The 57,671-nt window shown below is 63.1% G+C and carries 46 protein-coding genes and 2 pseudogenes (1 of these 48 running past the window's edge); 23 read left to right on the top strand and 25 right to left on the bottom strand.

The window, feature by feature from the left end; all coding sequences use genetic code 11:
- A protein-coding gene (locus tag AC5P5R_RS18835) for a hypothetical protein (RefSeq protein WP_164281643.1) crosses the window boundary here: on the top strand, window positions 1-364 show its 3' portion. 218 nt of this gene lie to the left of the window's left edge; 364 of the gene's 582 nt are visible here — the last part of the coding sequence; the start codon falls outside the window, past its left edge; its stop codon occupies window positions 362-364.
- Between the two features lie 202 nt (window positions 365-566).
- On the opposite strand, the gene AC5P5R_RS18830 is transcribed toward AC5P5R_RS18835, so the two are convergent.
- Complete coding sequence (locus tag AC5P5R_RS18830; protein WP_100438211.1) at window positions 567-1,169, bottom strand: DUF998 domain-containing protein; 603 nt, start codon at window positions 1,167-1,169, stop codon at window positions 567-569.
- A 627-nt stretch (window positions 1,170-1,796) separates the two neighbouring features.
- On the opposite strand from AC5P5R_RS18830, the gene AC5P5R_RS18825 reads away from it, so the two are divergent.
- The 4 genes from AC5P5R_RS18825 to AC5P5R_RS18810 all read left to right on the top strand — a co-directional run bounded on the left by AC5P5R_RS18825 (window position 1,797) and on the right by AC5P5R_RS18810 (window position 6,297).
- Entirely contained in the window at window positions 1,797-2,153 is a 357-nt protein-coding gene (locus AC5P5R_RS18825) for a hypothetical protein (protein ID WP_024957929.1), read from the top strand.
- Window positions 2,154-2,196: 43 nt separating this feature from the next.
- Window positions 2,197-2,793: a cold-shock protein gene (locus tag AC5P5R_RS18820; protein ID WP_100438210.1), complete on the top strand. Its 597-nt coding sequence runs from the start codon at window positions 2,197-2,199 to the stop codon at window positions 2,791-2,793.
- A gap of 100 nt (window positions 2,794-2,893) precedes the next feature.
- Window positions 2,894-3,556: an imm11 family protein gene (locus AC5P5R_RS18815; RefSeq protein WP_197570755.1), complete on the top strand. Its 663-nt coding sequence runs from the start codon at window positions 2,894-2,896 to the stop codon at window positions 3,554-3,556.
- Between the two features lie 41 nt (window positions 3,557-3,597).
- Complete coding sequence (locus AC5P5R_RS18810) at window positions 3,598-6,297, top strand: XVIPCD domain-containing protein (protein ID WP_164281644.1); 2,700 nt, start codon at window positions 3,598-3,600, stop codon at window positions 6,295-6,297.
- Between the two features lie 99 nt (window positions 6,298-6,396).
- On the opposite strand, the gene AC5P5R_RS18805 is transcribed toward AC5P5R_RS18810, so the two are convergent.
- Entirely contained in the window at window positions 6,397-7,155 is a 759-nt protein-coding gene (locus AC5P5R_RS18805; RefSeq protein ID WP_100438208.1) for a carbon-nitrogen hydrolase family protein, read from the bottom strand.
- Window positions 7,156-7,417: 262 nt separating this feature from the next.
- Here AC5P5R_RS18805 and AC5P5R_RS18800 point away from each other — a divergent pair.
- From AC5P5R_RS18800 to AC5P5R_RS18780, 5 genes and pseudogenes are all read left to right on the top strand, one after another.
- Window positions 7,418-8,323: pseudogene (locus AC5P5R_RS18800) on the top strand (YifB family Mg chelatase-like AAA ATPase); the annotation flags it as partial.
- 389 nt (window positions 8,324-8,712) lie between these two features.
- Complete coding sequence (locus AC5P5R_RS18795) at window positions 8,713-9,714, top strand: hypothetical protein (protein ID WP_164281646.1); 1,002 nt, start codon at window positions 8,713-8,715, stop codon at window positions 9,712-9,714.
- A 913-nt stretch (window positions 9,715-10,627) separates the two neighbouring features.
- Window positions 10,628-12,976, top strand: coding sequence for an AAA family ATPase (locus AC5P5R_RS18790; protein ID WP_164281647.1), 2,349 nt, complete (start codon window positions 10,628-10,630; stop codon window positions 12,974-12,976).
- On the top strand, window positions 12,973-14,871 hold the full coding sequence (locus AC5P5R_RS18785) for a UvrD-helicase domain-containing protein (protein ID WP_164281648.1): 1,899 nt from the start codon (window positions 12,973-12,975) through the stop codon (window positions 14,869-14,871). The genes AC5P5R_RS18790 and AC5P5R_RS18785 overlap by 4 nt, the downstream gene beginning before the upstream one ends.
- Window positions 14,872-15,096: 225 nt before the next feature.
- Window positions 15,097-16,443, top strand: coding sequence for an AAA family ATPase (locus tag AC5P5R_RS18780; protein WP_205601592.1), 1,347 nt, complete (start codon window positions 15,097-15,099; stop codon window positions 16,441-16,443).
- A 705-nt stretch (window positions 16,444-17,148) separates the two neighbouring features.
- On the opposite strand, the gene AC5P5R_RS18775 is transcribed toward AC5P5R_RS18780, so the two are convergent.
- The 4 genes from AC5P5R_RS18775 to AC5P5R_RS18760 form a co-directional block, all read right to left on the bottom strand.
- Window positions 17,149-18,150 carry a hypothetical protein gene (locus AC5P5R_RS18775; RefSeq protein ID WP_164281650.1) on the bottom strand — a complete coding sequence of 334 codons (1,002 nt, stop codon included), beginning with the start codon at window positions 18,148-18,150 and terminating at the stop codon, window positions 17,149-17,151.
- Between the two features lie 1,021 nt (window positions 18,151-19,171).
- Window positions 19,172-20,989, bottom strand: coding sequence for a hypothetical protein (locus tag AC5P5R_RS18770; protein ID WP_164281651.1), 1,818 nt, complete (start codon window positions 20,987-20,989; stop codon window positions 19,172-19,174).
- A gap of 2 nt (window positions 20,990-20,991) precedes the next feature.
- Window positions 20,992-22,614 (bottom strand): tyrosine-type recombinase/integrase, encoded by a 1,623-nt coding sequence (locus AC5P5R_RS18765; RefSeq protein WP_164281652.1) that lies wholly within the window; start codon window positions 22,612-22,614, stop codon window positions 20,992-20,994.
- On the bottom strand, window positions 22,611-23,708 hold the full coding sequence (locus AC5P5R_RS18760; RefSeq protein WP_164281653.1) for a tyrosine-type recombinase/integrase: 1,098 nt from the start codon (window positions 23,706-23,708) through the stop codon (window positions 22,611-22,613). The genes AC5P5R_RS18765 and AC5P5R_RS18760 overlap by 4 nt, the downstream gene beginning before the upstream one ends.
- 66 nt (window positions 23,709-23,774) lie before the next feature.
- Here AC5P5R_RS18760 and AC5P5R_RS18755 point away from each other — a divergent pair.
- Window positions 23,775-24,371: pseudogene (locus tag AC5P5R_RS18755) on the top strand (ATP-binding protein); the annotation flags it as partial.
- A 159-nt stretch (window positions 24,372-24,530) separates the two neighbouring features.
- Here the strand turns inward: AC5P5R_RS18755 and AC5P5R_RS18750 are convergent.
- Window positions 24,531-24,917: a hypothetical protein gene (locus AC5P5R_RS18750; protein ID WP_099472686.1), complete on the bottom strand. Its 387-nt coding sequence runs from the start codon at window positions 24,915-24,917 to the stop codon at window positions 24,531-24,533.
- 165 nt (window positions 24,918-25,082) lie between these two features.
- Complete coding sequence (locus AC5P5R_RS18745; protein WP_099472685.1) at window positions 25,083-27,401, bottom strand: TonB-dependent receptor; 2,319 nt, start codon at window positions 27,399-27,401, stop codon at window positions 25,083-25,085.
- A gap of 297 nt (window positions 27,402-27,698) precedes the next feature.
- Here AC5P5R_RS18745 and AC5P5R_RS18740 point away from each other — a divergent pair, with 297 nt between their 5' ends.
- Window positions 27,699-28,232 (top strand): hypothetical protein, encoded by a 534-nt coding sequence (locus AC5P5R_RS18740; RefSeq protein WP_224119301.1) that lies wholly within the window; start codon window positions 27,699-27,701, stop codon window positions 28,230-28,232.
- Window positions 28,233-28,247: 15 nt separating this feature from the next.
- Here the strand turns inward: AC5P5R_RS18740 and yidA are convergent, their stop codons facing one another.
- A complete protein-coding gene (yidA, locus tag AC5P5R_RS18735) occupies window positions 28,248-29,081 on the bottom strand; it encodes a sugar-phosphatase (RefSeq protein WP_043034255.1) in 834 nt (277 codons plus the stop codon).
- A gap of 149 nt (window positions 29,082-29,230) precedes the next feature.
- Here yidA and AC5P5R_RS18730 point away from each other — a divergent pair, with 149 nt between their 5' ends.
- Entirely contained in the window at window positions 29,231-29,881 is a 651-nt protein-coding gene (locus AC5P5R_RS18730; protein WP_012481491.1) for an exopolysaccharide biosynthesis protein, read from the top strand.
- 147 nt (window positions 29,882-30,028) lie between these two features.
- Here the strand turns inward: AC5P5R_RS18730 and AC5P5R_RS18725 are convergent, their stop codons facing one another.
- From AC5P5R_RS18725 to AC5P5R_RS18715, 3 genes are all read right to left on the bottom strand, one after another.
- Window positions 30,029-31,339: a PQQ-dependent sugar dehydrogenase gene (locus AC5P5R_RS18725; protein ID WP_043034254.1), complete on the bottom strand. Its 1,311-nt coding sequence runs from the start codon at window positions 31,337-31,339 to the stop codon at window positions 30,029-30,031.
- Complete coding sequence (locus AC5P5R_RS18720; protein ID WP_043034253.1) at window positions 31,332-31,772, bottom strand: DUF2231 domain-containing protein; 441 nt, start codon at window positions 31,770-31,772, stop codon at window positions 31,332-31,334. Before AC5P5R_RS18720 ends, AC5P5R_RS18725 begins: the two co-directional genes overlap by 8 nt.
- Before the next feature lie 108 nt (window positions 31,773-31,880).
- Window positions 31,881-32,291 carry a hypothetical protein gene (locus AC5P5R_RS18715; RefSeq protein WP_043034252.1) on the bottom strand — a complete coding sequence of 137 codons (411 nt, stop codon included), beginning with the start codon at window positions 32,289-32,291 and terminating at the stop codon, window positions 31,881-31,883.
- A 248-nt stretch (window positions 32,292-32,539) separates the two neighbouring features.
- Here AC5P5R_RS18715 and AC5P5R_RS18710 point away from each other — a divergent pair, with 248 nt between their 5' ends.
- Both AC5P5R_RS18710 and AC5P5R_RS18705 read left to right on the top strand, forming a co-directional pair.
- The gene (locus tag AC5P5R_RS18710; RefSeq protein ID WP_043034251.1) at window positions 32,540-34,306 is read left to right on the top strand and encodes a S8 family serine peptidase; all 1,767 of its coding nucleotides are present in this window, start codon (window positions 32,540-32,542) and stop codon (window positions 34,304-34,306) included.
- A complete protein-coding gene (locus tag AC5P5R_RS18705) occupies window positions 34,306-34,884 on the top strand; it encodes a hypothetical protein (RefSeq protein WP_005414757.1) in 579 nt (192 codons plus the stop codon). Before AC5P5R_RS18710 ends, AC5P5R_RS18705 begins: the two co-directional genes overlap by 1 nt.
- Before the next feature lie 102 nt (window positions 34,885-34,986).
- On the opposite strand, the gene AC5P5R_RS18700 is transcribed toward AC5P5R_RS18705, so the two are convergent.
- Genes AC5P5R_RS18700 through cyoA form a run of 5 tightly spaced genes read right to left on the bottom strand, consistent with a single transcriptional unit; the run spans window position 34,987 to window position 39,532 of the window.
- On the bottom strand, window positions 34,987-35,667 hold the full coding sequence (locus AC5P5R_RS18700) for an SCO family protein (RefSeq protein WP_099472681.1): 681 nt from the start codon (window positions 35,665-35,667) through the stop codon (window positions 34,987-34,989).
- Between the two features lie 11 nt (window positions 35,668-35,678).
- Window positions 35,679-36,011 carry a cytochrome o ubiquinol oxidase subunit IV gene (cyoD, locus tag AC5P5R_RS18695; protein ID WP_005411473.1) on the bottom strand — a complete coding sequence of 111 codons (333 nt, stop codon included), beginning with the start codon at window positions 36,009-36,011 and terminating at the stop codon, window positions 35,679-35,681.
- Window position 36,012: 1 nt separating this feature from the next.
- Entirely contained in the window at window positions 36,013-36,648 is a 636-nt protein-coding gene (gene cyoC / locus AC5P5R_RS18690; RefSeq protein WP_080281857.1) for a cytochrome o ubiquinol oxidase subunit III, read from the bottom strand.
- Window positions 36,645-38,621, bottom strand: coding sequence for a cytochrome o ubiquinol oxidase subunit I (gene cyoB, locus AC5P5R_RS18685; protein ID WP_043034249.1), 1,977 nt, complete (start codon window positions 38,619-38,621; stop codon window positions 36,645-36,647). Before cyoB ends, cyoC begins: the two co-directional genes overlap by 4 nt.
- A gap of 5 nt (window positions 38,622-38,626) precedes the next feature.
- Entirely contained in the window at window positions 38,627-39,532 is a 906-nt protein-coding gene (cyoA, locus tag AC5P5R_RS18680; RefSeq protein WP_099472679.1) for a ubiquinol oxidase subunit II, read from the bottom strand.
- A gap of 183 nt (window positions 39,533-39,715) precedes the next feature.
- On the opposite strand from cyoA, the gene AC5P5R_RS18675 reads away from it, so the two are divergent.
- The 4 genes from AC5P5R_RS18675 to AC5P5R_RS18660 are packed head-to-tail and all read left to right on the top strand — an operon-like array spanning window position 39,716 to window position 43,588.
- Window positions 39,716-41,131, top strand: coding sequence for an aminotransferase-like domain-containing protein (locus AC5P5R_RS18675; protein WP_099472677.1), 1,416 nt, complete (start codon window positions 39,716-39,718; stop codon window positions 41,129-41,131).
- 55 nt (window positions 41,132-41,186) lie between these two features.
- A complete protein-coding gene (locus AC5P5R_RS18670) occupies window positions 41,187-41,465 on the top strand; it encodes a hypothetical protein (protein WP_005420041.1) in 279 nt (92 codons plus the stop codon).
- The gene (locus AC5P5R_RS18665) at window positions 41,465-42,064 is read left to right on the top strand and encodes a DUF6436 domain-containing protein (protein ID WP_032127099.1); all 600 of its coding nucleotides are present in this window, start codon (window positions 41,465-41,467) and stop codon (window positions 42,062-42,064) included. Before AC5P5R_RS18670 ends, AC5P5R_RS18665 begins: the two co-directional genes overlap by 1 nt.
- A 9-nt stretch (window positions 42,065-42,073) precedes the next feature.
- The gene (locus tag AC5P5R_RS18660) at window positions 42,074-43,588 is read left to right on the top strand and encodes an aminotransferase-like domain-containing protein (protein ID WP_043034246.1); all 1,515 of its coding nucleotides are present in this window, start codon (window positions 42,074-42,076) and stop codon (window positions 43,586-43,588) included.
- Between the two features lie 287 nt (window positions 43,589-43,875).
- On the opposite strand, the gene AC5P5R_RS18655 is transcribed toward AC5P5R_RS18660, so the two are convergent.
- From AC5P5R_RS18655 to AC5P5R_RS18645, 3 genes are all read right to left on the bottom strand, one after another.
- On the bottom strand, window positions 43,876-45,177 hold the full coding sequence (locus AC5P5R_RS18655; RefSeq protein WP_099472676.1) for an aminotransferase class V-fold PLP-dependent enzyme: 1,302 nt from the start codon (window positions 45,175-45,177) through the stop codon (window positions 43,876-43,878).
- Window positions 45,177-47,579 (bottom strand): TonB-dependent receptor plug domain-containing protein, encoded by a 2,403-nt coding sequence (locus AC5P5R_RS18650; protein ID WP_099472675.1) that lies wholly within the window; start codon window positions 47,577-47,579, stop codon window positions 45,177-45,179. The genes AC5P5R_RS18655 and AC5P5R_RS18650 overlap by 1 nt, the downstream gene beginning before the upstream one ends.
- A 217-nt stretch (window positions 47,580-47,796) precedes the next feature.
- Entirely contained in the window at window positions 47,797-48,417 is a 621-nt protein-coding gene (locus AC5P5R_RS18645) for a hypothetical protein (RefSeq protein ID WP_235646413.1), read from the bottom strand.
- Here AC5P5R_RS18645 and AC5P5R_RS18640 point away from each other — a divergent pair.
- The 3 genes from AC5P5R_RS18640 to AC5P5R_RS18630 are packed head-to-tail and all read left to right on the top strand — an operon-like array spanning window position 48,386 to window position 51,031.
- On the top strand, window positions 48,386-49,213 hold the full coding sequence (locus tag AC5P5R_RS18640) for an AraC family transcriptional regulator (RefSeq protein ID WP_100438207.1): 828 nt from the start codon (window positions 48,386-48,388) through the stop codon (window positions 49,211-49,213). The two genes, AC5P5R_RS18645 and AC5P5R_RS18640, sit on opposite strands and share 32 nt — an antisense overlap.
- Window positions 49,214-49,226: 13 nt before the next feature.
- Window positions 49,227-50,306, top strand: a complete 1,080-nt coding sequence (locus AC5P5R_RS18635; RefSeq protein ID WP_099472672.1) for an alpha/beta hydrolase family protein — start codon at window positions 49,227-49,229, stop codon at window positions 50,304-50,306.
- Window positions 50,307-50,359: 53 nt separating this feature from the next.
- Window positions 50,360-51,031, top strand: coding sequence for a VOC family protein (locus AC5P5R_RS18630; RefSeq protein ID WP_164281655.1), 672 nt, complete (start codon window positions 50,360-50,362; stop codon window positions 51,029-51,031).
- Between the two features lies 1 nt (window position 51,032).
- Here the strand turns inward: AC5P5R_RS18630 and AC5P5R_RS18625 are convergent, their stop codons facing one another.
- From AC5P5R_RS18625 to AC5P5R_RS18615, 3 genes are all read right to left on the bottom strand, one after another.
- Window positions 51,033-52,352 carry a TPM domain-containing protein gene (locus AC5P5R_RS18625; RefSeq protein ID WP_088911523.1) on the bottom strand — a complete coding sequence of 440 codons (1,320 nt, stop codon included), beginning with the start codon at window positions 52,350-52,352 and terminating at the stop codon, window positions 51,033-51,035.
- A gap of 2 nt (window positions 52,353-52,354) precedes the next feature.
- Window positions 52,355-54,193, bottom strand: a complete 1,839-nt coding sequence (locus AC5P5R_RS18620; protein WP_100438205.1) for a M3 family metallopeptidase — start codon at window positions 54,191-54,193, stop codon at window positions 52,355-52,357.
- Between the two features lie 73 nt (window positions 54,194-54,266).
- On the bottom strand, window positions 54,267-54,779 hold the full coding sequence (locus tag AC5P5R_RS18615; protein WP_100438204.1) for a hypothetical protein: 513 nt from the start codon (window positions 54,777-54,779) through the stop codon (window positions 54,267-54,269).
- An 82-nt stretch (window positions 54,780-54,861) separates the two neighbouring features.
- Here AC5P5R_RS18615 and AC5P5R_RS18610 point away from each other — a divergent pair, with 82 nt between their 5' ends.
- Window positions 54,862-55,488, top strand: coding sequence for a YiiX/YebB-like N1pC/P60 family cysteine hydrolase (locus AC5P5R_RS18610; protein WP_049395696.1), 627 nt, complete (start codon window positions 54,862-54,864; stop codon window positions 55,486-55,488).
- Between the two features lie 51 nt (window positions 55,489-55,539).
- On the opposite strand, the gene AC5P5R_RS18605 is transcribed toward AC5P5R_RS18610, so the two are convergent.
- The gene (locus AC5P5R_RS18605) at window positions 55,540-55,704 is read right to left on the bottom strand and encodes a hypothetical protein (protein ID WP_164281656.1); all 165 of its coding nucleotides are present in this window, start codon (window positions 55,702-55,704) and stop codon (window positions 55,540-55,542) included.
- Window positions 55,705-55,977: 273 nt separating this feature from the next.
- Window positions 55,978-57,402 (bottom strand): short-chain fatty acid transporter, encoded by a 1,425-nt coding sequence (locus AC5P5R_RS18600; RefSeq protein ID WP_172476277.1) that lies wholly within the window; start codon window positions 57,400-57,402, stop codon window positions 55,978-55,980.
- Window positions 57,403-57,671: the final 269 nt, after the last annotated feature.

Below are 57,671 nucleotides of genomic sequence, written 5' to 3'. Positions count from 1 at the left end.
AGACGAGGCTGCAGCACTTCTTCAATTAGCTTTCCAGAAAGTTCTTAGCGACTCCGTCGACACTGTCAGGGCATATGCGCGCCATATCGGCGAATGGGAGAGCCTAAAGAAAGAACACTGGTTTGCGTTTGCACACCACCTACGCAACGCATTCAGTCACAATGGACGATGGCACTTTGAACGTCACGCGGTGGTCCCGGTGCAATGGCGTAGATATTCCATCGACCGAAGCATGCAGGGTGAATCCGCTAGCGCTTTCTTGTCCCATTACGATGGAACTGAACTGATGGCACAGATGATTCTTTACGTTTCAGGTATCGTCGATTACCGACAAATCCACATTCCGAAGCAACCATGTGCATGAGCAGGAGCACGAAGCTCCTCATCGGAGCCACGCCATTGCCAATATCATGGCACTGACGACGAGTGGTTCTGTCACCACCGACCACTCGGGCAACGAAGTTGGCTTGATTCGCTTGAACGTAGATCAGCTGACGGCGAGAGATTCACCCCTTCTAAGCCCCACACGCTCAACAGCTATCCATGTTCTTGCCCTGCCCGTCCTATCAATGCGCAGGCTGCGTCCGCAGCGCGCTTGACCCTCTGCGCAGCAGGTACACCGCAACAAGGAATGGCCACAGCGAGTTGATCGACGAGAACAGCCGCTGTGTCAGCCCCCTGAATCCCTCCGGATCCGCTCCCACCACGTTCAACCAGAGATAGACGATGCCCGCGATGCTCACCATAGCGGTCACGGCGTACGCCCTTCGGTTGGCCGACCACGCGCTCAATTCGATGTGCGACATCGCCGGTGCAATGATGTTGGCGATACCGATGGTGTAGAAGCCGTGCATCGGATCGCCCATGGGCCAGAGCCCGTTGGTCAGCATGGAAATGCCAAAGACCAACCAGCAGATTGCACCTACTGCAATCCGGCGACCGGACTCCCGCCATGTCCCGATGGAGAACGCCACGAAGCCCATACCGGAGCCGATAGCCGCAATCCTGCCGCAGATGCTTGCAAGCGTTGGCGCCTGCAGCAGCTCGCTGGCGTGCTGGGCAAGCGGGTTGTAACCCGGCGCGAACAGGGCAGCAACGCTGGTCCAGAACAGGAACCACGGAAGCGGGAGCAGACCCGCAGACAGAAGAAGTCGATTGCGGCGTAACACGTCCAGTGATCCTTGTAGCGGCCTGCGCCAGTGGGTGGAGTCCGTTCAAACGCCGCAGAACCTTCCTGCTGCGGGCAGGACAGTTCCTGGTGACTACAACGGTAGTCAGGTTCTGCGTGACGCCCCACGGGGTCAATAGGCAGAAAGTCACTCACGCATGGAGGCGAATTACGCGGCATCCATCAGCGACCGTCAGACCAATGCTGTCGCATTTGCCGCGCCCTACATCTCTGACGGAAGGTTCTGACGACTCCGTTCCAGAAGTGCCGCTGCGCCTAGCACACCAAGGCTCTCGCCCCTTTCCACGCTATGCGACAATGCCAAAAGCGTCTCGGGTTTTGGCGGCATTGACCCCTACCCGTTGGCATTCCGAACAACAGCAGGTAATCGTTACTGCGCCACCGTGCATCGGTGGTCGGGACTCGAAAACCCGTTTTGTTGGGAAGTAGTTTGCGCTTGCCAGCCGGCACCACCGCGCGTGGTGCCGGCTGGCAATCCGTCTGCCGGCTATGGCGGGCGGGGCGTGGGGGTCTTGTACCCGCCGGTTCCCAACATCCGGTTTTCGAGCCACGCTCTGCCCGCCACCTTTATCGGTGGCGGCTTCTGCCTGCTTGCACGGAGCCCGCCATGACCACGCCGCACTCCCCTCCCCCGCGCCCGATCCAGGAAGCGCCCTCGGCCGCCCCGGCCCTGGATCCCAACAGCCTCATCGCCATCCTGCACGCCATCGGCGCGGGCGCTGCGGCCGACGGCCAGCCCTGGCCCGAGCGGCATCACCTGCGCAGCCGGCAGATGGCGTTGTCCGACGCCGACTGCGCACTCACTGGCCAGCGCATCGTGCAGGAGATCCTGCTGGCGGCCGAACGCACGCGCCAGAACGGTGAGCCTGAGCAGTACGTGGGCGACCGGGTGATGGAGGGGCTGGTGATGGCCGATCTGGCGCTTACTGCGTTCATCCACGAACGGGTACGGCCCAAGGACTGAGCGCTTGTGGCGCGTACGTTTCTGCCTGTGTCTGGGGTGACAAATGAAGAACCACAGCCTTGCCGCTGCGGCGGTGTGCGCCTCGATCATGGCGGCGGTGTGGATGGGGTGGCCCGAGCCTGCGGGCGATCAGGTGTGGGCCTACCAGAAGCTGCGGCCGGCCGATTACCGCCTGCTGCACAGTGATGCACTTGGCTTCGTGACCGCGAAGGCCCACGAGGGCTTAGAACTGCACGCGCGCCATCCCGGGGCGACGTCCTTCGAGATCCGGTGCAAGGGCGTGCTGGTGATGGACGTGGAGAACGCGCCCTCGCGCGTGCTGATCCGCATGCCTGCCGATGCACGGTGGCGGGCGCCGGACATCGAGCGTCTGCGCACCAGCTTCGAGCGTTGGCTGGATCTGCACCAGAGCCAGGGGCGGTTGCTGGTGGAAAGTGCGGGGCCTTCGTGGGTTGAGGCACGGCTTGGGCGCCTTGACAGGTCGGTGCCTGATGACCAGCGCTGCGTGTTCAGGGACCCAGGCCACCCTCGGCTGGAATCTCCCTCGTCATTCCGCCTATCCAGCAGACCATTGCAGGCAGTGGAAGGAATGGCAGCATCATCCTCGGCATTGTTCCGAAATTCCAAAAGAGCCGCGTGAATCACGTGCCCTCGGCATCGTTTCGGCGCAACTTGTGGCTGCGCAGAAGCCCCGCTAGCATCGGCTCAACGGTTTTTCCCGTTCTGCCCCTGCATCCATGATGGAAGCCCCCGTGACCGAATCGACCGCCACCGAAGTTTCAGCCGAAGCCGCATCCCACAAGGGCGAATTCTTCCTGATCGACGCAGGCTTGCTGAGCAATGGCGGGGTACCCGGTATAGAGATCGCCAACGAAGACAAGCTGATCGATCCGGGGATGAATGTCATCTCGCGTCCTGATGGAACGCCAGGCCAGTATCCGGAGCGCCCCCACCTGGTTCATGTGCCCGAGAAGGGCGCAATGCCACGCGATCTGGAAGAGCTCGCTGGCATCTGGATTGTGTCGGAGCCGTTGAAGCAGCTGTTTGAGCAGATGGACCCCCAGGCGTTTGCCTTTGTGGCCTGCGACTTCAGCCTTGCCGACGGCAGCCCCGGGCCTCAGTACTACCTGGGCAATGTGCTGCGCAGGCTCGACGCTCTGGATGAAGCCTCGTCCCGCGTGAGAATCAAGCTCGACCACAATTATCAGACCGGCGAGGACGAGAAGCTTTACAGCCTCGTCGGCGGCGCCAGCCTGGTGTTCAAACAGGACGTTGTGGGTGATGCCCATATCTTCCGCCAGGATCGCATGGGCGCACCGCCCATCTGCGACCGCACGATGTTTGATGCATTGAATGCCGCCAACTTCTCCGGCGTACGGCTGCGCGACGTAGCCGATCTCTAGGACGAGCGCCTTCAAACGGATTCTTGAATGAGGTGGTGCGCATGGCCGACACACCGGTTTTCCAGGGACACCATCTGATCGAACAGAATGCGTTCGAACAAAGCCAGCTGCTGAAGTCGCTTGCCAGGAGTGGTCATTTCACGCTCCACGGTTCCGACAACATCCTCAACCTGCCCGCGAACCCCGCGCTGGCAACCCGGTTGGGTATATCGCCGCACTCGGGCGGCCCGTTGAGTGCGTACTCGGATCAACTGAAGTTCGTTCTCGACGACCTCGCAGAAACCTACGATGGCCGAGCGCTGTTGGCGAAGGATTCTGCGCCGGATGTGCGCGCTGCCGCCGCCGAGCGTATGGCTGCCCGCATCCAGAACCTGGAGTTCACGCTTCGCGCCGGCATCCTCAACGGCGACCTGGTCACCAACACGCCGGAGAACATGACCCCGGCCGAAGCCAACGCCAGGATCCGCACCTTCTTCGCCGATCTGGACGGCTACCAGCGCACCCACGCCGCGCAGATTGCGGAACTGAAGACCCTCAACCCGACCGAGTTGCGCTGGCGCGGCGTCACCCGCTCCGAAGCCAACGTGACGGCGGCGCTGGATGCCATCGACCAATCCGGCAACTCCACCCTGAGCGAGCGCTGGGGGGGCCGCGCATCGTTGGGCACCGCAATCCAGGAGGCCAACCAGGGCGGCCGCCTGCCGCTGAGCGAGCACACCGCGGCCCGCGTGCGTAAGGCGTTCAACCCGGAGATGCCACTGACCATCGTGCGCCCTGGCCCGGCAACCACCGCTCCGGAACTGGCCGGCTCTGCTGGGCGCGCTGGCGCTGCGGAAGGCGCCGCCGAAGCTGCCACCGCGCGGGGACAGATTACCGGCGCACGCGTACTCGGGGCTGCGGGTGTTGCCGCACTGGCGGTGGACTTCGCCATCACCGGCCACCGCGTGGCCGAGTTGCACAGCGAAGGCAACAACGCCGGCGCAAAATCTGCGGCCACCCACTTCGTGGGGCGCACTGCAGGCGGCTTCGGTGGCGGCTTCCTGCTGGGCGCGGGGTACGGATTGTTCACCGGATCGTGGACCGGGCCAGGTGCGCTGGCTACCGGGCTGCTGGGCGGCGTGGCCGGTGGCTTCGGCGGTGAGTACTGGGCTCAGTACCAGGACAAGAAGGCGGTTTACACCCAGGTGGACCGCAGCGGCAACGAATGGAGCCGCGATCCGGAAGATGCCAAGGGCACCTGGAGCCGCAGCGTGCGCACACCGCAGCCCGACGGAAGCTACCGCGAGATCACGATGGTCGCCGGTGGCCGGCTGCTGGATGAGCTGAACTACAAAGCCGCCAACGACTCATATTCACTGGGCATGGCCAACCTGCCCAGGCCGCAGAACCCCTTCAAGCTTGATGCAGGCGGCGAGAGCACGCCGCCGCGCGAGCCGTTTGAAACCAACCGCCACTACGTGCGCAATCCGCACAACGGCGAATGGAACCTCTCCATCCACTCGATGATTGATGGACGCGTCCCTTTTGACTACAGCGTGCCTGTCAGCCCGGAAAAGTCGGGCCAACTGGAACGGGAATCGCAGCGCATCATTGCCCAGAACGCCTTGAACACGCCGGAGGCGCTTGCCGCCCGTTACCAGGTGGCGTTCAACCAGTACAACTGGCACGAGTTCGCCACCATTGAGCCGGTACCGGAGGTGATCACCAACGCGCTGACCCAGACGCAGCCCCTGCGCGCTTCCAACGGCGAGAAGTACACGCAGGACCCCAACGGGCAGTGGCAAACGCCGGGTTGGCTGTATGGCACCAACCCGGCCGAGGGCAGCATCGTCGAGGAGCTCAATCGTACGCGCCAGAGCCAGCAGGCCGGCGTACAGGAGCTGACGTCCATGGCCGACATCGCCCGGGCCAACCCCACGCCAACCGAATACGGCCTGCGCAGCCAGGTGGTGGACGCCTACCGTAGTGCCGGCATTGTGCGCAGTGCAGAAGAGATTGATGACGCCGTAGCCGCCGTTGCCCAGGATCACGCACGCGCCGTGCCCGACTTCGGTACGTTCATGCTGCAGGTGCAAAAGGATGGCTCGCTGGCCACACTGGCCGGGAAAGATGACGAACGCATGCAGATCGTCTGCGTCACCACGCCACAGGAGATTGCCCAGGCACACGTGCAGCGCTCGACTGCGGAGCAGCAGCCCGCGGATGCCCTGCCGCGCGCGCCAACTTCACCTGAGCCCGCACCGAGTGCATCGCCGCCACACACCTCCAGGCCTGCCACGCAGCACGACGCTGACGTAGACCGGCACCACGGCACGGCCCTTCGCCCAGATGGCAGCGGGCTGCTGGAACAGCTGCGCTCGTCGGTAGCCATGCTGGATGAGAAGAACAACAAGCCGTGGGACCAGAGCAGCGACCGCCTGCTGGCCAGCGCCTACCGGCTTGCAGCAGAAGCCGGGTTCAAGCCCGGCGACCAGGTAGACATGGCACTGAGTGAAGCCACCGAAACCCGTGCTGCGGGCGCCACGCTGTTCGTGACGCGCTCAGGACCGGGCGCGTCATCGGACCCCGCCGCCAACCGGGTGCAGATGCCAACACAGGAGGCCCTGGCGGTCGCACCGGAGCAGCAGTATGCAGCGGCCAACCGGAGCCTCGGCGCTCAGGATCGGGAGCAGTCGCAGCAGCTGGCACAAGCGCAGGAACGGCAGCAGGAAGAGAGCCGGCAGGGGCCGCGGTTGGGTTGATGGCAACGTGACGCTTGGGTTCTTCATGAGAACGCCAGGGTTCCTGCCTGGACGGAATCAGGCGAATGCTCCCTCCGAACATCTCAAGCCTTCCGGAGGTTAGCCCGCACTCCCGAGCGTGCCCATTGCTGGGAGTGTCACGGCACTACCGCTCTGATCTGCGAGGTCATACACCACCAATGCCTCGTCTCCAGTTCCGGCGCGGCACTTCAGCGCCCCCCTGTTGTCCCAGGCGGCGGACCCTCCCGTCATCTCGAATCCATCGGCATGGCCCACGCCGTTGCATACCAACACGATCATCCCAAGCTCCCGCGCGACTGTTGCGTAGTGGCGGTGAGCCCGCTCCATACCGATCATGTTCTTTGCAACACTGGCAACGTAGACCGTCGCTCCCGCGTCCTTGGCTCGCAATGCACTTTCCATCTGTAGCGACTCGAAGCAGATGGCGGGGACCAGAATTTCCTGCCCAATGGTTACTGACAGGGACGTGGTTCCTGCCTTGAAATAAGGCAGTTCGTCGGGATGCAGCATCTGCTTGGTGTAGACAGCCGGTGCCTGACCGCTGCGGAAGACGAACATGCCGATCTCCGGCCCATCGTTGCCGCGATACGGCCCGCCGACTGCGACCAGAATCTGGTGCCGATCGCTCAGAGATTGGAATACCTCCAGACGTACATCATCTGCCGTCATTGCAAGCTGTTCGGCCAACCGTGGCTCATAGCCGGTCAGCGACATCTCCGGAAAGAAGACCGCCGCACCGCCACACGAGACGGCCCGTTCAATGAAGTGCACGTGCCGTTCGATATTGCCATCGATGTCGCCAGGGGCTGATCGCATCTGTGCTGCAACAATCTTCATTCCATCCTCTCTACTCAGACGCAGGCCGAAGCAAGAACCGCCTCGTACGCTGATTATGCAACCGCCGGTTGAGTGCATCCATCGGGGATCGAGGCGCGATCGGGTTGCTTCAGCGAGGCGACTCCTGATGCGCAGCGACATCTGTTCAGGGAAAGGGATCGCCCTTGACCGGAATCCCCTTAGCCGTTTCACCCGCAATGCCCGATGGCGCCGTGCCGAATGCCTGCCGCACCATCGAACATCCATCCGCAGGAAACCACACATGAGCCTGGCGCTGGTCCACAGCCGTGCCCGCGCCGGGGTCGATGCCCCGCTGGTGCGGGTGGAAGTGCATCTCTCTGGCGGCCTGCCTGTCACACAGATCGTTGGCCTGGCCGAAACCAGCGTGCGCGAATCCCGCGAGCGTGTGCGTGCCGCCCTGCTCTGCGCGCGCTTCGACTTTCCGCAGCGGCGCATCACGTTGAACCTCGCGCCCGCCGACCTGCCCAAGGAAGGTGGTCGCTACGACCTGGCGATTGCCTTGGGCATTCTTGCGGCCAGCGGCCAGGTCGATCCACAGTCGCTGCTGCAGTACGAATTCCTGGGCGAGCTTGGCCTGACCGGTGAGCTGCGGCCGGTGGCCGGTGCACTGCCGGCCGCGATTGCCGCCGCTGAAGCCGGTCGCATCCTGGTGGTACCGCCAGGGAATGCCGCAGAGGCAGCTTTGGCCGAGCACGCCGATGTGCGTGTAGCGCGTACGCTGCTGGAGTGCTGCGCCGGGTTGGGCAATCCGCGCCTGTTGCCGCCCGTGGAACGCGTGGACACGACACCGTTGCCACTACCCGATCTGGCCGACGTGCGCGGGCAGGCGCATGCACGACGCGCGTTGGAAGTGGCCGCCGCCGGTGGGCACCATCTGTTGTTGATCGGCAGTCCTGGCTGCGGCAAGACGCTGCTGGCCTCGCGCCTACCCAGCTTGTTGCCGGATACCGAAGAGACTGAGGCGCTGCAGCTGGCCGCGATTGCATCGGTGAGTGGCGAAGGGCTGGACCCAAGACGATGGCGGCAGCGGCCCTTTCGGGCACCGCATCACAGTGCCAGTGCGGCGGCGCTGGTAGGTGGGGGCAACCCGCCCTGCCCCGGTGAGATATCACTGGCCCACCATGGAGTCCTCTTCCTTGACGAGCTCACCCTTAGGTTGTCAAGTTGACTGACAACACTCGATCCCAGCGACTTCTCTGCTCATGCCTCATTTGCCGCCCCGGGTTTTCGCATGTAAGGGCCAACTCAGAGCCAGACCACTGCTAACTATTAGGCTCACAGCGGTTGCCGCAGCCAACTTAGACCAGTTAGAAAGCCATTACGGGCTGCCGCTCCGGGACAAGAGCGTAGGTGCGCGCAAGGCAAATCGTACGGCCATCGGGCACCCTGCAGTGGAGCAATGGGGCACGCAATTGCACCATCCAGGAGCCATAGGAAGGTCCTCAGCCAGATTCGAATCATCGCTGATGGATTGACGTTTTTTACTGCCTGGGCAGAAGGCTTAGAGGATGGCCTCGTCAAAAATGAGTCCGCCGGATGACTAGCCTATCCAAGCCAGCTCAGATTACCATCGAACCAGTACAGGGAGGATACGATTTGACGCTGATTCTATTGGGCCATGAGTTCGGCCGCACGGAAGTTCGACAGCAATTTCGGCTTCAACACAAGGATCCGAGCTACCGGGGTCTCTTTGCCATTTCCGACAGCGCGCTTTCAAGCTCTGAAGTACGTGATGACGGCGGGATGAAGTACACCACGTTGTTCACTGGTATTGAGAAGGTCAATGAACTCAAGATCCAAGTGGGACGACCTGACATCCTTCGCAATGGCCACTTCACCAACAATTTCTACCCGGCCCACCAGGCTACAGCGTTCTTAGCTTTTGCTGGCAACGCTAACGAAGCCCACCATGTGCTTGCCTCGATCCGCGAGGACTTAGAGAACCTTCACTTGAGCTTTCGATTTGACAGTCAAGAGGGTGAACCTAAAGGACACATCATCATCCCGCGAAGTGCAAGCAACCCCATGAGCGAGCGCGGGTACTCGTGCTCGGAAGACACGTTTGACCCCGACCAAGTCCAGCACCTCTACACGGCAGACCTTTTCGTCTCTATCGCGGCTCAGGCGATTCAGCGCGCCTTGCAGTCTTCAATCGCGTACAGCTCCACAAACACGCTCCCGCGGACTTTGTCCACATACGCACTCGGCATTTGGTGCCCGGTTTTGCAGCAACACAATCTTTATCGGCTGACTCCACGGGCCAAACTGGTCAATGGCCGCTTTACCTTTGTTACCGAGCCGGAAGTCGTACCAAAAGAAATGGTTTTGGCACTCGGCACGAAAGTCGTCGCAGACTCCCTACCTATTCAGGAAACCTACGATAAGTCGCTAGCGGAAGGCGAATCGACTGCCGAAGCCATGGTCGCACTTGTAGACGAGGCAGTTGACAAGCAGTTTTCCGAATTCAGTGGGCGTCCTGTTGATCGGCCTATTAACCAATATCGCCTCAACAAAGGCCTGTTTCACGCGCTACGTTAGCAGCGCGTCATCCAGGGTGCGACCGCGACAACGGCCAACTATCGGGCCGCAGCAAGGTCAGCTTCGCCAATCCCGGAAAACCAGTCTCTTAAGGTCATCCATTGACGTCTCTCTCGTTGAACTTGGCACCGCCATCACAATGGGGTACCGGGCTCTGGTCACGGCGACCTAACTGATGCGTCCCTCTTTCCTGCTAGTCCCACCAAGGATGTCCTCCAGGGCACTCTTCTTCATCAGATAGATCACCGCCGGAATGCTCTCATCCTTCGCTGAATGTACTGTAGCTACGTGAGCGGATTCTGAGGCACTTCGGCTGACAGGACTCTTCACCAAAGGACCGGCGCTTGGAACATCCGCTGCGGTTACATGGGCCTCGAAGGTCGGCACATACCGCGCGCAAGCGCTGCTGAAGCGAGATGCCTGACTGCCGAATTTCCTAGAGAAGATCCACCTGTGGTGAGCATACCTACCAAGACACTCGCTCGGCAAAGAACAGCCGAGCCGGAGCGCCCTTAGCCGTTCGAGCCCAGAGTATCGCCCCATCTGAAAACCAACTCGTCGAGCGCAGTCTCCTGATACTTTTAATAGCACCCAACGGACAATCGCCTGATGCAAAAGCTACGTAGTCTCGACTGCACTCCAGGAATGGCAACGGCCAGCATCGAATCGCGATCACGTCTTGCGACTAGTCGAGCGCGCAGTCCGCGACTGGTTTAGAGGTCGATGACGCAGTCGAAAATTGCCGTTCAAGTTCAGCTAGGCATTGAATGCCCGCTGATGGCCGTACCCCGCCCGTAGCCGCTGGTCCTAGGCGAACTGTAAGAGCAGCTTCACAGGCTTATACTCGGCTAGGGAAAGTCGCCTCTTTGAAGGCTACGTCAATGACTGCACCGATACTAGGGGGATCGGGACAATGCATATCAAGTTCGTTGAGATTTCTAACTTTCGGAAACTTCTTTCGATCCGGGCCGACCTTGCCGCAGCGACGACGCTGTTTGTCGGCGCAAACAACAGTGGCAAGACTTCTGCGATGCTTGCTCTGCGGCGCTTCCTGTCGCCACGGCGCTGCCCTTTCGAGATGCACGACTTTACTCTTTGCCACTGGCCCACGATCATCGAGATCGGAAAGAGCTGGGTAGAGGCACGTGACAAGGAAGAGGTTATCGATCTAGTCATCGAGCCCTGGGTATCAGTCCTCCCGACACTGGATCTTTGGCTGCACGTCGAGCCTGGCGAGATGCATCATGTGCGAGACCTGATTCCAACGCTTGATTGGGAAGGTGGCAGCCTCGGCGTCCGTCTTCGTTATGAACCGAAGGACTTGAAGCTCCTCTACAAGGATTTCATAGGAGCGGTTGGCGATGCTGAGACAATGCGGACAGCTGCAATTGCCGCCGTGGCAGCCGAGCACCCAGACGCCGATCCGCCGCCGGCGCCACCCAAGCTGACGATCTGGCCAGAGAGTCTCGTTGACTTCCTCAGTAGGCGCTTGTCGACGCACTTCGCGATTCAGGCCTATTCGCTAGATCCAGCCAAACTCGCGGAGCCGAGCAAGTTTCAGGCCCAGCCCCAAGTTCTGCCTCCAACGTCGCTCCCGATCGGAAGCGATGTCTTCGCCGGCCTCATTCGCGTGCACGACATTCCGGCGCAGCGTGGATTTGGGGAGGAGCAACCATCCCAGGAGGACGAGGATTCACAAGGCGCCGTCGCGGGAAGTCGCCTATCAGACCAACTGAAGAGCTATTACGCAAAACATCTCGACCCAACGAAAGGACCCGACCCCAAAGACCTTGGCGCACTGCAGGCGATCGAAGCCGCGCAGGATGCATTCGACAAGCGCCTGACCGAGAGCTTCAAGGCCGCTTTCACTGAGGTCGAAGGGATGGGCTATCCCGGCGTTACCGATCCCAGGCCAAGGGTATCGACTCGCTTAAAGGCGATCGATGGCCTCAATCACAGTGCAGCCGTGACCTTTGAGGTCGACGTGATTTCGGACGACGGCGGAATGACGCCGCTGTTGCGCCTACCCGAAGCAAACAACGGCTTGGGATATCAGAACCTTATCTCAATGATATTTCGCCTGATGAGCTTCCGAGACGCGTGGATGCGCGTCGGTAAGGCCTCGAAGGCGATATCAGCGGCCCACATCGAGCCGCTGCACCTCGTCTTGGTCGAGGAGCCTGAGGCACACCTGCACGCTCAGGTCCAGCAAGTCTTCATCAAGAAGGCGTACTCTGTGCTTCGCACGCATGAGCACCTCGGGAATAGTTCAAAACTGCGAACCCAGCTCGTGGTTAGCACCCATTCTAGTCATGTCGCGCACGAGACTTCTTTCTCTTGCCTTCGCTACTTTCGCCGACTACCGGCTGGCATGGCCGCAAATGTGCCAGTCTCAACCGTGATCAACATGTCAGAAGTTTTTGGGGCCGATGGCGAGACGGAGCGGTTCGTTACCCGATACCTGCGCGCGCAACACGCCGACCTGTTCTTTGCTGATGCCGCCATCCTAGTGGAAGGTCCAGCAGAGCGAATGTTGGTCCCAAATTTCATCCGGGCCCACTATGACGAGCTCAATCAGTGCTACGTGACGTTGCTTGAAATCGGGGGGAGCCATGCTCACAAGCTAAGGCCATTGATCGAGCATCTAGGCCTTCTGACGCTAGTCATCACAGACTTGGACACCTTAACGAAAACTGGTGGCACTTCAACTCAGCCCGCAAAGGGGGCTGGTCAAAAGACCAACAACGCCACGTTAAAAACATGGATTCCGGCGACGGATGATGTTGACACCCTAATCGACGCTGATGATAAGTCGAAAACTCAGCACTTCGATGGCGATCTGCTTTTTGCAGTCCGCGTCGCTTATCAGATGCCTGTGGTGATGGCCCCAGCCGGGGGCGCGAAGCAGGAAATCGCATTTCCGTACACCTTTGAAGATGCGCTTGCATTCGAAAATATTGCATTCTTCGCTGAGCTGGCGGGAACCGGGCTGGTGCGGAAATTTCGGGAGGCCATCAAGGCCGGCGGCGGCGCAGCTGCAATTGGCAACCGCATGTATCAGGCGTTGAAGGTTGGCAAGAAGTCAGAATTTGCCCTCGACGTACTTGAGGCTAATGGGTTCGATACCCTAGTTGTGCCACGCTACATCGCCGAGGGCTTGGAGTGGCTACTGGCTCAGCTAAAGAAGAAGCAGGCTGAGATTTTGCCTGACACCAAGCCTTCCGAACCGAGTCCACCGCAGCCCGAGCAGGCCTCACGATGAGCGCTACTGACGACCTCCAAGACGCAGAGGCCGATGAGCTGATTATCAGCTGCCTGGATCTCACCAAGCCGCGCAGCTTCTTTCTCTATGCCGGCGCGGGATCGGGTAAGACGCGCTCGCTCGTCGAGGCTATTCGAACAGTTTGTGAGAGGCAAGGTCGTGATCTTTCGTTAAGTGGTCAGAGAATTGGTGTGATCACCTACACGAATGCGGCCTGCGACGAAATCAAGCAACGCCTGGAGTTTGATCCCCGTGTAGAGGTGTCTACCATCCACGCCTTCGCTTGGTCTCTGATCTCTGGATACGACAACGATATCCGAGAATGGGTGGCCAATCGGCTACTTCAGGACATCGCAGAGTTGGAGGAAGCGCAGGCGAAAGGGCGGGCGACAAGCAAGGCCGCAATCGACCGCGCTCGCTCAATAGAGAGCAAGCGGCGCCGATACGACAACCTAAACTCAATCCTTCGCTTCATCTACAGCCCAACGGGGGATAACAGGACGCGCGACTCTCTCAATCACTCCGAGGTGATCGCGATGACGGCAGATTTTCTTTCCCGAAAGCCTGGTCTGCGTCGCCTTCTCGTCACGGCGTTCCCAGTGCTGTTGATCGACGAGAGTCAAGATACAAACCGTCAGCTCATGGATGCGCTCCTTGCAGTTGAGGCGCATCATCGAGCAAGTTTCTGTCTCGGCCTCTTCGGTGACACGATGCAAAGGATCTACGCCGACGGAAAAGAGCGTTTAGCTGAGGCTATTCCAGAGCATTGGGCTCGGCCGCGAAAGATCATGAACCATCGCTGCCCAGCAAGGGTTGTGGAGCTGATCAATCGCGTCCGACAAGAAGTTGACGACGAGAAACAGACCGTACGTAGAGATGCCGCAGAGGGCACAGTGCGCCTCTTCATTGCGAACCAAGAGGCGGACAAGCCAGCTACCGAAGCGGCTGCGGCCGCACGGATGCGAGAGATCACCGGTGACGACGGCTGGTCCTCCTCTGATGCCATAAAGATGCTGGCGCTTGAGCACCTGATGTCCGCTCGTCGCTTCGGCTTCGAACGGTTCTTCAGTCCGCTGTACGCCGTCGAACGAATCAGGACAAGCCTCCTGCAGGGCACAGGGGCCGGAATCGGCTTCTTTACTCGTGAGGTTCTGCCACTCCTCGCAGCTCTTCGGGCATCGGACCGCTTCGCGGTTGCGTCGATCGTGCGCAAGACGTCACCCCTACTTGAACGCCAGGTCCTTCAGGACGCTAATGAAGATCAGGCTGCAGTGCTCGCTGGCGCAAAAACTGCGTGCGATGGATTACTGGACTTGGCATCGAGCGACACGGCGCCTACGGCTAAGCAAGTGCTGCGCTATATCGCCGAGAAGCGCCTTTTCACGATCCCAGATGTTCTAGCACCCTTTGTGGCACCGGACGTACCGGTCGAAGGGGCGGATGCAGCCGCCGAGGGCGAGGACCAGGACGAGGAAGATTTGAACCTCAAGACGGAGCTCGGTGGCTGGCGGCTGGCGCTGGAGGCAACGCTGGACGAAATCGAGCGCTACAACAGCTACATTCAAGGCACTTCCAGTTTCGACACGCACCAGGGAGTCAAGGGGCTGGAATTCCCAAGAGTTATGGTGATCGTAAGCGACGATGAGGCTCGTGGCTTCATGTTTGCCTACGAGAAGCTGTTTGGCGAAAAGGATCAAAGCGAGACCGATCTAAAGAATGCGGCTGCCGGCAAGGAAACGTCGATTGATCGGACACGTCGGCTCTTCTATGTGACCTGTAGTCGGGCCGAGAAGAGTCTGGCGGTAGTCTATTACGCAGAGTCTGTTGAGATCGCACAAGCGGCAGCCCTGAGACAGGGGTGGTTCGCCAGAGGAGAGATCGAGATCGTCACCTAGTAGGTGATGCAAGCATTCCAAATGCTTGATCCTAATCGCCGGCCCGAAGAGCGAGACCTTCGAGGAATGGTCTATTGAGAACCGCCCCTGCGATACTTCTTCTTCGTCGTCCGCCGCTGACCCCTAGCAGGTTGCCAAAAGAGAGTCATCTGGACTCGACCGCGGCGGCTTGGATCAGTCAAGAACTTGTGCCAACATCCGTTCCGCGGACACGGAGAGTCATCAGTGCAACGAATATTTGAGATCTACCACAACGACGAGGTCGTTCGCCTAGTTGATCAAAGGGCCGTCGATGCATGGGATAATACGTTCACCGTAATCGTAGGTGAGAACGGCGTCGGCAAAAGCCGACTGCTGTCAGAGATTGCGCGATCACGTGTCAGTGACCTTCAACGCCTCTTTGGTTCCGGTCGCTTTAGCAATTCCACGCAACCCATGGTCATCGCAGCGTCAACTAGTCCGTTCGACAAGTTCCCCGCGCCACCGAGGCGACCTGCGAAGGCACAGAAGAACTATAGGTACGTGGGAATGCGTGGCGAGGGCATATACGGCGCATCATCCGCTGTTTCACTTCTTTCCTCAGCAGCTCGCGGGTTGCTTTCGAAGCTGGCAGAAGCTCCACCCAGCTTGAACCTTCTTGGTGTCTTGGACTCGCTGTCCTTTTTTCCAGTCTTCCACTTTGTCCTGAAGCCACAGTTCCAGCGCTCGAAGGCGGATTCCCAGTCGGATCGCTCCTCGCACAAAGGTATGAGGACGTCCTTCAGGCAAGGAGCCTACATATACACAATTGATGATCGTCTCGCAGCGATCATCGACAGCACCGATAGCTTACCAGGAGTATTGCAAGACCTCGCAATTGCTTCCGACTTCATGGACTCGCCAGGGGCGCTGCGCTTGACCGTGGATTTCAGCAATAACATCGCAAGCATTGGCCGCACTCCTGTGAGGTCGAAGGATCTGGCAGCCATACTGAGGCTGTTTGATGAGAATCTTGTCAGGCTAATGGATGTCGAGGTTGAAAAGTATGGGCACGGGGTTTTTAGCCTTAAGCGTGCAAGCTCTGGCGAACAATGCCTACTCGTTTTAATGCTCGGCGTGGCAGGCCATATTCAGGATCACTCCCTGATTCTTATAGATGAGCCTGAGATTAGCCTGCACCCAGAATGGCAAGAGCGATTTATTGAGCTTCTGCAGTCGGCATTCTCACGTTACAAAGGTTGCCAGTTTGTAATTGCCACGCACTCCCCGCAGATCATTGCGCGCCTGACCGGCAATGGATCTTTTATCTGGCATTTGCGCAAGAGGAAGCTATATCCTGCGTCGCAGTTCGAGGGCCGATCTGCGGACTATCAACTGGCTGAGCTCTTTGACGCGCCCGGAATGATGAACGAGTATGTTTCCAGGCTCTGCTTCAACATCATTGCACAGGTTCGCGCCGGCCGGCCGATCACCAATGAGTTGAAGCATGAGATCGATTGGCTTTTCAAGGCACGAGCGAAGATGGACTCTACCGATAAGCTGAGAGCTCTGATCGACTCAGTAGGAGAGCTCGTCCGCCAGGGGCAGTCATGATTGACTTGCCAATAGTCTTCAGCGCAGAGGCCAGCGTTAGAATCGCGGAAGTAAAAGCACATGATGACTATGGCCACAGGAAATGGTCCGACGATATTCTCGAGCTAGTTCGCTGCGAGGTACGTGATCACTATCGGCGCGTCCAGCATCTGACATGTGTGTACTGTCTGAATCCAGTCTCAGTCCGATCCGCCGCAGGAGCACCTGTCGAGCACATCGCACCGAAGTCTATGTATCTCAGCTACATGTTTGAGCCACTTAACCTATGCGTATGTTGTCCTGACTGCAATGAGTACAAGAGAAATAGAGAGGTCCATACCGATCCGCCAATCATTGGTCGCGTGCCGGCGGCATACCCTAATGAATCAGATAAATTCCGGATCGTTCACCCTCATTTTGATAATTATTCTGAGCATATTCGGCGCGCCGGAATTCTCTACATTCCCCTGGATGCCAAGGGCAGCTACACCTTTTATGTCTGTCATCTCGCTCGCTACGTAGAGGAGTTGGGCATAAGCGAGGATTTATTCAATGATTTGGCTGCTGTTATGCAGCGGCACCAATTTCACGCCAGGTAGCAGTAGACCTTTAGTAGGTCGTGGCGCGTCCGGGATTGGCCTCTAGCGAACCAGCAATCTGCTTGACGAGATCAATGACGTATCAACAGCGACCACATAGGCCGGCCATGACCCATTAGCGTAAAAATCACTCTTGGCGCCCATCATCTATCGAGCCGATTGTTAGATGAACAGTACTGATGGGACCTTCTGGCCAAGCTGGAGTCGTCGCGTCGAGGAAATCCTCATCGCCGCCACCGTTACCTCCAGGGCTGCCGACTGAGGCGCCGTAGGCAGGCTCCGCTATGGAGCTTGAGCTATACGCTGGGAACGTGTCTGAGATGAAGCTCACAACATTGTCGTTGCCACGAGCCACACCGAATCTCTTCGTGATCGGACGCGCACCCGTCACACGAAGCAGTTCGTCCACAGTGAACGACCAATCGTCCGCCCCCCCTCTAACAGCCTGCCGACCGCACAGAGGTTGGCCCGTCGCCATTGCCCCCAAATACGCAGCCAACGAGATTGGCGAATGAAACCAAGGAGCGATAGTTTGCGTCAGCTCATGTCGCCATTGGGGCGGAGAGCTAGTGAGGTCCAGTCCACCATACTCTCTTGTTTGCTGCGGGAAGCCGATCGATGGCGTTCGGCCGAGTTCACGGACGCGCGTGTCATATGCGCCATCAACGAACTTGAAGGTAGGGAGCCAGGCGAGCAACTCGTGTTGGACCCATTCCTGTCCGGTTGGTTTCACCGCACCGCCTTTAAGCATCTTCGCCTGTACCAAGACCGCGCGGCGATCGTCGACATTCTTGGAGCGATCGACATGGTCAATAACAATCAGTAGGTCCGCCAGCTCACATTGGCGAGGGCTCTTTCCTAGTAGAAAATTGGGGTGCGGAATCGGCTCAAACTTAACCTGTGGACTAGAATGACAGAAGACCGAACGCAGATCGATGCGGTAGCCATGAGCTTTGATGATTGGCGACCAAGCGGTGGCGATCTCGTCGAATCCATCGAGTGTCATCGTACGCACGGCGCTGACTTCGCCACGAGGCTTGCCGGTACGCGCCCCACCATGGGCAAGGACCTTCGCGATCACAGGTTCCGCAGCGCGGGACAGATCTTCTGCTAGTGATGACGGGAGCATTGACTTCCTGCTGATGAAGAGAGGAGGAACGGTACTTTGGCAATCCTTGCCGTTACGAATTTGCTGATGGCGCCGATGAGCTCAGTCCGCCGCCAACCGCCGAGCTGCGCCTTATTTCACAGTCTCTACCGACTGGCACCCAAAATCTAGTAGAGTCACTGACGCGGCGAGCTCAAACTCTAGCTGACTGCCCTCCACCCACGCGAGTGCAACTTCTGCGCTCCCATCCTCTCGCCACGTTCAACGCGGGCGGCACGCAGTCATGGCGACTTCATCAATGAACGGAACTGACCTAAAAATACTCGTAGTGTCTGCCTTTATTGCGGCATTCTCAATTTGCTTCGTAGCGTGGGCTTACTGGCTAGCTGCGCGAAAGCGTGCGCGCCGAAATCTTGAGTCGCCGGACTAGATCCCACACGTTCATTCGTACCTTACAGAAGCTGAGCTTGATCAACGCAGCGCTTAACTGAATTTCATGCTCAGCCGCATCTCCGGCGCGGACCGTCCTGATCTCTAGAATTCCTTGGCAAGGCAACCTGTTCTCCATCTTCATGGTACGAACTCTGATCAGTCCGCAGTCCGTGTTAGGCGCCGGAAAGCCAAGGCGCGGGCGATACTTCGGTCCGGCATGCACATAGGCTGCTCCACTAACCCGTCGCACCGCGACTACCTCGTCTAAGCCGCACCACCCGCGCGCGTTCGTGCTTTAGCTCTTCGCGTACGTCAGTCAACTCAGCGGCGAGCTCGCCACATAGAGTTGTAAGAATCTTCACTTTAGCTTTCTCCGCCTCATAGCGCCCCCTGAGCATCTCTAACTTTAGAGCATCTGTCGCTCGCTTAGATGGAGCGCTTAGCGACATCACAGCATCATTCAGCTTCTCGAGAGCAGACCGATGTGATCTATAAATTGCCTGACGAGTTATACCGCATGCCGCAGCAACGGAAACCACGGTGGGCTTAGGACCGCCGCGCTTCCAGTGAGCAATTTGTGCTTGAGTCTCCGTAAGCACCTTCTGGCGCATCATTTTTCAGCTCCGATATGATTCAGGATCAGCTGCACTGAGGCAAGACGTTCCTGGGCAATGAGACGTGACTGCTCAGGAATTCCCCGCAGGCTTAGGAAGCTAACCAGATCTTGCCTGCGCAGCTCCCACCAAGGAGCATGTTTTGCCGTGGCTGTGAAGTTCAGGCAACCCGCGCAGGTCGACGGACTACGCTTCGCGGGATTTGGCCCACTTCCGTCCCCCTCACATCTGCTTCGATTCTCACGATAGAAACAGTAGCCCCAGTCACACGGGCCAAGAACCACGCCCGAGCCAAGCAACTTCATCACCTCAGAGCTAGTCGATGCGCGCTCCAGGACATCACCTATCCGCGATAGACTTTCAGCGACCGCAGATGTGGGCAAGTTCGTGTATATCGACTCTGAGCTGATCAAGTCATCCATGGCACCAACAACCTCGTTGGCATTCTCCTCTGCGAGCAGCGTGGATAGCTCGGAATCCAGGCCGACGTAGTACGTATCAGTTATCTTGGTTTCCAAATGACCGTACTGATAAGCCAGTGCGCCTAAGCTAGAGCGATCACGCCTAGCGATGAAGCGCGCCAAGAACTTGCGCATAAGGCGAAATGTGATCTTGCTCGTGTCGAACCCAGGCATGCTCGCCTCTACGAAAGCTCTCATGCTGGATCTTAGCGCCGAGTACCTGTCAACCCTAGCTACTCGATGTACGTCTCGCGCCGCGGCCCGTCTGCGACCTCTATACATCGCCAGCACGAATAGCGCGTTGGTGCCGACCTCCTCACGGATAGGTCGACCAAGACGATCAACCAGCTCTATGGCCTTGAGTACCGCAGGCGCCGCTACCCATTCATGACGCCTTCGCGACTTGCTTAGAACGCCCGCAATAATCGCGGAGGATCCTGATGAGCCCACGCTCTCAAGGTCATCGATGGGCTTCGCACTCATCGTTGTGAGCCTTCTGATTTCGGAGGGCCTCATCGAGCTAAGCATTGCGATAATGAGAACGGCTGCCCCTTCAGCAATTTTGAGCATGCGTTGCTCATCGGAACCCTCGCGAGGATCCAGGTATCTGAGTGCTGCCGATCTGAAGGGAGGGATGGGGAGATCCCTCTTTCGCTGGCGGAACGCCGCAGTCCTTCTACCACCCGACGTCAATCTGCCAACCTCCAAAGAGGCTGCAAGCTCCAAGAACGTTGCAATCGCAGCGCCATCCTCCTCCACCAACCTAATCGCATCAGCCAGGAAAACGAGGGACTGTTCCTCTGCCACGTCGATTGACGTGGACCTTCTACTCGCCGCGAGCGACGCTTCCCTTGCCAATCGCCGACCCACCCGGATGATCTCGGCGCAGAGATCTGGGGATAGCCCTTCCTCGTTAAGCAGAAAGTCTTCAACTTCGATGAATTTTGCTCGCGTTCGAGTCGCACCGGCCTTCCATCTCCCAGTCACCCGACTGGCAGCTGTCCAAAGAGAGACGAGCTCGACACCCAGATCCTGCGGACTATCCACGCCTTGCTGATAGCACCAGTCTGCGAAGCTCCGCAGAACGATGTATCGCTCGTAGATCACGTGAGCATACCGTGTCGATCGCGCCAGCCGGCCAAGCATTGCATGCGCGATGTACCGCTTGATGGGCTCTTTCCAACCGAGTGCTACGTGAGAGAAGTTCAGCCGTAAATTCTCAACGATGCCATCGGTGAGCTGCCTTCTAAGAACCCACTCGTCGTCTTCAAAGTTAATTCCAAAGGACTCAAGGTTGATGCCCTCAGGGCCGGCCTCAGCAATTGACGACTTCGAAGCCCGCGAGTACGTCATACCTACTCCAGTCCGATGATAGGGATAGATACAGAAAGCTTCTCTGCCGCTAGAAGCACGTCTTTGGTAACCCTACTCAACAGGGCCGCGAGAATACAGTGCGCCCCTTCGTACGCATAGCGATACCTAGCCGAAGCATCGCTTGACGACTCCGCCAACGCCTTCATGGCGTCAAGCTCGCGGTTTGCAGCGACCATCCGCGCAACGTGACGCGGGCTATCGAGAACTGCGACGCTATTAGGGCAGAACGCGCAGTGCAGGAAATCTGTGCACTTCCTCCCTCTTCTAGAACCAGGAGCTTCACCGGAAGTGGCGTTGACGCAGTCGTATCCTTGAGCAGTCTTGTAGTGCTTGGGTGAGCGTCTCAAGTCATTTGCCGACTGGACAATTTTCCCCATGAATCCCAAGAGCTTTTCACGGGCCATTCCCCTGCGTTCCGGCGATCTGATGTATAGAGCAGTCGTACTGGACCGCTTATGTTGAAGCTTCGACTGTATCTGCTCAATGCGAGCGCCCCCATTGCCAAGAATCCTTGCACCAGACAACCTCAAGTCAACAAAGTTGAAATCTGGAAGTCCGTGACGCTCAATGAATTTCTCGAGTTCGTGGTGCCATCCCTGCACCGAGGCTCGATCTATCCGCCCTCTACAATGGCTAAGAAACACCCTGTCGGCGCGAGCTCCGGCGAATAGCCTTAATGAAGACGTGAACTCGATCAGCTCTGCGATCAGCGTAGGTATGGCGTAAGCGCCTTCAGCAGTTACGGTGGAGGAGCTCTGCTTTGTTGCCCGGAATTTATCCCAAGTGAGCACCTTCTTGAGAGGATCAACGGCGTGATCTCTGATGCAGTCCACGCGCAGTGACATCAGCCCTCCAGGATTCGCTCCAGTCTCAATCGTCATGTACACGATGTATGGGATGTAGTCGCATATCTCGAGGTGAAGATACTTCTTTAGAGCTCGATATCTACTGCGATGACTTGCGTACCCGGCGTCACAGAGCCTTCGCTTTCCAAAGATTCCATTTGCCACTCCCTCACGCATTCGATCCAAGACCTCTCTATCCCGCGTAGACACGCCCGGAACTTGCGCTCCGCTGGCCAAGGCGGTCATTGCGCCCATGCGCGACCTGACGTCGTCAATGCCTCTCTTGGACGCGACGAGGACACTCCGAAGCTCATCAGGCGAGAGGATATTCTGTCTAGGACACTCTTCTTCTCGGCCAAAGCGACCGACAGGAAAGTGGACATTCATCCATACCACAGATCTTGATGCGTCGTTTGCTCCAAGCCATGCGTAGAGCAATCGCAGGAAGTTGTAGTGGCTGCCACCAGTCTTCAACAGCAGTGCATTCTTTAGCCACTCCTCGTACTTCTGTGAGACTGTGCAGGACAGCATGTTCTTCCAGGGATCGCCCTTAGTCTCATTGAGGAACTTTGCGAACTTTCGGAGGGATGCCCATGCCTGCTTCCGACTCGCAACCCTATACGTAGAAGTTACCCCGGAGAAGGCGGCAAGCAGCGTACGCGAGGGCGTGCCGGGTAGACCCAAGCTCGAGAAGTCGTAGCTGTCCGGAGGATCTCCGGGTTCATCACCAGCAAAGCTGACGGATTCATGCGCTCTCAAGCCAAGGCCTCCTCAGTCTCCAGAATCGCCCGAAGCGTGCCTGCATCAATTGAACTAACAGAGGCGAGATACAGCTCCGTAGTCTCCGCGCTGTTGTGCGCGAGTAGGTGCTGAATGACTTTGATGGGGTTGATGCTTGCCCCCCGTCGCTCCATATCTGCAAGGCGACTCTCCATGTTCGCAGCAAAGGTATGCCTTGCCATGTGGGGTGTCACTTTTAGACCAAGTCTGTTCGCCACCCTCCTGAACGCCTGATAGTAGGACTTTGAGGTAACCGGACTTCCCTTTGAGTTCAGAAAGATCCGCTCTTGATTCTTGGAAGACTTGACTAGGGCCTTGTGCCTCAAGGTCTGACAATAATCGAGCGTCATCTGCGCCAGGCGAGCCGTAACGACGAGGTTGATGATCTTGCCGCCCTTTGTTTCTGTCTCCACGTAGTTAATTCTGAGTATAGCTTTAGGGAGCTGTGCCATCTCCAGATTGGCAATAGTTGTGCGGCGCGCACCGGTACCGAGGGTCCAAAGGAACATGAGGGAATACGGCATTTTGAGGTTGGTAGCGATCAGCGACGTCTCTTCCGCACTCAAAGCACGCAACTTCCTTTTGTAGCCTTTCGCTCGACGAAGTCGACTCGTTCGAGCGAGAAACTGGGTGATGGGCTCGGCGTCCCAATCTCCATAGGAATCAGATAGACCCGCCCCATCCCAGTAGCGCAGGAACTTGTAGAACTCTCGAACCGTTGTTGTACGAAGATTGACCGTTTCGCTGGACAATCTCTTTTTTCGGTTAGGGTCTGACGATAAGTAGCGCCGGTACTCACTGAGGAGGACCGCGGTCGGCCTTGTCCATTCTCCATTGCTTCGTTCGACGAACTCTAGCCAGCTCTTCAACCCCTCGGCATATGTGGAGAGTGTTCTCTCCCTATTTCGGGTGGAGTCAAGTCGAAACGTGTCTAGAAGGAAGGCAAAGGCGCCCCAATGAAGATGCCCGTCGTCTTGGATAAGAAGTGGAAAGCTGGGCTGCAACCTTGGAGTCAGATCATTCGCGATCGCCGCGGCTGCGGGAACGAGCTTATTGAGCTCGACTGTCGGCACCCTAGAGGTCCGCAGTAAATGCACGATACGCTCCTAGAAAGGGTTGACATGTACGATGCTACTCTAATTCCAGAGTGGAACCGCAGCGCACTGGAAACCCTGCGCGAGCCACTGGAGTCCGGCCACATCCGCATCGCCCGCGCGGCACGCAGCGTGCAGTACCCCGCGCGGTTCCAACTGGTGGCCGCGATGAATCCCTGCCCGTGCGGCTGGGCCGGTGATCGCAGCAACCGCTGCCTGTGCAGCGATGAACGGATCAACCGCTATCGCGCACGGGTGTCCGGTCCGTTGCTGGACCGCATCGATCTGCATATCGGCGTGACGCGGATGGACGCGGTGGAGCTGCGGGAGAGCACGCCGCTGGGTGAGCCCAGTGCTGCGGTACGCGCACGGGTGGAAGCCGCCCACGCCCGGCAGCAGGCGCGTGGCGCGCTCAATGCGCATCTGCCGCCAGCGGCGCTGCGGGCGTGCACGAAGCTGAGCGAGGCCGATCAGGATCTGTTGGAGCAGGCCATCGAGCGTCTGCAGCTTTCGGCACGTGCGATGCACCGGATTCTGCGGGTGGCGCGCACGATTGCTGATCTGGCGGGTTGCGAAGTGATCCAGACAGCGCATCTGGCTGAGGCTATTGGTTACCGGCAGTTGGACCGGGGAAAGCCCTAGAAGCACCGTCCCGAGTGGTCGTTGGTAGAGTCGACTGTTAGTCGACTCGCGCGCGAAGCGCGGTATCTTGGTGGGCCGACGCGAAGAGCAGTCGACTAACAGTCGACTCTACCAGGAGCGGGTCATGGCCGCCTGGCGGCGCTAATGCCGCCCCCGCCATCACGCCGCGGAATCCACCCGCCCCCGCTTCGCCAGCAGCGCCACCCGACGGCTGACCAGCGCATGGAGCTCCGCCAGCTCCGACGCCCGGTCAGCCGTCATGTTCCCGCCAAACAGCACCCGCGACAACGCCGCCTCGTCGCTGTCGTCCGGGTGCTGCCACCGGTCCCGGTAAACCTTCTGGCACACCAGCCAGGCCAGCCGCAGCCCCCCACCGGGCAACGGACGGACCACGCGCTCGTAGACGTGCCAGAACTGGTACTCGGCCTGCAGGTCGATCACAGGCGTCACGGACGGCACCTGCCGGAGCCGTCCTGGGCCCCGGATGCCGAACAGCAGGGTTCGCGGGTTGTGCTGTGCCATGCCAACAGGATGACCCAGCAACATTGTGGGAACCTTGCGTCGTTGCCGGAAAATCGCTGCCGGCCGCGCAAAGCTGGGTCTGGGGTCAGAGCCCTTTGCTGCGCAAAGGGATCTGACCCCGATCACGGGATGGCTGCGGGGTCGGATCCCTTTGCGCAGCAAAGGGCTCTGACCCCGGCCTTCGTTGCCTCAGAACGTCATCGAGGTACTGAACATCAGCTGCCGTGGCGCGCTGCGCTGCAGGGTCTGGTAATCCCCCGAGAATGACGAGCCTGCAATGGTGGCGGTGCCGATGTTGTGGCGGTTGAACAGGTTGCTCACGTCCAGCCGCAGCTCCAGGCCGGGCACCGCGCTGTCCGTACCGAAGCGGTAGGCGGCATAGGTATTGACCTGCCAGAACGTCGGCACGCGGATGTCGTTCTCGTAGGTGAAGGGCTGGCGCAGGTAGGAGGTGCTGGTGGCACCAAAACGCCAATCGCCGAAATGCGCCGACAGGTCGCTGACCAGCGAGATCTGCGGGTAACCCGGCTGGGCGTTGCCCTTGATCGGGTACACCGTGTCGCCCACCACGAAGTCACTGTCGTAGTAGGAACGGGCCACGGCCACGCCCTGGTAGAACTGCAGGTGGTCGGTCAGATCGGCGGTGATGCCGAGGTCGGCACCGATCACGTGCATCTTCGGCATCAACCGCACGGTATTGATCTGTGCGAACTGGGTGCCGATGGCCGCCGACAGCAGGCGATTGCGGATGTCGTTGTAGAACACGTCGCCGGTGATCGTCAGCCGGTCGAAGCGATGCGACGCGCCCACGGTGAGGTTCCAGTTCTTCTCCGGACGCAGCGTGCCCGCCACGCGATCGAACTCTTCCTGGTCGGTGATGGTCCACGCCGAGGCGGTGTAGCCGATGTTGCCGCGCTGGGCGACGCGGTAGCCGTTCATGGTGTTGGCCAGGTCGATGAAGGCATCGGTGGATTCGGTCGGGCTCCAGAACAGCGAGACATGCGGCAGGAAGTTGCTTTTCGCGCGCAGCGTGCCGTTCACCGGCCGGTCCTTGGCGTCACCGAGACCGCCGCCGCTGGTGCGGAAGTCCACGGCCTTGAAGCCGACACCCAGCTTCAGTGTGTCGTTCAGCACGATGTCGTCCTGCAGGTAGAACTGGCGCGAGCGGGTCACCCAGCTCGATGCGTTGTCGGTCTTGAACGCGGGACCGTACACATCGAACGGACCGGTGGCCTTCAGCGGCGGGCCCTTGCCCAGCAGTGGCTGCTGGTACCACTCGGTCTTGGCGGCGGCCTTGCTCTTCTCCTGCCAGAAACCGGCGGTGAAGGTGTGCGCGCCGGTCTCGAACTGCAGGTTGAGCATGCCGCCCAGCCGGTTGAGGCGCGGGGTCTGCACCTGCTCGGAGAACGGCGCGCCGTTGGGCGACGGCACGTTCGGGTCGGTCAGCGTGGCCTGGGTGTGGCTGTTGGCGTTGTACAGCTGCACGTTGCCGCTCAGCGCCGGCGTGATCTGGAAGCGGTGGTTGATCGAGGACACGCGGTCACGCGTGCTCTGGCCGGTGTCGTAGGGAATCAGCCCGGACAGCTCACCACAGGTATAGGCGCCGCAGGATTTGTCCGCGTTCTCCGGCGAGGCCACGTAGTACGCCCAAGCGTAGTCAGGGTAGAAGATGTCGGCCTTCCAGCCCAGCTTGCGGATCATGTCGAAGGAGATGTTGTTGTAGCCCCAGACCTTGGCCTTGCTGTCGGACAGGAACACGGTGAAATCGCCCCAGGCGACGTCCTGCTGGAGCTTCAGGTCGCCGCGCAGGAAGTTCTGCGTGCCCTCGCCCTGGTACTTGTCGGCGGACACACGCTGCAGGTCGACCAGCACTTTCGGGCCATGCTCGCCGAGCTGGCCGCTCTGCCCGGATACGGTGGTGACCAGCGTGTTGTTGCTGCCCACGCCCTGCTTCACGCGCAGGCTGGGCGTGTCCTGCAGCTCGCGCAGGCGGTATTCCAGGCTGCCGCCGTTGACGCTGCTGGAGAACACGCTGACCGGTGCGCCACCGGGGCTGACCGTGATCGCGCCGATGCCATCGGGCACGCCCACGTTCACCACGCTGGTGCCGGTGAGCGAGAGGAAGCCGTTGTCGTTCAGCGGCACGCCTTCGAAGGTGATGCCCATTTCGTTCATGCGGAAGCCGCGCACGAACAGGCTGGTCGCCGAGATATCCAGGCCCAGCCCATCGGTGGCGGTATAGCTCGCGCCCGGCACCTGCTTCAGCATGGCCAGGCCGTTGTTGCCGGTGACTATCGCGTCGAGGTCTTCGGCCTTGATGATGTAGCGGTTGGGGCCGACCACCTGGGTCGGTGCCACGGCCGCACCGCGCGGCGTGGCGATCACCTGCAGGGCGTTGAGCGTGGTGGGCGATTCGTGCGCGGCATCGTGCGTTTCTGCGGCGTACGCAGGTGCGGTGATGGCCGCGATGATGGCCAGGGCGAGGCGCGTCGTGGGTGGGGTGTTCATGGGCAGATCCAGGTGCAGGGAGAGAGCGGCGCAGGCGCACGCCCAGCGCGTTGCAGCACCGGTGTCGGCGCCCTGGCTGGCGGTGCGATCGCGTTGAGGGGGTGACGGCGCGCTGCGCGCCGGTCAGCAGACGAAGACGATCATCTGCCGTGGGATTCGGTGGGGTGATTTCGACGTGCGAAATTCTTGCATCGCACTGCCGCATCCGCCATTGCACCGTGGTACAGCGCGGCTATACGCAGGTATCGTCCTGTCCGGTATCTTCAGATACCCGATTCCAGATTGGCAGGAGCCTTGATGACCCGCTGGACCACCTGGAAAGCAATAGCCAGCGTTGGCATGATGTTGCTTTCGTGCATGGAAACTGCGCTATCGCACGACAGAGTTGAAGTGCGTTCCCCACAGCGTCTGGATGCCCTGATCGACGCGCTCGTCACCACGCCGTCGCCGATCAGCCCGGCCCAGTTGCATGAGCTGGGCATCATCGCGCCGTTTTCATTTGAGAAGGATGCAGGACCGCGCATCTACCGGTCACAGCCGATGCTGACCGCCGATGGCTTTGCCATCGATAACGTGGAGTATCGCGTTATACGCGGCGAGGACGATGAAATCCGCCTTATGTTCGTCACGTTCGTGGATACGCCATGCTTCCCACTGGAGCGGTTGGCTAAGCGTTACACCCTGCAGCCATTCATCTATCCACCCAGCCATGGTGCGCCATTGATCGCGCGGAACCACGAGCAGCACCATTCGCTCACCGTAGGAGCGCAGGAGATCATCGTCCGCAGCCAGCGCGATGCTCCGCACTGCGTGCTGGGCCTGAGGCGCTGAGCGCCGCTTGGCGCCTCAACGCAATACGTAGGCCTCAATGGCGTGCGCCACGCCGTCATCAGCATTGCTGCTGGTCTCAAACCGCGCCACCGCCTTCACCGCATCAATGGCATTGCCCATCGCCACGCTGGTACCGGCGTACTGCAGCATGGTCAGATCGTTTTCCTGGTCGCCGATGGCCATCACGTTGGCGCGGTCGATGCCCAGATGCTCGGCCAGCTTCTGCAGGCTCGGGCCCTTGCCGGCGCGGTGGTCGAACACTTCCAGGAAGAACGGGGCGCTCTTCAGTACCGCGAAGCGCTCGGTCAGCTCGCTGGGCAGGCGCGCGATGGCGGCATCCAGCACGTCCGGCGCGTCGATCATCATCAGCTTGATGAAGGACATCGACGGGTCCATGTCTTCCACGCGGCGATACGACAGCGGCATCCGCGAAAGATGCGAGTCGGCCACGGTGTAGTAGCTGATGTCCTGGTTGGGCGTGTACATGCGCTGGCTGTCCAGCGCCTGGAAGTGCACGCCCAGGTCGCGGGCGACCTGCTCGCAGAACAGGAAGTCGTCGAAGCTGAGGGGGTACTCGACCACGGTTTCGCGCGTGCCGATGCGCTGCACCAGGCCGCCATTGCAGGCGATGCAGTAGTCGTCGTTGCCGGTGATGCCCAGATCGTGCAGGTACGGCGCCAGGCCCGGAACCGGGCGGCCACTGGTCAGCACGATGTGCACGCCCAGCGCGCGCGCCTGCGCGATGGCCTTCCTGGCGCGTGGGGTGAGCTGGTGCGACGGGTCCAGCAGGGTGCCATCCATGTCGATGGCGACCAGTTCGATGGTCGATTGCCTGCGGCCCATGTCCATTGCGTTCAACTCGTGCGGGGCACGCCAGTTTACCCCCTCATGCCCGGTTCACCTCTTTGCCCACGTTGGCCGGGATACTGCAGGAGCCTGTGCGTTCCCCACCGCAGGACGGCCCGCTGACCGCCCTTCCCTGGAGAAGCTTGCGACGCATGACCTACCGTGCCCCCGAAACCGACGACAGCGCCCCCCTGGCCCAGCAGATCGAGCAGATGATCGACGAGCTGCCCGGCGACCAGGTGCGTGTCGGCACCCTGCTCAGTGCGCTGGGCGATGAAGGCCTGTTGCTGATCGTGATCCTGCTCTCGGCCATCTTCATCATCCCGGTGTCGATTCCCGGGCTGAGTACGGTGTTTGGTGCCTCGATCCTGCTGATCGGCCTGAGCCGGGTGCGCAACCGCCCGCTGTGGGTACCGCAGAAGCTTGCGCGCCGCGAGATCGCCACCGACAAGCTGAAGGCCAACCTCGGCCGTGCGCTGAAGTGGGTGCACCGCATGGAGCGGTTGTCGCGGCCGATGCGGCTGGCGGTGATGGTGCGCTCGAAGAAGATGATGCGCCTGAACAACCTGATGCTGGTGTTCGCGACCTTGCTGCTGATGGCGCCGGCCGGGCCGATTCCCTTCAGCAATACCTTGCCCGCGTTGGCACTGATGTCGTTTGCGATTGGCTTCATCCAGCGCGATGGTGCGGCGGTGGCTGCCGGTTATGGTTTCGTGGTGGCCACGGTGGTGTATTTCGGCGTGCTGCTGGGTGGCATGGGGTTTGCCGCCGAGTCGGTGTTCAGCGGGTTCCGGGCACGCTGAACCCGGTGGCAGAACCGGCAGGGCGGACTCGACAGGGTGGAGTCGGCTGCCCTTCGCTGCTTACCGGTGAAGCACGCGCTGCGCTCGCGAGTCGACTGACAGTCGACTCTACCGGATGTTCTTCGGCCATGGCTCGACGCTACACAGCTACTTGGCCGACACCCGCCACACCACGTCGCCCACGTCGTCGGCCACCAGCAGCGCGCCTTCGGCGTCCATCGCCATGCCCACCGGCGCACCCATCAGCGTCTTCTCGTCCTTCGAGGCGAAGCCGCTGACCACGGTCTGCGGCCGCCCGGTCGGCTTGCCGTCCTTGAACGGTACGTAGACCACTTCGTAACCACTCAGCGGCGAGCGGTCCCAGCTGCCGTGCTCGCCGATGAAGGCGCCGCCGTGGTACTGCGCCGGCAATGCCTGGCCGGTGTAGAACAACAGGCCCAGCGGTGCTACGTGCGAGCCGATGGCGTAGTCCGGTGTGATCGCCTTGGCCACCAGGTCCGGCCGCTGCGGCTGCACGCGCTCGTCCACGTGCTGGCCGTAGTAGCTGTAGGGCCAGCCGTAGAAGCCATCCTCCTTCACCGAGGTGAGGTAATCAGGCACCAGGTCGGCACCGATCTCGTCGCGTTCGTTCGCCACCGCCCACAACGTGCCAGTGCTCGGCTCCCAGTCCAGGCCGGTCGGGTTGCGGATGCCCGACGCAAAGATACGGCTGCCACGGGTGGCTACGTCCACTTCCAGCACCACTGCGCGGCGGTACTCGACGGCCAGACCATTTTCGGTGATGTTGCTGTTGGAGCCCACGCCCACGTAGAGCTTGCGGCCATCGCGGCTGGCCAGCAGTTCCTTGGTCCAGTGGTGGTTGATGGTGCTGGGCAGGTCGGTGAACTCGCGGCCCTTGTCGGACATGCGGGTTTCACCAGGCACGTAGTGGTACTGCATGATGTTGCCGGTGTTGGCCACGTACAGCGTGTCGCCGATCAGCTGGATGCCGAACGGCGAATGCAGGCCTTCGATGTAGACATGCTGGGTCCAGGTGTTCGTCCCCGGCGTGCGGCGCAGCAGGGTGACCCGGTTGCCGCCCTTGCCGGCCTTGCCCGAGCGCGCCTTCACCTTGCCGGCGATCCACTGCTTGGGCGTGGTGACTGGTTCTTCGCCGGGGCCGTTGCCTTCCACCACCAGTACATCGCCGTTGGGCAGGGTCAGCAGCCGCCGCGGATGCTGCAGGTTGGCGGCGATGCGCTCGATCTTCAGGCCTTCGGCCACCGTGGGGGTCTGTCCATCAGCCCAGCCGACGCCCTTGGGCACCTGCATCGGCGGCATCAGGAAGTTGGCCGGCTTGGGCAGCGGCGGCTGCGGGCCCGACTGGTCGGCCGGATGGTACTCGGCCTTGCCGGCGCAGGCCGACAGGGCGGCGGCCAATGCCAAGGCGGCGACGGTGGGGAGGATGTGCTTAGCCATGACGACCTCCCTGCAGCACCAGCGGCTGCAGTGACAGCAGGATCAGGCCCAGCGCGATCAGGGCCACGGTCAGCGCCGACAGGATCGTGCCCGGCACTGCAACGGCATACGCATCGCGGCTGTGCACGAAGGCGTTCCAGATGGCCAGCACCACCGCGACCAGGTTGAGGAAGAAGTCGATGCGGTCGATACGGGTGGCCGTGCCGTTGCGGCGCCAGACCGCGAACAGGTTGATCAGGCGCGGAAGGATGGCGATCATCAGGCCGAAGGTGATCAGCCAGGCGGCGGCCTTGCCCCACATCACCTCGGCGCTGTTGAGGTAGATCGCGTCGAAGATCAGTGCACCGACGAAGAAGCCGAAGGGTATCGGGTTCAACAGGCTGAACAGCGTGGTGCCGAACCCGCGATGGGCCTGGGCGAGCGGATTGACCATCATCGTGCTCCGTGCGGAAGGGTGCACGGGCTGTAGTAGCACAGCGGGCTGTGAGGGCGCGCGATGATGCCCCGGCGGGGCTGCCACATCCGCCGGGAGGGCACCGCGCTACGCGGGTTCGTCCTCGCGCACCTCGTGGAAAGGCAGCATCGTCTCGAAGCCGAATTCGTGTTCCATGCTGGTGCGGACCAGGCCGCCGATGGCGTAGAAGCTGGTATTGGCGTGCACATCGATGCCACAGGGACCATCCTCAGCCAGCAGGTGCAGTGTCTGCGCCCTACGCATCTTCACTCTTTCCTCCTGCAGCAGCGCACGTCGGTGCCGCTTCATCAGCAAGCGCAACTGTTTGACCGTGGTGATATTGAATGTGGCTAGCGCCGGCAGCAGCTCGGCGATATCCGCATCGGTCCAGTAATCGTGGCGACGGTGGTACATCGACAGCACCACCTTGCGGATGGCGGCAACCGAGAGCGGGGTCTGGTCTGCGCGCGCACGTGCACGCTGGCGTCCATTCTTCATGTGTCTTCACTTGCATGTGATTACCCGAGTTTCCCGCACCGGAAGCAGACGCGCGAAGATGGCGTGAAGGCATTCGAATGCCCTGTCATAACCTGACGTACTAAGCGTTTGTGACGCAATTGGCACATTCGCACATTGCTTGTGTGAAGAGGTAGGGGGTTCTTCGTTATGTCGCGTTTGGCTCGTTGCGATGGGGTAGTTCCGCCCCGCCGTCCTGCCATGCCGATTCACAACAGAAGGATTCGTGTATGAAGCGACACACGCAACGCTCCGCGCCACCGCGCTCTGCGCGCCTGGCCCTCGCCACTGCCCTGGTGCTGGGCAGCCTGGCCGCCACCGCCCAGGCCCAACAGGCTGATCCGCTGGCGGGTATCCAGTGGCACCTGCTCAACACCGGGCAGACGGTCCCGGCCGATACACTGCCAGTGGCCGGCAACGATCTGAACGTGGATGGCCTGTTCCGCAATGGCATCCGTGGCCAGGGCGTCACCATCGCCATCGTCGACGATGGCCTGCAGATCGCGCATCCGGACCTGGCGGCCAACGTGGCCGCGGTGGCCGGCAAGAACTTCACCAATGGCTCGAACAACCCCACCCCGACCAACCCGGATGTCGACAACCACGGCACCATGGTCGGTGGCATCGCCGGTGCGGTGGGCGCCAACAACCTGGGCGTGCGCGGTGTGGCCCCGGCGGCAACGCTGAAAGGCTTCAACCCGATTTCGCGCTCAGCCCTGGGCAACCAGCAGAGCAACATCGAGTACGCCTGGTGGGACGGCGCGGAGTCGGCCGACGTGCAGGTGTTCAACAACAGCTGGGGCGCCGGCCCGGGCAATCCGAACCTGCCGTTGGCGTACAGCGAAAACACGATTCGTTCGTATGAGCAAGCCCTGTCGGGTACGCGCGGTGGCCGCGGCGGCATCTACGTGAAGTCGGCCGGCAACAACTTCAACAATGCCTCGATCAGCCAGACCCAGGATGTCTGCACCACCGACACCAAGAACCGCAACACCGGCTGCGTGCCGGCTGGCCGCGACCCGCGCAACAACCTGTTCAACGTCATCACCGTAGGCGCGGTGCGCGCCGATGGCGTGCGCTCGTCGTATTCCTCCACCGGCTCGGCGCTGTGGGTGTCGGCCTTTGGCGGCGAGTACGGCCTGCAGGCGCAGTACGCCCCGGGCCTGGTGGCACGCGCCTACGACCCGGCCATCGTCACCACCGACGTGACCGGGTGCGCGCAGGGCAGCAACAAGAACACCAACCGCCAGAACACGCTGGACAGCAACCTGTCGGCCATCGACAGCACCTGCAACTACACCGCCAAGATGAACGGCACCTCGGCGTCGGCGCCGATGGTCTCGGGCGTGGCGGCGCTGGTGCTGGAAGCCAATCCGAACCTGTCCTATCGCGATGTGAAGTACATCCTGGCCACCACCGCCACCCGCAACCACCCGAACCAGCCGGCGGTGACGCTGGCCGACGGGCGCACGCTGGTACCGGGCTGGACGGTGAATGCTGCCGGCCGTGCCTACAGCAACTGGTATGGCTTCGGCGTGGTCAACGCTGCACGTGCAGTGCAGGTGGCCGAGAACTTCCAGTCGCTCGGTGCGCTGGTCGACAGCGGCTGGCGCAACACTACGCGTACCGTGGCCATCGGCAACACCTCGGCTGCCGCCGCACGCCTGACCTTCCAGTTGGCTAACGGCGCGCGCAACATCGAAAGCGTGCAGCTGGGCTTCCGGGTCAACCACCGCAACACGCGCCAGCTGCAGTTCGTGCTGGTGTCGCCCAGCGGCACCCGCAGCGTGGTGCAACCGGCGTTCACCGCGATCGGTTCGGGCACGGGTGGCGCGCAGAGCAACTTCACCAGCTGGGACCTGCTGTCCAGCAATGCCTTCCTGGATGAGAGTGCCAGCGGCACCTGGACGCTGGAAGTGACCGACATGGGGCAGGCCGCGACCGCTGCATCGCGTGGCAACCTCGAATTCTTCAAGATCCGCGTTCTGGGGCACTGATGATGAAGACCACCATTCTGTTGAGCACGCTCGCCTTCGCGGCGATGACCTCCCCTGCCTGGGCACAGAGCTCGGGGCAGACCCCTCCAGCCAGGACCCTGTCGACCGTGGATGCGCAGGAACTGAAGGCCTCCGCTACCGGCCGTTCGTTCGATGTGGGCGGCACGCGCTTCCAGCTATCCCCCTCGACCACCGTGAAGCAGGCCAGCGGCGGTCAGTTCACGATCACCCCGCAGGCGGCGGCGACCACCAGTTCGCGTACCAAGCGTTCGCTGGATGGCGCAGCGGCCGCGCCTGCTGATGCCGGTGCCGGCAAGTTCGCGGCGGCGGTCTCCCGCGACGGAGCGCCGGTGGTGGCGACCTCGCGGGTCAAGGTGTTCTTCACCGATGCGGCATCGGCCCAGCGCGCGGCTACGGCCACCGGTGGCACCGTGGTGAAGGTGTCGAAGGCTTCGGGCCAGGCCATCGTGGAGTATCCGTCGGTGAACGCGGCACTGGATGCGACCACCAGGCTGCTGTCCACCGCCGGTATCCGCGCCACCGAGCCGGACGTGGTGCAGTGGGAAGAGACCAAGTAAGGCGTTGAGCGGTGCCCCGGCCGGCTGGCTCTCCTGGCCGGCCGGGGATTGGTGTGGGGGTGTGCCGACCAACGGTCGGCACCCACCGCGGTGGAGGTGGCGTCAGCGGGCGGCGAGTGTGCCGCTGTGCTTGAGGTGGCAGCTGGCCAGCGCGTCGTTGCCGGCGGCCGGGTGGCCGGGCTCGAGCAGCAGGCGCTGCACGTCCGAGAACAGCTTTTCCACCGGCATGCCGTACGGCGCGAACAGGCGCAGTCGCCCCTGGCGGTCGAACACGTAGCCACCGGCAATGTGGCTCATCGTGTAGGTATCCGGTACCTGACCGGGTTCCTTTTCGTAGAACGCCTTGAAGTCGCTGGCCATCGCGGCCAGTTGTGCTTCGTTGCCGACCAGTGCGATTGCCTTGGGGTCGAACGCTTCCACGTAGGTCCGCGCAACCTCCGGGGTGTCGCGGGCCGGGTCAACGCTGACGAACACCACCTGCAGCTGGTCGGCATCCTTGCCCATCAGGTGCTTGACCTGGCTCAGCTCGACCATGGTGGTCGGGCACACGTCCGGGCAACTGGTGAAACCGAAGAACAGATAGGTCACCTGCCCCTGCAGGTCCTTCGGGCCGCGCACGGTGCCGTGGCTGTCGGGCATCGACCACTGCTGGCCGAGCTCTTCGCAGGCGATGTCCTTGGAGTAGAAGTCCATGCGCGACTGCGCACTGCAGCCGGCCAGCAGGCCGAGCAGCAGGCCTGCGGCCAGCCGCAGGCCACGTTGGGGGAACGCAATGCCTTTCACGGTTCGCAGGCTCAGTTGATCATCATGTGGTAGTGCATGCTCCAGATGATCCAGACCGACAACGCGACGATGATGAACAGGATCACCAGGGTGAACACGAAGCTGGCCAGGTTCCAGCCACCTTCGGACTTGCGGTCCATGTGCAGGAAATAGACCAGCTGCACCAGGATCTGCGCCACCGCGAAGCCAACCAGCAGGAACAGCGTGAGCGGCCGCGACAGCACCGGGTTCATCACCAGTGCGAACGGCACCACGGTCAGCAGCGCGCATAGCACGAAGCCGATCAGGTAGGACTTGGTGGAGCCGTGCGCATTGCCGGCGCGCGAAGTTTCGACGTGGGCCATGTCAGAAGGCTCCAATCAGATAGACGAAGGTGAAGACGCAGATCCACACCAGGTCCAGGAAGTGCCAGAACAGGCTCAGGCACGACACGCGGGTGATGTTGGTCGGGGTCAGGCCACGGCGGTAGACCTGGTGCATGACCACCGCCATCCAGATCAGGCCGCTGGCCACGTGCAGGCCGTGGGTGGCGACCAGCGCGAAGAACGCCGACAGGTAGGCACTGGTGCTGGGGCCTGCGCCTTCGTGGATCAGGTGCGAGAACTCGTAGATCTCCATGCCGATGAACGAGGCACCGAGCACGAAGGTCACGCCCAGCCAGCGCAGCACCGCCGAGGTGTCGTGGCGATGCATCGCCAGTACGGCCTGGCCGTAGGTGATGCTGGAGACCAGCAGCAGGAAGGTCTCGGCCATCACGAACGGCAGCGAGAACAGGTCCTTGCCGGTGGGGCCGCCGGCGTAGGCGGTGCTGAGCACCGCGTACGAGGCGAACAGCGAACCGAACAGCACCAGGTCGGACATGAGGTAGACCCACATGCCGAACACCTTCATGCCGCCCTGTTCGTGGCCGTGGTCGTGCTCGTGGTGGTCCTCGTGCGCCTGCGTGTCGCTGGCCAGCTCGGGGCGGGTCAACAGGTTCATGCGCGTACCTCCTTCAGCTTGGCAAGGTTGGCCGCTTCGGTGCGCGCCACCTCGTCGGAACTGACGTAGTAGTCCACGTCCTCGTCGTAGGACCGCACGATCAGTGTCACGATCATCGCGATGAAGCTGGCCGCGGCCATCCACCAGATGTGCCAGACCAGGGCGAAGCACAGCACCAGGATCCAGATGTTGAGGACCAGCGGCACGCCGGTGTTCTTAGGCATGTGGATCGGTGCGTACTTCTTCGGCGGCGGCGGCAGGCCGCGCTTCTTCGCTTCGTGGAAGGCGTCCAGCTCATCGGCCTTGGGCACCACGGCGAAGTTGTAGAACGGCGGCGGCGACGGCGTGGCCCATTCCAGCGTGCGTGCGTTCCACGGGTCGCCGGTCAGGTCCAGGTTGCGCTTGCGGTCGCGCACGCTCACGTAGATCTGCACAAGCATCAGGATGATGCCCGCGAACACGAACAGTGCACCGATGAAGGCGGCGATCAGGTACGGCGTCCACGCCGGGTTGTCGTACTGGTTCATGCGGCGGGTCATGCCCATGAAGCCCAGCATGTACAGCGGCATGAAGGCCAGGTAGAAGCCGATCACCCAGCAGGCGAACGACCACTTGCCCAGGCGCTCGTTGAGGGTGAAGCCGAACACCTTCGGGAACCAGTAGGCGAAGCCGGCCAGGTAGCCGAACAGCGCGCCGCCGATGATGGTGTTGTGGAAGTGCGCGACCAGGAACAGGCTGTTGTGCAGCAGGAAGTCGGCGCCCGGGATGGCCAGCAGCACGCCGGTCATGCCACCGATGGTGAAGGTGACCAGGAAGGCGATGGTCCACAGCATCGGCACGCTGAATTCGACGCGGCCGCCGTACATGGTGAACAACCAGGTGAAGATCTTCACGCCGGTGGGGATGGCGATGATCATCGTCATGATGCCGAAGAAGGCATTGACGCTGGCACCGGAGCCCATGGTGAAGAAGTGGTGCAGCCAGACGATGAACGACAGGATGCCGATCGCCAGCGTGGCGCCCACCATCGACTTGTAGCCGAACAGCTTCTTGCGCGCGAACGTGGCAGTCACTTCAGAGAAGATGCCGAACGCCGGCAGCACCAGGATGTACACCTCCGGATGGCCCCAGGCCCACACCAGGTTCACGTACATCATCGGGTTGCCACCCAACGTGTTGGTGTAGAAGTTGAAGTCCAGGTAACGGTCCAGGGTGAGTGCACCCAGCGCCACGGTCAGGATCGGGAAGGCGGCGATGATGATCACGCTGGTGACCAGCACGGTCCAGGTGAACACCGGCATCTTCATCAGGGTCATGCCCGGCGCACGCATGCGCAGGATGGTGATGAACAGGTTGACGCCGGTCAGCAATGTGCCGACGCCCGAAGCCTGCAATGCCCAGATGTAGTAGTCCACGCCGACGCCTGGACTGAACTCGATGCCCGACAGCGGCGGATAGGCCACCCAGCCGGTCATGGCGAATTCGCCAACGCCCAGCGAGATCATCATCAACGCTGCGCCGACCACGAAGATCCAGAAGCTGAAGGCGTTGAGGAACGGGAATGCCATGTCGCGCGCGCCGATCTGCAGCGGCACGATGATGTTCATCAGTCCGACCACGAACGGGGTGGCCACGAAGAAGATCATGATCACGCCGTGCGCGGTGAAGATCTGGTCGTAGTGCTCCGGTGGCAGGAAGCCGTCACTGCCCGGCCCGGCCGCCGCCAGCTGCGCGCGCATCATCAGCGCATCGGCAAAGCCACGCACCAGCATGACCAGCGCCACCACCACGTACATGATGCCGATCTTCTTGTGGTCCACGGTGGTGAACCAGTCACGCCAGAGCGGACCCCACAGCTTGAAGTACGTCACCGCGCCGAGCAGCGCGAGGCCGCCCAGCACCATGGCCGCCAATGTGACCACGACGATCGGCTCGTGCAGTGGCACGGCCTCCCACGTCAATTTACCCAACATGTTCGTTACTCCTGGGAAACCTGGGCACCGCCGGCAGCGCCCGCCGGGGTAGCAGCAGCGGTGTTCTCACCGACGCCGATGAACTGGTCGATGACCTTCTTGAACAGCAGCGGTTCAACACTGGAGAAGTGCTGCACCGGTACGTTCTTCGACGGTGCGGCCAGCGCCTTGAACTGCGTGAAGCTGAGCGCGTCCGGCGCGCTGCGCACCTCGGCCACCCAGCGATCGAAGTCTTCGTTGCTGCTGGCAGTGGCGATGAACTTCATGTTCGAGAAGCCATGCCCGCTGTAGTTGCCGGACATGCCACGGAACTGGCCGGGCTCGTTGGCGATCAGGTGCAGCTGCGTGCGCATGCCGGCCATCGCGTAGATCTGCCCTCCCAGCTGCGGGATGAAAAAGGTATTCATCGTCGAGTTGGAGGTGATGTTGAACGCCAGCGGGCGGTTGGCCGGGAAGTTGAGCTGGTTGACCGTGGCGATGCCCAGATCCGGATACACGAACACCCATTTCCAGTCGGTGGCGATCACGTCCACGTGCAGCGGCTCACCGGCCACGTCCAGCGGCTTGTACGGGTCCAGCTCGTGGGTCGACTTCCACACGATCACCGCCAGCACCGCGATGATGATCAGCGGCACGCCCCAGACCACGATCTCCACCTTGGTGGAGTGCGACCAGTCAGGCATGTATTTGGCTTTGGTGTTGCCGGCGCGGTAGCGCCACGCGAACACGAAGGTCAGCACGATGGCCGGTATCACCACGATCAGCATCAGGCCGATGCAGATCAGGATCAGGTCGCGCTGGGCGAGCCCGACCATGCCCTTCGAATCCAGCAGCACCCAGTCACAGCCCGACAGGCCGACGCAGGCCAGGGCGACCAGCGCCAGGCGGATGCGGTTCCAGCAGATATTCATTGGAGGTCAACCCTGTTGAAGAAGCGCGCTTGACCGGCTCGCCTGCGCGCAGCGCCCGGGCGTGGAGCGGCTACACTGTGGGTACGAGGTCGCCTACAAGCAGGCGAACCACTCCAATCAAGCCCATACAAGATACATCATTGTATGGAATTGTGCATCTGCACGTATGGAAAAAACTGACCGATGACGCCACCTGCCGCCGGCCGCCGCCTGAAACACCCCAATCGCACCTGGGTTCGCCCCTTCCGCGAGGGCGCCGGCCCGCTGTACCTGCAGATTGCCCAGCAGGTACGCGAGGCGGTGGATGACGGCGTGCTGCGCCCGGGCGACCGGCTGCCGCCGCAGCGCGACCTGGCCCAGCAGGTGGGCGTGGACCTGACCACCGTCACCCGTGCCTTCGCCGAGCTGCGCCAGGCCGGCCTGCTCGACGCGCAGGGCGCCGGTGGCACCTTCATCGCGCTGTCGGCCGGCAACCGCAGCACCTCGGTGGACCTGAGCATGAACATCCCGCCGCTGCTGGGCAGCGCGCCGTTCGCACAGGGCATGGAGGCCGGTTTCCAGCACGTGGGCCAGCAGCTGGGCCAGGGCGAGCTGATGAGCTATCACGTCGGCGCCGGCACCCGCGAGGACCGCGCCGCCGCCGTGCAGTGGCTGGCGCCGATGCTGGGCACGGTCGGTGCCGACCAGGTGGTGATCTGTCCCGGCGCGCAGACCGCGCTGTGCGCGCTGATCCTGGCCCGCACCCAGCCGGGCGAGCTGATCGCCGCCGAGCAGCTGACCTACCCAGGCCTGCTGGCCGCCGCGCGCGTGCTGCAGCGGGGCGTGGTGCCGGTGGCGATGGACGCCGAGGGCATGCTGCCGGACGCGCTGGAGGAGGCCTGCCAGCTACGCCGCCCGCGCCTGCTGTACCTGGTGCCGACCATCCAGAACCCGACCACGGCAACGATGTCGGCACAGCGCCGGCAGGCCCTGCTGGCGGTGGCGAAGCGCCACGATCTGACCGTGATCGAAGACGATCCCTACTGGTTGCTGGCCGGTGACGCCGCGCCGCCGCTGGCCGCCCACCGCGACGCCGGCTGCCCGGTCTACTACATCTCCACCCTGTCCAAGTGCCTGGCCCCGGGCCTGCGCACCGCCTACCTGGTGGTGCCGGCCGGCGAGCCGATGGAACCGGTGCTGGATGCGCTGCGTGCGATCGCGCTGATGCCGACCCAGTCGATGGTGGCGGTGGCGTCGCAGTGGATCCGCAGCGGCCAGGCCCAGGACATGGTGCAGCGCTTCCAGCAGGAACTGCGCGAGCGCCAAGCGATTGCCGCGCAGTACCTGCCGTCCCGCGCCCAGGCGCATCCGGCCGGCCTGCATGTGTGGCTGCCGCTGCCGCCACGGCTGGACCAGTACCGGTTGATCCAGGCCGCACAGGAACAGGGCCTGGGCATCGCCAACTCGGATGCCTTCAGCGTGGAAGAGCCGCCGCCGGGCAACGCGATCCGCCTGTCGCTGGGCGGCGCGGTCGACCAGGGCGCGCTGGCCGGGGCGCTGGCCAAGCTGAACGAGATTCTGTCTGAAGCCCCCGAAGCCCGGCACAACGCCATCGTCTGAACCGGGTGCATGGCGCTTCATCCATACAAGATGATATTTTGTATGCAATGTATGGATGAAGGGACGTGCATCGATGCGCGCCGAGAAACTGAAGTTCCACCTGGTGATGGCCGGGTGCGGTGGCTTTGTGGTGCTGATGCTGGCCGCGCTGGCCTGGGTCTGCCTGCAGCCGCAGACCGTGGACGTACAGGCCGCCGAGCGCCACGCCATCGAACAGTGCGTGCAGCGCAGCGAGGATCCCTCGCGTAGCGAGATCCAGCGTCGCGCGCAGGCCGACTCCTGCCGCGAGATGCGCAAGCAGTACGTGCACAAGTTCGGCGGGGACGCGTCCTGATGGGCGCAGCCGCGCCGCGTCGCCGCTGGCTGCTGCCGACGATGATCGCCCTCGCCTGCCTGTTCATGGCCGGCGTGGCGGCTGCGCTGTGGCAGTACTTCGGCTACAGCGCGCAGTCCACCTTCACCGAACAGGCCATCGTCTTCGACGACTCGCAACTGCGCCTGCCGGCCGATCTGGCCGGTGATACCGGCCGCATCCGCGTGGTGCATTTCTGGGACCCGGCCTGTGCGGTCTGCAACCGCGAGACCGGCGCGCACCTGAGCTACCTGATCAGCATGTACCGCCGCGCCGGCATCGACTTCTATGCGATCCGCCGCCCGGGTACGCAGGGCGAGCTGCCCGAGCCGCTGCGCAACAAGGTGATCAACCTGCCGACCATCGACGGTATCGAACACATCCCGGCCAGCCCCGCCGTAGCCATCTGGGATCGCCAGGGCCATCTCGCCTACGCGGGGCCGTACAGCATCGGCATGGTCTGCAACTCGGCCAACAGCTTTGTCGAACCGCTGCTGGACAGACTGGTGCGCGGCGAGACCGTGCGCCCAAAGGGACTGCTTGCCGTGGGCTGCTACTGCCCCTGGCAGGCCAAGCGCTGAGGACGTGCGATGACATCACTGACGCTGGCCGGTGTGGCCGCCGCAAACAACAACGGCGGTCACCTGTCCGAACCGACCGATGGTTATGGACAGGCTCCCGCCGTTGGAAGCAACGATACGCCCCGACATGCTCCGTACATGCCGCGACCGGATGTCGCAGCACGCGAATGGGTGCAGGACGTGCTCGCGCACAACGGGCCGATCTACCTGCGCATCGTCAATTCGCTGGAACGCACGGTGCGCCGTGGCGGCCTCGCACCCGGACAGCGCCTGCCCTCGCAGCGCGCGTTGGCGCAGCAGCTCGGCATCGACCTGACCACGGTCACCCGCGCCTTCGATGAAGCACGCAAGCGCGGCCTGATCGAAGCACGCGGACCACAAGGCAGTTTCATCGCACCGCCCAAGGCTGGCTTCGACCAGGCGGTGGACCTGAGCATGAACGTGCCGCCGGTGCCCGATGCCGATGCGCTGGCCGAGACGCTGCGCCGCGGTGCGGCCGCCGTGCTTGCGCGCAGCAATGCACCGAACCTGATGACCTACCACCTGGGCGGTGGCAACCCGACCGACCGACATGCAGCGGCGCGCTGGCTGCAACCGATGCTGGGAAAGGTGGACGACGCCTGCCTGTTGCTGACAGAAGGTGCCCAGGTGGCACTGGCCGCGATCCTGGTCAGCCAGGGCCGCGACAATGATGCGATCCTCTGCGATGCGCTGGTCTATCCGGGCCTGCTGCAGGCCGCCGCCGCACTGGGCCGGCGGCTGGTGCCGGTGGACAGCGACGAACACGGCATGTGCCCCGATGCGCTGGCCCGGCTGGCACGCGAAAGCGGCGCGCGGTTGGTCTATCTCAACCCCACCTGCCAGAACCCGACCGCGCTGACCCTGCCGCTGCAGCGGCGCGAGGCGCTGGCACGTGTACTGGAAGGCGAAGGCCTGCTGGCGATCGAAGACGATCCTTACTGGCACCTCGCCGAGGATGCACCTACACCGCTGGCGGCACTTGCACCGCGTCATGTGTTCTACGTGGCGACGCTGTCGAAGGTGATCAGCCCCGGCCTGCGCACTGCGTTCGTGCAGTGCCCAAGCGCTGCGCACGCGGAGGCGATGACGGCTGCATTGCGGGCGACGCGGCTGATGGGTCATCCGCTGGTCTCGGCGTTGGCCAGCCAGCTGCTGCTGGATGGTTCGGCGCAGTCGCTGCTGGCCCTGGTGCGCACCGAGGCACGCGAGCGCATGCGGATGGCGCGCTACCTGCTGGCGCCATCGCTGCTGCAGCGCGCGGAAGGGCTGCATGCCTGGTGCCGGGTACCAGCGCCGTGGACCGACGCCACACTGGTGCGTACCGCACAGCTGCAGGGGCTGGCGATTGCGCCATCTTCGGCGTTCTGTCCGCCAGGGGTTTCGCACCAGAGCGGCGTGCGTTTGTCGCTGGGGCTGGCGACGGACCGCCGACAGCTGGAGAGTGCGCTGCGACGGATTGATCGGTTGTTGTTGTCCGATGCGTTGCCGACGATCGAGCGGTAGCCCTGGGATGGGATGTGCCGACCAACGGTCGGCACCCACCCGACCGGTAGTGCCGGCCGCTGGCCGGCGGAAGACTCCTCAGCATGGTTGGAATGTGCCAACCAACAGTTGGCACCCACCCGACCGGTAGCGCCGGCCGCTGGCCGGCGGAAGATTCCCCGGCACGGTTGGAATGTGCCAACCAAGGTTGGCACCCACCCGACCGGTAGCGCCGGCCGCTGGCCGGCGGAAGATTCCCCGGCACGGTTGGAATGTGCCAACCAAGGTTGGCACCCACCAAAGCAGGGTCAGGCCAAGGCGGAGAGGGCCTTCACCAGCGCATCCATCTGCTCCGGCCGGGTGAACACCGATGGCGTCACCCGCACGCAGGCACCGGAATCCAAACCGTCGCGATGGGTGGTGAACACGCGATGCTCATCCAGCAGGCGCTTCTGCAGCGCGAGGTTGTCAGCCACGCCGGTGCGCCCGCGCAGGCGGAAGCTGGCCAGCGCACTGGCCAGCCCCGGGTTCGGCGAGGACAGCACCTCGATGTGCGCCATCTGCCGCGCTGGCAGCGTCCAGCGCTCGCGCAGGTAGCGCAGCCGCGCCTGCTTGTTGGCCACGCCGACGCGCTGATGCAGGGCAATCGCCTCCGGCAGTGCCAGGTAGGCGGCGAAGTTGACCGTACCGGTGTGCACGCGGCTGCCCACGCGACCATCATCGGTCTCGCCCATGTACGGGTCCAGGTCCGCCACGCGCCCCTTGCGCACGTACATCGCGCCGACGCCGACCGGCGCGCCGATCCATTTGTGCAGATTGATGCCCACGAAGTCAGCCTTCAGATCCGGCACGGCGTAGTCGATCTGACCGAAACCATGGGCAGCATCAACGATCACATCGATACCGCGTGCCCGCGCACGCTCGGCGATCTCGGCCACCGGCAGCACCAGCCCATGGCGATGGCTGACCTGGGTCAGCAGCACCAGTTTCAGGCGCGGCAACCGCGCGAACGCGGCCTCGTAGGCCTGCAGGATCTGCGCGTGGTCGGGCACGGCCGGTAGCGCGATACGCTCGACCTGCACGCCGCGACGCTGCTGCAGCCAGCGCATCGCGCCGATCATGCTGTCGTAGTCGATGTCGGCATACAACACCTGGTCGCCGGGCTGCAGGCGGTTGTAGCCACCGATCAGCGCCAGCATCGCCTCGGTGGCCCCCCGCGTCAGTGCGATCTCATCAGCACCCACACCCAGCAGTTCGGCTACCTCTCGCTGCACCGCCATGTATTGCGCCGGAAACGCGCGGCGCCCATACCAGGCGTTGCCACGGTTCACTTCAGTGGTGTGGCGCTGGTAGCTGGCCAGCGTCTCGCGACCCATCGCGCCCCAGTAGCCGTTCTCCAGGTGGTTCACTTCATCGGTGATGTCGAAGTGGCTGGCCACGGCGGCCCAGTAGCCTTCATCGAGGGCCAGCACGTCCGGCGCCACGGTCGTCGAGGGAATCTCCATCGGCGAAGCGTAACGCGCAGCGGCGCTGGCAGGCAGTGAAGACAGTGCAGCTGCGGCCGGCAGCAGTGTGCCGGCGCGCAGCAGGGAACGACGACGAGCGTCCATCAGAAGGTCAGCCGGTACTGCGCGTACAGGTTGGCACCGTCGGTGTCGTACGGCGCGTTGCGCGAGTAGACCAGGCCACGGCTGGCCTGGAACGTGGCCTCATCCGGGTAGCGATCGAACACATTGTCGGCGCCCACGCGCAGGCTGTGGTGCTCGTTGATGCGATAGCCCACGGCCAGGTCGAGGAAGCTCATCGCACCGAAGCGCTGGTAGATGTCGCCCACCGCGTTGCCGCTGGAATCGGTCCAGGCGCCGTAGTAGCGCATGCGCGCCATCAGCGACCAGGCACCGATGTCCCAGCTGCCGGTCAGACTGCCCTTGTGCTCGGGCAGCCGGTCTTCGAACAGCACGCGCTGGGTTTCGTTGGTGGCCACCGAGGTGCTGCCGTTGTCCACGCGGGTGCGGTTGTAGTTGTAGGCCAGGATCAACGTCATGCGGCCGGCGCCGAGATCACGCAGGTAGTTGCCGACCACGTCGACGCCGGTGGTGGTGGTATCGAAGTCGTTGGTGAAGTAGTTCACCGAGGTGTAGCCCAGTGGATTGGGCGTACCGGCCGGAATGGCGAAGCTGGCCGACTGGCTGAAGCGGTCGGTGAGCTTGATCTGGTAGACGTCCACCGAGCCGGACAGACCCAGGTCCGTGCGCCAGGTCAGGCCCAGCGAGGCGGTGCGCGATTCCTCCGGCTTCAACGGCTTGGCTCCAAGCAGCTGCGCCAGCGGATCGTTCGGCGACAGGCGGCCACTGGTGAAGATCTGCAGCGTGCGCGTGTCCAGGCCCTGGGTGGTGCTGGTGGTATTGAGCTGTGCCGGCGTCGGTGCGCGGAAGCCGCTGGACACGGTGCCGCGCAGGGCCACGTCCGGGGTGATCGCAAAACGCGCCGACAGCTTGCCATCCAGTGTGCTGCCAAAGCTGGAGAAGTCCTCGTAACGGCTGGCCGCACCGATGCTCCAGCGCTCACCCAGCGGCATCTCCATGTCCACGTAGGCGGCCTTGCTGCGCTGGCTCCACTGCCCGGCCTGGCTGGCCGAGAAGCCCGGTGCACCGTTGGAGTTGGCTTCCAGCCCAGCGGCAGCGCCCGGGCCCACGGCGTATGAAGCCGGATCACCGGCACGCACCTGGTAGGTCTCCTGGCGGAACTCGCCACCAAAGGCAACGTTGATCGGCTTGGACAGCGCGGCCACGTCCCATTCGTAGTTGAAGTCGGCGTTGGCATTCTTCTCGGTCTGGGTCAGGCGGCCGAGATCGAACGCGGTCGGGCTGGCGGGACCCAGCGAGGCGTTGATCGAATTCTTCAGGCTGTAGTCGATGGCATTGCGGCCATACGAGGCGCTTACATCCCAGCGCAGCTTCGGCGTGATCTCGCCGCGCAGGCCACCGACCAGCTGCAGGTCGTTCTGGACGTTGCCGTACTGCGGGCTGAAGCCCACCGGGTACAACGAACGCAGGTTCCAGCCCGGGAAGATGGCGGTGGTGCGATACGCGCCGGTGGTGGTGTCCGGGTTGCGCCAGTTGAAATCGCTGACACCGTCGCTGTGGCTGTACAGGCCGAAGGCATAGAGCTCCAGCGTCTCGCTGGCATTGGCCTTCACGTTGAAGCCGACGCGGCGGCTTTCCAGTTCCGGCTGGCCCCAGCGCTGCACCGGATTGGGCACGTCCAGCTCCGGATGTGCAGCCTGGAAGGCGATCGCATCGGGGCGCTGGCGGGTGCGCGAGGTGGCGTCGGAGTTGGACGATTCGGCGAACAGCACCAGGCTGCCATAGTCGCCCAGCGACCAGCCGGTGCGCGCACTGAAATCGCGCGAGGCACCGTCGCCCTGCGCGTACTGCGAATAGCCGGCGGTGATCTCGGTGCCCGGACCATCCTCGAGGATGATGTTGATGACACCGGCGATGGCGTCCGAGCCGTACTGCGCCGATGCGCCGTCGCGCAGCACTTCGATGCGCTTGATCGCGCTGGTCGGAATCTGTGCAAGGTCGGCCGCCTGTGCACCACGGTTGCCGAGCAGCGCGCTGCGGTGGAAGCGGCGGCCGTTGACCAGCACCAGGGTCTGGTCCGGCGACAGGCCACGCAGGGTCGCCGGGCGCACGAACACCTGGCCGTCGGCCATCGGCAGGCGCTGCACCACGAACGACGGCACCAGCTGGGCCAGTACGTCCTTCAGGTCGGTGGATTCGACGGACGTGATGTCTTCCTTGGTGAACACGTCCACCGGCGCCAGTGTTTCGAACTGGGTGCGGTTGGAGGCGCGGGTACCGGTGACCAGCATCGCGTCGAGCTGGGTGGGTGCGGCGTGGCTGCCACCGGCGGCATCGACCGCATCGGCTTCCGCTGCGATCGCGCCTCCTGCGCTGGCCATGGAAAGGGCAAGGAGGATGGAACGCGAAAGCTTCGAACGATGCACGGCAGGGCTCCGGGAGGACGCGACAGGGCCAGCACCTGTGCGGACACAACAGGCCTGGACAAGGCGCGCAGTCTCGGCGCGATGTGTGAAGGAGGCATGACGTCAGTACGACAGCTTGATGCGCCAACCAAGGTTGGCCCCTGCCAGGGCTCATCCGTAGATCCACGCCATGCATGGGTGGCAATGAAGACCCACGCCCCATCCCCGCACACTGCGGCTAGCCGTTGGCGTCGTCGCCAAAGCCGAAACGGGCCGGCCGTGCCGTTCGCAGCGGAACGAACATCATGGCGGCGAACACCACCAAGGCGGGGGTGGACATGATCCAGATGCCCCTGTTGCGAATCCCGATCCCCATGAAGTCGACCTGCAGATCGCCGATCCATTGCAGCTGCGTCAGTATCATCACCAGCCCGCCGATAGTCGCGCACGGCAACCCACCGTGACCGGCCCCCAACAACGTCGGTGTCAGAAACCCGCCCAGCAACGCGAAGCCGACACGGTACACCCAGGGATTGCCGCGCCACCGTGGCGCGCCGAACAACATCAGCAGCATCAACGCCAGGGTCAACAGACTGGGAAGTACCCAGAGGGCAAGCAGCATTTCGATCATCTCGATCATCGGCCGGGCTCCGCTGGCCTGGCATCCCACGTCGTCGATCGCATCTCCCTGCCCCTCATCACGTCCATGAAGCACGCATTGTTGCCGGTACGCGGGCAGACGCAAAGCCCCGGCAGCGCAAGAACTGCTAAACGCCGCGCCTACCGATCCGCTACTGTGCCCGGCATCGGATTCAAGGAACGGCAGGATGAGCGCGGCAGGCAAGGCGTTGTGGTACATCGAAACCCATGCGGATCGACCGCTGGCACTGGCCGACGTCGCCGCTGCGGCGGGGCTGTCGCCGTTCCATCTGTCGCGCCTGTTCCAGGCCCGCACCGGTACCTCGGTGGTGCGCTACCTGCGCGGACGGCGCCTGACCGCGGCCGCGCAGCGGCTGGCCGCCGGCGCAGGCGACATCCTGCAGGTGGCACTGGGTGCGGGCTACACCACCCATGCAGCGTTCACCCGTGCCTTCAGCGAACAGTTCGGACAGACACCAGAGCGGGTACGCGAACAGGGCACCGACGGCCTGGCACTGGTGCAGGCGATCCGCGTGGACGAGGCGCCTGTACCCTGCGATGAGGCACCGCGCCTGCTCGACACGCCCGCCTTCCAGCTGGCGGGTATCGGCATGCGGCATACCCGCGACAGCGGCGGTGCGATTCCCGGACAATGGGCGCAGCTCAACCGGGAATGGCCGACGCCCGCTCCAATCAGCTTCGGCGTGTGCTGCAACAGTGATGACGATGGCGGCTTCGATTACATTGCCGCACTGCCCGCCAGCGCGCTGCCGACCGTGCCGGCGCACTGGCAACGGGTGGACGTGCCGGCGCGCCGCTATCTTGTGGCCTGGCACGGCGGGCACATCTCGGCCATCCGCTCGACCTGGTTCTGGCTGCTGGATCATTACCTGCCCGGCTCTGGCCTCAGCCTGGCCAATGCACCCGATCTGGAGCGCTACGACACCCGCTTCGACGAGCACACCGGCAACGGCGGCGTGGAGATCTGGTTGCCAGTCGACGAACGTCCCAACTGACAAGGAACTGAAGATGCGCATGATGGCCGCTGTGCTGGGAATGATCCTCATGGTCTCCACTGCCATCGCCGAGGGCAGCGAGACGCAGGCGGCCGGCGAGCGCCACGGCGCCACCACGGTGGCCAGCGCGGCTGTACGCGATGGGCAGCACCACGACGCGCTGCGCTACACGGTCTGGTACCCAGCGCTGGCCGGCAGCCGGGAAACCGCCCTGACCATCGGCCCGCCCGACGCACCGCTGTTCGAGGTTGGACGCGCAGCGGTGGATGCTCCCGTCGCGGGGGCTCGCCTGCCGACGCTGCTGCTGTCGCACGGTAACGGCGGCAGCGCACGCATGATGGGCTGGCTGGGCACGGCGCTGGCGCGGAACGGTTATCTGGTGATCGCGGTCGATCATCCCGGCAACAACGGTGCCGACGAGATGACGCTGGCCGGCAGCATGCTGAGCTGGCTGCGCGCGGATGATCTGCGCGCTGCGCTGGCCGCCGTGCAGGCCGATCCGATCCTCGGCCCGCATGTCGATCCAGAACGGCTGGGCGTGGTCGGCTTCTCGGCCGGTGGCTACACCGCGCTGCTGGCAGCCGGTGCACGGCCCAGCCTGCAGCGACTGCTGGCCTTCTGCACCGCGCACCCGGATGACGGCGTCTGCCAACCGCAACAGGAGGCGGCCACGCACACGATGCAGGCGCGCCGGGCCGCTGCGGCTTCGCCCGCGCTTGCCCCCTGGATCGCCGAGGCTGACGCACAGCGCGCGATTCCCGGCGTGCGTGCCGTGTTCCTGCTGGCACCCGCCATCGTGCAGGCGTTCGCGCCCGCGCAGCTGTCCGCGTTGCGGCAGCCGGTATCGATCATGTTGGGGGCCGCAGACACCGTCGCGCCACCGGAGACCAATGGTGAGGCCGCACAGGCGCAGATTCCGCGCGCAACGCTGCAACGCCTGCCGGACGTGGGTCACTACGACTTCCTGGCGGCCTGTACCGTTGTCGGCGGGCAGAGGCTGCCCGAGCTCTGCAGCACTGCGGTTCCCAGGACGAAAACCCACCGGCAGGCGGTGGATGCAGCCACGCGATTCTTCGCCGACGCACTGCGCTAGTGGCCGCCGGATGCGGCCCGGCGCTACAGTGATCGCGTCCACGGAGAACGATCATGCGCCTGCTGCACCTCACCCTGCCGGTCTCCGATGTCGGCGCCGTCGCTGCGTATTTTCACGATGTCCTGCAGCAACGCGTGGTCGGCAACCATGTGCACATCGGCTGGAGCACGATCGAACTCCAGCCTGCGCAGGATCGCCCGGTCGGTGGCGTGCACCTGGCCTTCAACGTACCGGACAACCGCTTCGGCGAGGCAATGACCTGGCTGCGCGAACGCACGCCACTGCAACGCAATCCAGCAGGGCTGGATTACTTCGCGCTGGAAAGCAGCTGGCAATCGGAGTCGGTGTACTTCACTGGCCCCGATGGCTTGATCCTGGAACTGATTGGCCGCCGCCGCTTGCCCGGCAGTACGCATCAGGGCGCCTTCCACGGCAGCGAACTGACCTGCCTGAGCGAGGTCGGCCTGCCCAGCCACGATGTCGATGCTGTGCGCGAACAGTCCAGCCTGCGGTTTGGCCTGCAACCGATCAGCCCGCCTTCGCCGCAGTTCGCGCCGATGGGCGACGACGAAGGGCTGCTGATCGTGGTCGCTGCGGACCGGCGCTGGTTCCCCGAGCAGAAGGACCTGCCCAATGCGCAGGGGCTGTTGCTGCAGGTCGGCGACGTGGCCGGCCCGGGCGTTGTGGAGGACGCTGCACTCGGCTGGCGTGTGCAGGCGACCTGATCTACCAGCTGCCCGACGCGCCGCCTCCGCCGCTGCGGCCGCCGCCTCCGGACCAACTGCTGGAGCTGCTCGACGACGAACTGCTGGATGACGAACTGGACGCGCTGCGGTGGCCGCCGGATGATCTGCGGCCGCCGCGTGCCTTCTCACCTGGCAGCATGGTGAAGATCCAGGTGAAGTACAGCACGAGCGTGCCGGCACTCCACCCGATCGTCGTGGCGAGGCGCGCAACCGGGCCGGCGCGATCGATGGCCAGCAGTGCGAAGAGCACGTAGCCAGCGGTCAGCAGCAACAGCACTGCGCACCTCACCCCGAAGCTGCTGCGGTCCTTGTGCCAGCGCGCGCGGCACGCCTGTACGAGGAAGAACACCAGCATGGCCACGATGCCTACCGCCAGGTCCAGCAACGTGTGCAGGGCCAGACTGGGTGGCAACTGGCCACGCACCACCATCACCACGAAGAACCCCGAACTGACCCCGAGCATGCCGAGCAGCACCACGCGCACACCGCGACTGCGGTGCCAGCACCAGCCAAGCAGGCTCGCCACCGGTACGCACAACGCCAACACGATGCAGAGCGCTGCCAGTGCCTGGCGTGGCGCCCACATGGCCGCCGCCAGCAGGCCCGCGGCCACCACGGCCGTCACCAGCAGCGGGCGGGCCCAGGCCGGCAATCGCTCCGGGTGCGCCTGCGCCGAGGGCGGCGAGCGCCACAGACCCGCAAGGAAGCCGGCCAGCAGCGTCAGTGCAACCACCGAGTCCGCGCTGCGCCAATCGGCCGGCAGCACGTTGCGCATCGATGGCGCTTCCGATGCCGGCAGGTCCTCGCCATCGATCAGCGCCACTATGATCTTCGTTCCATCCAGCACGCCCTGGTCAAGGTCGCCATCGCGGAAGCGCGGCACGATCGCCTTGTCGATGATGCGGGCGGCATAGGCATCGGGTATCGCGCCCTCCAGGCCGTAGCCGGTCTGGATGCGTACACGGCGGTCCTGCACGGCCACAAGCAGCAGCACGCCATCGTCAACGCCTTCGCGGCCCAGCTGCCACTGGTCGAACACCCGCTGTGCGTAAGCTTCGATGCCTTCGTCGCCAACATGGTTGACTACCATCACCTGCAGCTGCGCGCCGGTGCGCGCCTGCAACTGGAATGCCTGCGTGCGCAGTTTGTCGCGGGTATCCGCCGAAAGTGCGTTGGCGGCGTCCACCACCGGATCATCCAGCGCAGGGACTGCAGCACCGGCCATCACCACCCTCGGCAACAGGCACAGCAGCATCAACAGCCATGCCGTGGCCCAGGTGCACGTCATCCTGCGCAGCATCTTCACGTTCCCTGCCCTGCCTCGATCCGCGCATGCAGCGCCTGCAGCTGTGCCGCCGTCTGGTTGAACACCTGCAGATCGGCGTCCACCAGGGCCGCCCAGTCAGGCGCGTGCCCCAGCAGTTGCGCCACCTGCTCGTTCGGCGCGCGATCGAAGCCCTCGCCAAGCACGGCAAGATAGCGCGCACGGAACCCCTCGGGATCGCGCTGGTCCTGCACATACAACTGCACGGCCAGCAGACCCGCATACAGGTAGTTCACCAGATAGTTCGGGTCTTCATACATCAGGCGCTTGCCGATCCAGGTGTTGCGCAGCTGCGGGTAGCGCTCCGGTTGCTGGCCGAAGCGTGCGAGCACCCGCCCGGTCAGCGCGTCCAGGTCATCGGCGGTGCCCAGCGTGCCGGCGGCAACACCCTGGTAGATCGACTGCTCCAGCTGCGCTTCCTCTGAAGAGGTGAACAGCTGCAGCACCATGTCGTCCAGCAGCGATTTCAGGTAGTAGGCCTTGGCACGCGGGTCCTGTGCCTGCTGGTACAGCTGGTCGCGGAAGCGCAGCTCGTTGTAGATCGCGAACGCCTCGGTCAGCCACTGGCTGCCATTGCGCTGCAGCGGCGACGCATGACCCCGCTGCATCCACTCGCCATGCACGGCATGGCCAGCTTCATGGGCGATCTCGACATCGCTTTCCAGGTCCCCGCTGCGGACACCAACGAACAGCATTGCCGGCACACCAGGAGCGCTCACGGAGAACGCGTCCTGGCTGCGGTCACCGCGTTCGGTGGCCAGATCCATGCGGTGGCTGGCCGGATCGAGCAGCGCGCGCAGTTCAGCGACGTACGCCGGGCCCAGGTGCTGCATGGCATCGGCGGCGTTGTCGCGCAGCTGCGCCAGCGTCAGCATCGGTGGCGTGTAGCCGGCATCGGGCACCGTGGTATCCCAGATCTGCGGCGCGTCGATGCCCGATCGCGCAGCGTGGTGCAGCAGCATCTCCTGATAGGCGCGGCGGTCTCCCGCATGCTGTTCGATCGCCACCAGCGTTGCATCCACTGCGGCAGTATCCAGGCCCATGCGCTGATAGCCATGTGCCGGCGCCGAGCCGTCACCCTGCAGGCGTGCCGCGGCGTCATTCACCTGCACCAGCCCCAGCAGCACCGACGCCATCGGCTCACGGCGCGATTGCAGGCCTTGCCAGTAGCCCTTCCAGCCCGCCTCGCGCAGGGCGCGGTCGGGCTGCCGGGCCAGTGCCTGCCTGTCGCGCCCCGTGTCCCAGTGCCGGCCGCCGTGCTCGAGCTGCGGGTACTCGGCGCTGCGCAGGATCTGCCCACGCAGGCGCGCGAAGCTGTCCAGCGCCGGATCGGCCAGTGCCTCCACGGCCTCATCCAGCGCGGCGTTGGCCGGGGCGGCGGCCTCCTTCAACGCGCGTGCGCGCAGGAAGCCATAGGGTGCTGCCCATGGCGCATCCGCAGGCGCCTCGCGCAGAGCGGCGCGGCCGCTGCGGGCAATGCGGCTGCACAGCCCCATCACCTGGTCCAGCGCCTGGGCCGGACGCTGATCACGCGCATTGCGGGCGGCCTGCAGGTGCAGGTAGCTGTGATGGCGCAGGCACTGCGCCTCCAGTACCTCGGCCTGCCGGAAGCGTTCCGCGGGTGCAACGGTGGACGCCTGCTGCAGAGCCTCGACGCGCTTGCCTAGTGCGTCACGCGCGGCCTGTTCGGCGGTGGCATTGGCGAAGTAGGCGCGGTCATCGGCATGCACCGACTGTGCCTGGGCGCCGCTGAGAGAGGCTATCGCCAGCACAGCTGCGATGGCGGTGGTGGTGGCGTGCTTCCTGAAAGCCTGCATCGGCGTCTCCCTGCCTGGACCAGGGATCGAGCCTAGCAGTCACTGGCCCGCCGCGCCTGTGCCGGATCAGGTTTCAGATCGACTCCTCCTCACGCTTGACCAGTGTCCAACACGGCGTCTGCGCAAAGGTGTAGGTCTGCTGGTCGCTGCTGTCCGGCATACGGATCTGCACCTGCCGCTGCCCGTCGGCCAGGAGGCTGACCTGCATTTCGCGGCCCTGCCCGGCCAACGCGGCAGGATCGGGCATCACCGGCCACTCCACATCGGCCAGCGCCAACCGGCTTTCCACCTTGCGCGGTTCCGGCTCGGCCTCTGCATCGATGTAACTGTCCAGCAGCGGATCGGCAGTAGCCTTTTCCTGCAGCGCGATCTCATTGCCGAAATGCTTCAGGAATGTATCGAATTCCGGGTGGGGGCATTCACTGCGTGCAGCCACAGGTGTGGGCTCGGCGGCAGTGATCGCCGGCGCCGCTGCGGCAGGCCCGGCTTCGCCCGCTGTCTGCGGCGGCTGCGGCGCTGGCGTGCAGGCAACCAGCACCACGCCACAGGCGAGCATCAGCAGTGCGGCAGAACGGTATCGACACATGGGCTCATCCTGAATCCGGTCCGGTCGCTCCATGCTACCGCGCGCCCTACAATTCCGGCATTCCGCCTGTCCGAGAGTCCTCATGCATCGCCTCCTGCTCCTGATCGGCCTGCTGCTGCCCGCCCTGTGGCCAGCGGTGGCGATGGCCGTCGATGTCCACGAAGGCGATCTGCTGTTTGTCACCGCCGGCCACAGCGGCCTCAGTGCCGCCATTGACGATGCCACCGGCAAGCAGGGCGCGCCCAGCTTCGATCACGTCGCCCTGGTCGCTTCCACGCCGAAGGGCTGGGAGGTATTGCATGCGGACGAGAAAGGATCGCGCCGGCAATCGCTGGTCGAGTTCCGCCAGGAGGCGCGCGCCAAGCAGCGGCAGATCGTGGTCTATCGCCTGCATGCGCCGCAGCAGGCGGCCATCAAGGATGCGGTCGCCACCGCGCGCACGATGCTGGGCAAGCCGTACAACACGTCGTATGTGTTGAACGAGGACAGCTACTACTGCTCGGACTTCATCGAACGCGCCTTCCGTGCGCACCACGTGTTCGCATTGCAGCCGATGAACTTCCGCAACCCGCAGACCGGGGAGATCGCCCAGCACTGGGTGGATCTGTACCGCGGCATGGGCATGGACGTACCGCAGGATCAGCCCGGCACCAATCCGAACGACATGTCGGCAGCGCCGGTGCTGCAGCGTGTCGGCGTGCTGGAATAAGCAAAGCCCCGCACGGGGCGGGGCTTCGCATCACCGGAGCTGGTGGCGAGGTCACTCTTCCTCGTCCTGCCCACCCTGCTGCTGGTTGCGCGGGTTGCGCTGCTGCTGTTCCTGCTGCTGTTGCTGCTGCTGGTCGCGGCCACGACCCTGCTGCTGATCCTGCTGGTTCTGCTGGCCCTGCTGCTTCTGGTTCGGGTTCTGGTTCTGCTGTGCCATGTCCGATCTCCAAAGCCACTCGCGGAATGCGGTGGACGTGGCCATCGTCTGCAGCGAATGGTTAATCACGCGTGGGTGCGCGGCTACATCTGCGTGTACGCCTGTGAATGAACGCGCAGAAGCCCTTGTGGCACAAGCGGCTGAAGAATTCATGCGGGTTCGGCATGTGCTCATGCAGTGGTCAGCATGGCGCGCATTCATGGCGTTCTCAGCCGGAAACACGCGCGGAAGGAGGCTGGCTTCCCAACTCACGCAGGCAAGCCAGCCCAGCATTCAGGGCATCACCGGCGGCACATACGCCAGGGTCATGCCCAGCAGCCACAGCAGGCCCAGCACCAGCGGGATGTGCACCAGCAGCTGGATGAAGGTGAAGCCCACGATGTCGCGTGCCTTCAGGCCCAGCACGCCCAGCAGCGGCAGCATCCAGAACGGATTGATCAGGTTCGGCAGCGCTTCGGCCGCGTTGTAGACCTGCACCGCCCAGCCCAGGTGTGCCTTCAGTTCGTTGGCGGCCTGCATCACGTACGGCGCCTCGATGATCCACTTGCCACCACCGGAGGGCACGAAGAAGCCGAGCACCGCCGAATAAACGCCCATCACCAGCGCGAAGGTATCGGTGCTGGCCACGTGCACGAACAGGCTCGACATCCGGTGCGCCAGTGTCTGCCCGTCGCCACCGGCAGCGTGGGTGAGGATCATCGCGATGCCACCGTACAGCGGGAACTGGATCAGCACGCCGGTGGTGCTGGGCACCGCCTTGGCCACCGCGTTGAGGAAGCTGCGCGGCCGCCAGTGCAGCAGCAGGCCCAGCGAAATGAACAGGAAGTTGTAGGTGTTGAGGTTGGCGATGGCGGTGACCACCGGCTTGTTGGCGAACTCGTTGAACAGCCAGCCGAACGCCAGCAGCGAGAGCAGCACGGTCAGCAGCGGGCTGTACTCCAGCCATTCGCCCGGGCGCGTGCGGCGCTGCAACGGCTCCGGCTCGGCCTGCGCGGCGCCGGGGAAGTCTTCAGCGGTACGGGCACTGCCGGCGGCCGGTGCGGTCAACCAGGCGATCAGCAGCGAGACCAGGATCAGCACCGCGGTCAGTGCGATCGACTGCCACAGGAAGATGGTTTCGGTGAACGGCAGGACGCCGGTGATCTCGACCAGGCCCGGCGGCATGCTGGCCGGATTGGCCTGCAGCTGTGCGGCCGAGGAACTCAACCCCATCGCCCACACCGCCCCCAGGCCGAGATACGCCGACGCACCGGCCGCGCGGTAGTCCATGCGCAGTTCGGTACGGCGGGCCAGCGCGCGCACCAGCAGGCCACCGAACACCAGCGAGAAGCCCCAGCTGAGCAGCGAAGCGAGCATGCTGACCAGGCCCACGTACACCACCGCACCGCGGCCGGTACGCGGCACCCGGGCGAGGAAATCGATGAAGCGTGCGACCACCGGCGCGGTGGCCACGGCGTAGCCACCGATGACCACGAAGGCCATCTGCATGGTGAAGGGAATCAGGCTCCAGAAACCGTCACCGAAGGCGCTGGCGGTGGCCTGCGGGGTCGAACCGAAGCCCATCGCGGCCAGCGCGACGATGACCACGCCCAGCACCGCGAACACGTACGCATCGGGGAACCACTTTTCCGCCCAGGCGGCCGAGCGCAGCGCTGCGCGCGCCATCCAGCCGTCCTGTACTGCTGCCGTCGAGGCCATCGCCTACCCTCCCAGGTTCGATGGATCGATTCTGGGCGGTGGGGTGCGGCCTGTCAGCCACCTATTGGTCGTAGGTCGCGGAGGAGGGTAGTGCCGGCCGCTGGCCGGCAACCTTGGGATCGTGCACGGGTGCAGCCGGCCAGCGGCCGGCTCTACCAGATCTGGGGACGGTCGCAGGTAGTGGGTGGCGGTAGTGCCGGCCGCTGGCCGGCAACCTCGAGATCGCACACGGGTGCAGCCGGCCAGCGGCCGGCTCTACCAGATCCAAG

Source organism: Stenotrophomonas sp. YJH_SMC_19, assembly GCF_059367915.1.
The sequence above is the reverse complement of the archived record's forward strand: the minus strand, read 5'-3'. Positions and strand labels throughout refer to the sequence as shown.

Bases quoted from the DNA above. Each gene is read 5' to 3' on its own strand.
- AC5P5R_RS18825 (WP_024957929.1), top strand. From the start codon at position 1,797: ATGACCACGCCGCACTCCCCTCCCCCGCGCCCGATCCAGGAAGCGCCC.
- AC5P5R_RS18820 (WP_100438210.1), top strand. From the start codon at position 2,197: ATGAAGAACCACAGCCTTGCCGCTGCGGCGGTGTGCGCCTCGATCATG.
- AC5P5R_RS18815 (WP_197570755.1), top strand. From the start codon at position 2,894: ATGGAAGCCCCCGTGACCGAATCGACCGCCACCGAAGTTTCAGCCGAA.
- AC5P5R_RS18810 (WP_164281644.1), top strand. From the start codon at position 3,598: ATGGCCGACACACCGGTTTTCCAGGGACACCATCTGATCGAACAGAAT.
- AC5P5R_RS18805 (WP_100438208.1), bottom strand. From the start codon at position 7,155: ATGAAGATTGTTGCAGCACAGATGCGATCAGCCCCTGGCGACATCGAT.
- AC5P5R_RS18795 (WP_164281646.1), top strand. From the start codon at position 8,713: ATGACTAGCCTATCCAAGCCAGCTCAGATTACCATCGAACCAGTACAG.
- AC5P5R_RS18790 (WP_164281647.1), top strand. From the start codon at position 10,628: ATGCATATCAAGTTCGTTGAGATTTCTAACTTTCGGAAACTTCTTTCG.
- AC5P5R_RS18785 (WP_164281648.1), top strand. From the start codon at position 12,973: ATGAGCGCTACTGACGACCTCCAAGACGCAGAGGCCGATGAGCTGATT.
- AC5P5R_RS18775 (WP_164281650.1), bottom strand. From the start codon at position 18,150: ATGCTCCCGTCATCACTAGCAGAAGATCTGTCCCGCGCTGCGGAACCT.
- AC5P5R_RS18770 (WP_164281651.1), bottom strand. From the start codon at position 20,989: ATGACGTACTCGCGGGCTTCGAAGTCGTCAATTGCTGAGGCCGGCCCT.
- AC5P5R_RS18750 (WP_099472686.1), bottom strand. From the start codon at position 24,917: ATGTTGCTGGGTCATCCTGTTGGCATGGCACAGCACAACCCGCGAACC.
- AC5P5R_RS18745 (WP_099472685.1), bottom strand. From the start codon at position 27,401: ATGAACACCCCACCCACGACGCGCCTCGCCCTGGCCATCATCGCGGCC.
- AC5P5R_RS18740 (WP_224119301.1), top strand. From the start codon at position 27,699: ATGACCCGCTGGACCACCTGGAAAGCAATAGCCAGCGTTGGCATGATG.
- yidA (WP_043034255.1), bottom strand. From the start codon at position 29,081: ATGGACATGGGCCGCAGGCAATCGACCATCGAACTGGTCGCCATCGAC.
- AC5P5R_RS18730 (WP_012481491.1), top strand. From the start codon at position 29,231: ATGACCTACCGTGCCCCCGAAACCGACGACAGCGCCCCCCTGGCCCAG.
- AC5P5R_RS18725 (WP_043034254.1), bottom strand. From the start codon at position 31,339: ATGGCTAAGCACATCCTCCCCACCGTCGCCGCCTTGGCATTGGCCGCC.
- AC5P5R_RS18720 (WP_043034253.1), bottom strand. From the start codon at position 31,772: ATGGTCAATCCGCTCGCCCAGGCCCATCGCGGGTTCGGCACCACGCTG.
- AC5P5R_RS18715 (WP_043034252.1), bottom strand. From the start codon at position 32,291: ATGAAGAATGGACGCCAGCGTGCACGTGCGCGCGCAGACCAGACCCCG.
- AC5P5R_RS18710 (WP_043034251.1), top strand. From the start codon at position 32,540: ATGAAGCGACACACGCAACGCTCCGCGCCACCGCGCTCTGCGCGCCTG.
- AC5P5R_RS18705 (WP_005414757.1), top strand. From the start codon at position 34,306: ATGATGAAGACCACCATTCTGTTGAGCACGCTCGCCTTCGCGGCGATG.
- cyoD (WP_005411473.1), bottom strand. From the start codon at position 36,011: ATGGCCCACGTCGAAACTTCGCGCGCCGGCAATGCGCACGGCTCCACC.
- cyoC (WP_080281857.1), bottom strand. From the start codon at position 36,648: ATGAACCTGTTGACCCGCCCCGAGCTGGCCAGCGACACGCAGGCGCAC.
- cyoB (WP_043034249.1), bottom strand. From the start codon at position 38,621: ATGTTGGGTAAATTGACGTGGGAGGCCGTGCCACTGCACGAGCCGATC.
- cyoA (WP_099472679.1), bottom strand. From the start codon at position 39,532: ATGAATATCTGCTGGAACCGCATCCGCCTGGCGCTGGTCGCCCTGGCC.
- AC5P5R_RS18675 (WP_099472677.1), top strand. From the start codon at position 39,716: ATGACGCCACCTGCCGCCGGCCGCCGCCTGAAACACCCCAATCGCACC.
- AC5P5R_RS18670 (WP_005420041.1), top strand. From the start codon at position 41,187: ATGAAGGGACGTGCATCGATGCGCGCCGAGAAACTGAAGTTCCACCTG.
- AC5P5R_RS18665 (WP_032127099.1), top strand. From the start codon at position 41,465: ATGGGCGCAGCCGCGCCGCGTCGCCGCTGGCTGCTGCCGACGATGATC.
- AC5P5R_RS18660 (WP_043034246.1), top strand. From the start codon at position 42,074: ATGACATCACTGACGCTGGCCGGTGTGGCCGCCGCAAACAACAACGGC.
- AC5P5R_RS18655 (WP_099472676.1), bottom strand. From the start codon at position 45,177: ATGGACGCTCGTCGTCGTTCCCTGCTGCGCGCCGGCACACTGCTGCCG.
- AC5P5R_RS18640 (WP_100438207.1), top strand. From the start codon at position 48,386: ATGAGCGCGGCAGGCAAGGCGTTGTGGTACATCGAAACCCATGCGGAT.
- AC5P5R_RS18645 (WP_235646413.1), bottom strand. From the start codon at position 48,417: ATGTACCACAACGCCTTGCCTGCCGCGCTCATCCTGCCGTTCCTTGAA.
- AC5P5R_RS18635 (WP_099472672.1), top strand. From the start codon at position 49,227: ATGCGCATGATGGCCGCTGTGCTGGGAATGATCCTCATGGTCTCCACT.
- AC5P5R_RS18630 (WP_164281655.1), top strand. From the start codon at position 50,360: ATGCGCCTGCTGCACCTCACCCTGCCGGTCTCCGATGTCGGCGCCGTC.
- AC5P5R_RS18625 (WP_088911523.1), bottom strand. From the start codon at position 52,352: ATGCTGCGCAGGATGACGTGCACCTGGGCCACGGCATGGCTGTTGATG.
- AC5P5R_RS18620 (WP_100438205.1), bottom strand. From the start codon at position 54,193: ATGCAGGCTTTCAGGAAGCACGCCACCACCACCGCCATCGCAGCTGTG.
- AC5P5R_RS18615 (WP_100438204.1), bottom strand. From the start codon at position 54,779: ATGTGTCGATACCGTTCTGCCGCACTGCTGATGCTCGCCTGTGGCGTG.
- AC5P5R_RS18610 (WP_049395696.1), top strand. From the start codon at position 54,862: ATGCATCGCCTCCTGCTCCTGATCGGCCTGCTGCTGCCCGCCCTGTGG.
- AC5P5R_RS18605 (WP_164281656.1), bottom strand. From the start codon at position 55,704: ATGGCACAGCAGAACCAGAACCCGAACCAGAAGCAGCAGGGCCAGCAG.
- AC5P5R_RS18600 (WP_172476277.1), bottom strand. From the start codon at position 57,402: ATGGCCTCGACGGCAGCAGTACAGGACGGCTGGATGGCGCGCGCAGCG.